At 70.7% G+C, this 56,974-nt stretch carries 48 protein-coding genes (2 of these 48 cut by a window edge); 31 read left to right on the top strand and 17 right to left on the bottom strand.

Translation table 11 applies throughout. From position 1 onward, the window contains the following. On the bottom strand, positions 1-153 hold the 5' portion of the coding sequence (locus GTZ93_RS11940) for a DUF192 domain-containing protein (protein WP_139924265.1). 216 nt of this gene lie to the left of the window's left edge; only the first 153 of its 369 coding nucleotides appear in the window; its start codon is at positions 151-153; the stop codon falls past the left edge of the window. Between the two features lie 17 nt (positions 154-170). Between GTZ93_RS11940 and GTZ93_RS11935 the strand changes: the two genes are divergently transcribed. From GTZ93_RS11935 to rsmA, 5 genes are all read left to right on the top strand, one after another. Next, a complete protein-coding gene (locus GTZ93_RS11935; protein WP_120600063.1) occupies positions 171-674 on the top strand; it encodes a tRNA (cytidine(34)-2'-O)-methyltransferase in 504 nt (167 codons plus the stop codon). A gap of 34 nt (positions 675-708) precedes the next feature. Continuing rightward, positions 709-6,714 (top strand): J domain-containing protein, encoded by a 6,006-nt coding sequence (locus tag GTZ93_RS42270; RefSeq protein WP_186820048.1) that lies wholly within the window; start codon positions 709-711, stop codon positions 6,712-6,714. A gap of 143 nt (positions 6,715-6,857) precedes the next feature. Then, positions 6,858-9,689, top strand: coding sequence for a response regulator (locus tag GTZ93_RS11920; protein WP_161662783.1), 2,832 nt, complete (start codon positions 6,858-6,860; stop codon positions 9,687-9,689). A gap of 52 nt (positions 9,690-9,741) precedes the next feature. Then, complete coding sequence (gene tsaD / locus GTZ93_RS11915) at positions 9,742-10,740, top strand: tRNA (adenosine(37)-N6)-threonylcarbamoyltransferase complex transferase subunit TsaD (RefSeq protein WP_120580007.1); 999 nt, start codon at positions 9,742-9,744, stop codon at positions 10,738-10,740. Between the two features lie 10 nt (positions 10,741-10,750). Beyond that, on the top strand, positions 10,751-11,629 hold the full coding sequence (gene rsmA, locus GTZ93_RS11910) for a 16S rRNA (adenine(1518)-N(6)/adenine(1519)-N(6))-dimethyltransferase RsmA (protein ID WP_139920469.1): 879 nt from the start codon (positions 10,751-10,753) through the stop codon (positions 11,627-11,629). 7 nt (positions 11,630-11,636) lie between these two features. On the opposite strand, the gene GTZ93_RS11905 is transcribed toward rsmA, so the two are convergent. Beyond that, positions 11,637-11,924, bottom strand: coding sequence for a hypothetical protein (locus tag GTZ93_RS11905; protein ID WP_121782145.1), 288 nt, complete (start codon positions 11,922-11,924; stop codon positions 11,637-11,639). Positions 11,925-12,106: 182 nt separating this feature from the next. Here GTZ93_RS11905 and GTZ93_RS11900 point away from each other — a divergent pair, with 182 nt between their 5' ends. From GTZ93_RS11900 to GTZ93_RS11880, 5 genes are all read left to right on the top strand, one after another. Further along, the gene (locus tag GTZ93_RS11900) at positions 12,107-12,748 is read left to right on the top strand and encodes a deoxynucleoside kinase (RefSeq protein WP_120580010.1); all 642 of its coding nucleotides are present in this window, start codon (positions 12,107-12,109) and stop codon (positions 12,746-12,748) included. A gap of 169 nt (positions 12,749-12,917) precedes the next feature. Continuing rightward, positions 12,918-13,826 carry a 3-methyl-2-oxobutanoate hydroxymethyltransferase gene (gene panB / locus GTZ93_RS11895; protein ID WP_139920471.1) on the top strand — a complete coding sequence of 303 codons (909 nt, stop codon included), beginning with the start codon at positions 12,918-12,920 and terminating at the stop codon, positions 13,824-13,826. A gap of 2 nt (positions 13,827-13,828) precedes the next feature. Continuing rightward, a complete protein-coding gene (gene panC, locus GTZ93_RS11890) occupies positions 13,829-14,683 on the top strand; it encodes a pantoate--beta-alanine ligase (RefSeq protein WP_120580012.1) in 855 nt (284 codons plus the stop codon). Positions 14,684-14,700: 17 nt separating this feature from the next. Next, positions 14,701-15,186 (top strand): SsrA-binding protein SmpB, encoded by a 486-nt coding sequence (gene smpB, locus GTZ93_RS11885; protein WP_014398822.1) that lies wholly within the window; start codon positions 14,701-14,703, stop codon positions 15,184-15,186. A 36-nt stretch (positions 15,187-15,222) separates the two neighbouring features. Next, positions 15,223-15,765, top strand: a complete 543-nt coding sequence (locus GTZ93_RS11880) for a ClpXP protease specificity-enhancing factor SspB (RefSeq protein WP_139920473.1) — start codon at positions 15,223-15,225, stop codon at positions 15,763-15,765. 21 nt (positions 15,766-15,786) lie between these two features. On the opposite strand, the gene GTZ93_RS11875 is transcribed toward GTZ93_RS11880, so the two are convergent. The 6 genes from GTZ93_RS11875 to GTZ93_RS11850 all read right to left on the bottom strand — a co-directional run bounded on the left by GTZ93_RS11875 (position 15,787) and on the right by GTZ93_RS11850 (position 22,264). Further along, a complete protein-coding gene (locus GTZ93_RS11875; protein ID WP_139920475.1) occupies positions 15,787-17,850 on the bottom strand; it encodes a protein kinase domain-containing protein in 2,064 nt (687 codons plus the stop codon). 31 nt (positions 17,851-17,881) lie between these two features. Further along, positions 17,882-18,268 carry a DUF971 domain-containing protein gene (locus GTZ93_RS11870; protein ID WP_120580015.1) on the bottom strand — a complete coding sequence of 129 codons (387 nt, stop codon included), beginning with the start codon at positions 18,266-18,268 and terminating at the stop codon, positions 17,882-17,884. A gap of 56 nt (positions 18,269-18,324) precedes the next feature. After that, the gene (locus tag GTZ93_RS11865; protein WP_120598523.1) at positions 18,325-20,043 is read right to left on the bottom strand and encodes an HD domain-containing phosphohydrolase; all 1,719 of its coding nucleotides are present in this window, start codon (positions 20,041-20,043) and stop codon (positions 18,325-18,327) included. A gap of 29 nt (positions 20,044-20,072) precedes the next feature. Beyond that, positions 20,073-20,924, bottom strand: a complete 852-nt coding sequence (locus GTZ93_RS11860) for a peptidoglycan-binding protein LysM (protein WP_139920477.1) — start codon at positions 20,922-20,924, stop codon at positions 20,073-20,075. Beyond that, complete coding sequence (locus GTZ93_RS11855; RefSeq protein ID WP_167548054.1) at positions 20,921-21,331, bottom strand: FecR family protein; 411 nt, start codon at positions 21,329-21,331, stop codon at positions 20,921-20,923. Before GTZ93_RS11855 ends, GTZ93_RS11860 begins: the two co-directional genes overlap by 4 nt. A gap of 129 nt (positions 21,332-21,460) precedes the next feature. After that, a complete protein-coding gene (locus tag GTZ93_RS11850) occupies positions 21,461-22,264 on the bottom strand; it encodes a carbon-nitrogen hydrolase family protein (protein WP_120580019.1) in 804 nt (267 codons plus the stop codon). 211 nt (positions 22,265-22,475) lie between these two features. Here GTZ93_RS11850 and GTZ93_RS11845 point away from each other — a divergent pair, with 211 nt between their 5' ends. The 16 genes from GTZ93_RS11845 to purB all read left to right on the top strand — a co-directional run bounded on the left by GTZ93_RS11845 (position 22,476) and on the right by purB (position 41,646). Then, entirely contained in the window at positions 22,476-22,961 is a 486-nt protein-coding gene (locus tag GTZ93_RS11845; protein WP_120580020.1) for a ribosome maturation factor RimP, read from the top strand. Between the two features lie 70 nt (positions 22,962-23,031). Continuing rightward, positions 23,032-24,732, top strand: a complete 1,701-nt coding sequence (gene nusA, locus GTZ93_RS11840) for a transcription termination factor NusA (protein WP_120580021.1) — start codon at positions 23,032-23,034, stop codon at positions 24,730-24,732. Between the two features lie 17 nt (positions 24,733-24,749). Beyond that, positions 24,750-25,046, top strand: a complete 297-nt coding sequence (locus GTZ93_RS11835; protein WP_121755456.1) for a YlxR family protein — start codon at positions 24,750-24,752, stop codon at positions 25,044-25,046. 120 nt (positions 25,047-25,166) lie between these two features. After that, positions 25,167-28,355 carry a translation initiation factor IF-2 gene (infB, locus tag GTZ93_RS11830; protein ID WP_161662782.1) on the top strand — a complete coding sequence of 1,063 codons (3,189 nt, stop codon included), beginning with the start codon at positions 25,167-25,169 and terminating at the stop codon, positions 28,353-28,355. Positions 28,356-28,475: 120 nt separating this feature from the next. Next, on the top strand, positions 28,476-29,084 hold the full coding sequence (locus GTZ93_RS11825) for a DUF503 domain-containing protein (protein WP_139919644.1): 609 nt from the start codon (positions 28,476-28,478) through the stop codon (positions 29,082-29,084). Next, positions 29,081-29,440, top strand: a complete 360-nt coding sequence (rbfA, locus tag GTZ93_RS11820; RefSeq protein WP_120558419.1) for a 30S ribosome-binding factor RbfA — start codon at positions 29,081-29,083, stop codon at positions 29,438-29,440. The genes GTZ93_RS11825 and rbfA overlap by 4 nt, the downstream gene beginning before the upstream one ends. A 10-nt stretch (positions 29,441-29,450) precedes the next feature. Beyond that, on the top strand, positions 29,451-30,314 hold the full coding sequence (gene truB, locus GTZ93_RS11815; RefSeq protein ID WP_120575729.1) for a tRNA pseudouridine(55) synthase TruB: 864 nt from the start codon (positions 29,451-29,453) through the stop codon (positions 30,312-30,314). Beyond that, positions 30,315-30,644: a MoaD/ThiS family protein gene (locus GTZ93_RS11810; RefSeq protein WP_139919645.1), complete on the top strand. Its 330-nt coding sequence runs from the start codon at positions 30,315-30,317 to the stop codon at positions 30,642-30,644. It abuts the gene before it with no gap. Between the two features lie 125 nt (positions 30,645-30,769). Then, entirely contained in the window at positions 30,770-31,039 is a 270-nt protein-coding gene (gene rpsO, locus GTZ93_RS11805; RefSeq protein ID WP_014398807.1) for a 30S ribosomal protein S15, read from the top strand. Between the two features lie 374 nt (positions 31,040-31,413). Beyond that, positions 31,414-33,570 (top strand): polyribonucleotide nucleotidyltransferase, encoded by a 2,157-nt coding sequence (gene pnp, locus GTZ93_RS11800; protein WP_139919646.1) that lies wholly within the window; start codon positions 31,414-31,416, stop codon positions 33,568-33,570. Between the two features lie 274 nt (positions 33,571-33,844). After that, the gene (locus GTZ93_RS11795) at positions 33,845-34,642 is read left to right on the top strand and encodes a hypothetical protein (RefSeq protein ID WP_139919647.1); all 798 of its coding nucleotides are present in this window, start codon (positions 33,845-33,847) and stop codon (positions 34,640-34,642) included. An 11-nt stretch (positions 34,643-34,653) separates the two neighbouring features. Then, the gene (locus tag GTZ93_RS11790; RefSeq protein ID WP_139919648.1) at positions 34,654-35,664 is read left to right on the top strand and encodes a M23 family metallopeptidase; all 1,011 of its coding nucleotides are present in this window, start codon (positions 34,654-34,656) and stop codon (positions 35,662-35,664) included. A gap of 75 nt (positions 35,665-35,739) precedes the next feature. Next, entirely contained in the window at positions 35,740-36,195 is a 456-nt protein-coding gene (gene dut / locus GTZ93_RS11785; protein WP_120575736.1) for a dUTP diphosphatase, read from the top strand. Between the two features lie 113 nt (positions 36,196-36,308). Beyond that, the gene (locus tag GTZ93_RS11780; protein WP_139919649.1) at positions 36,309-39,377 is read left to right on the top strand and encodes a protein kinase domain-containing protein; all 3,069 of its coding nucleotides are present in this window, start codon (positions 36,309-36,311) and stop codon (positions 39,375-39,377) included. Further along, on the top strand, positions 39,377-40,336 hold the full coding sequence (locus GTZ93_RS11775) for an ABC transporter substrate-binding protein (RefSeq protein WP_126936100.1): 960 nt from the start codon (positions 39,377-39,379) through the stop codon (positions 40,334-40,336). Before GTZ93_RS11780 ends, GTZ93_RS11775 begins: the two co-directional genes overlap by 1 nt. Further along, positions 40,333-41,646 carry an adenylosuccinate lyase gene (gene purB / locus GTZ93_RS11770; RefSeq protein ID WP_139919650.1) on the top strand — a complete coding sequence of 438 codons (1,314 nt, stop codon included), beginning with the start codon at positions 40,333-40,335 and terminating at the stop codon, positions 41,644-41,646. The genes GTZ93_RS11775 and purB overlap by 4 nt, the downstream gene beginning before the upstream one ends. A gap of 27 nt (positions 41,647-41,673) precedes the next feature. Here the strand turns inward: purB and GTZ93_RS11765 are convergent, their stop codons facing one another. Beyond that, positions 41,674-42,630, bottom strand: coding sequence for a phosphoribosylaminoimidazolesuccinocarboxamide synthase (locus GTZ93_RS11765; protein WP_139919651.1), 957 nt, complete (start codon positions 42,628-42,630; stop codon positions 41,674-41,676). Between the two features lie 78 nt (positions 42,631-42,708). Beyond that, a complete protein-coding gene (locus GTZ93_RS11760) occupies positions 42,709-43,299 on the bottom strand; it encodes a hypothetical protein (RefSeq protein ID WP_120599042.1) in 591 nt (196 codons plus the stop codon). Positions 43,300-43,350: 51 nt separating this feature from the next. On the opposite strand from GTZ93_RS11760, the gene GTZ93_RS11755 reads away from it, so the two are divergent. Next, positions 43,351-44,091 (top strand): RNA methyltransferase, encoded by a 741-nt coding sequence (locus GTZ93_RS11755; protein ID WP_120575742.1) that lies wholly within the window; start codon positions 43,351-43,353, stop codon positions 44,089-44,091. 37 nt (positions 44,092-44,128) lie between these two features. Here the strand turns inward: GTZ93_RS11755 and GTZ93_RS11750 are convergent, their stop codons facing one another. The 3 genes from GTZ93_RS11750 to GTZ93_RS11740 form a co-directional block, all read right to left on the bottom strand. After that, the gene (locus tag GTZ93_RS11750) at positions 44,129-44,401 is read right to left on the bottom strand and encodes a vegetative protein (protein ID WP_120575743.1); all 273 of its coding nucleotides are present in this window, start codon (positions 44,399-44,401) and stop codon (positions 44,129-44,131) included. A 151-nt stretch (positions 44,402-44,552) separates the two neighbouring features. Continuing rightward, complete coding sequence (locus tag GTZ93_RS11745) at positions 44,553-45,788, bottom strand: S1C family serine protease (protein WP_126936099.1); 1,236 nt, start codon at positions 45,786-45,788, stop codon at positions 44,553-44,555. 129 nt (positions 45,789-45,917) lie between these two features. Beyond that, entirely contained in the window at positions 45,918-46,205 is a 288-nt protein-coding gene (locus GTZ93_RS11740; RefSeq protein WP_120575745.1) for a hypothetical protein, read from the bottom strand. Between the two features lie 113 nt (positions 46,206-46,318). On the opposite strand from GTZ93_RS11740, the gene GTZ93_RS11735 reads away from it, so the two are divergent. Genes GTZ93_RS11735 through GTZ93_RS11725 form a run of 3 tightly spaced genes read left to right on the top strand, consistent with a single transcriptional unit; the run spans position 46,319 to position 49,807 of the window. After that, positions 46,319-47,383, top strand: coding sequence for a CFI-box-CTERM domain-containing protein (locus tag GTZ93_RS11735; RefSeq protein WP_120575746.1), 1,065 nt, complete (start codon positions 46,319-46,321; stop codon positions 47,381-47,383). After that, positions 47,380-47,958, top strand: a complete 579-nt coding sequence (locus GTZ93_RS11730) for a TlpA family protein disulfide reductase (protein ID WP_172813962.1) — start codon at positions 47,380-47,382, stop codon at positions 47,956-47,958. Before GTZ93_RS11735 ends, GTZ93_RS11730 begins: the two co-directional genes overlap by 4 nt. Before the next feature lie 10 nt (positions 47,959-47,968). Further along, the gene (locus GTZ93_RS11725) at positions 47,969-49,807 is read left to right on the top strand and encodes a GNAT family N-acetyltransferase (protein ID WP_139918403.1); all 1,839 of its coding nucleotides are present in this window, start codon (positions 47,969-47,971) and stop codon (positions 49,805-49,807) included. 3 nt (positions 49,808-49,810) lie between these two features. Here the strand turns inward: GTZ93_RS11725 and trxA are convergent, their stop codons facing one another. The 3 genes from trxA to GTZ93_RS11710 all read right to left on the bottom strand — a co-directional run bounded on the left by trxA (position 49,811) and on the right by GTZ93_RS11710 (position 51,914). Then, on the bottom strand, positions 49,811-50,137 hold the full coding sequence (gene trxA / locus GTZ93_RS11720; RefSeq protein ID WP_120575748.1) for a thioredoxin: 327 nt from the start codon (positions 50,135-50,137) through the stop codon (positions 49,811-49,813). 127 nt (positions 50,138-50,264) lie between these two features. Next, the gene (locus tag GTZ93_RS11715; protein WP_120575749.1) at positions 50,265-51,176 is read right to left on the bottom strand and encodes a LysR family transcriptional regulator; all 912 of its coding nucleotides are present in this window, start codon (positions 51,174-51,176) and stop codon (positions 50,265-50,267) included. Between the two features lie 48 nt (positions 51,177-51,224). Further along, on the bottom strand, positions 51,225-51,914 hold the full coding sequence (locus tag GTZ93_RS11710) for an Ig-like domain-containing protein (protein ID WP_126935431.1): 690 nt from the start codon (positions 51,912-51,914) through the stop codon (positions 51,225-51,227). A 134-nt stretch (positions 51,915-52,048) separates the two neighbouring features. Between GTZ93_RS11710 and GTZ93_RS11705 the strand changes: the two genes are divergently transcribed. Further along, a complete protein-coding gene (locus GTZ93_RS11705) occupies positions 52,049-52,519 on the top strand; it encodes an FBP domain-containing protein (protein ID WP_139918405.1) in 471 nt (156 codons plus the stop codon). Positions 52,520-52,558: 39 nt separating this feature from the next. Here the strand turns inward: GTZ93_RS11705 and GTZ93_RS11700 are convergent, their stop codons facing one another. Further along, positions 52,559-56,974: the 3' portion of a non-ribosomal peptide synthetase gene (locus GTZ93_RS11700; RefSeq protein ID WP_161662781.1), read on the bottom strand. 9,429 nt of this gene lie beyond the right edge of the window; 4,416 of the gene's 13,845 nt are visible here — the last part of the coding sequence; the start codon falls outside the window, past its right edge — the gene reads right to left on this strand; it ends in the stop codon at positions 52,559-52,561.

Genomic DNA, 56,974 nt, shown 5'->3' with positions numbered 1-56,974 from the left:
GATGGAGTTGCAGGGCTCGATGTGCATCCCGCCCCCCATGGGCAGCGAGGCGCGGCCCATGAGCCCCTGGAAGCGCTGGACGAAGGACTCGGCGCGTTCGGCGCGGTCCGCGAGCAGCCGCTGCCGCGTTTCGTTGGTCACCCTCCAGTGCATGTCCGGTGTTCTATCCCATGCTTGAGCCCCTGGCGTCCCCCCTGCACCTGGTCCTCGTCTCCCCTCAGATTCCGCCCAACACCGGCAACGTGGCCCGGCTGTGCGCGGTGACGGGGTGCCGGCTCATCCTGGTGGAGCCCCTGGGGTTCTCCATCGACGACCGGAACCTGAAGCGGGCGGGGCTGGACTACTGGGACAAGGTGTTCCTGAAGCTGTACCCGACCTACGACGCCTATGTGGCGGAGTACCCCCAGGCCCGGCGGTGGCTGTTCTCCGCCCGGGCGGAGACGTCGCTGTACGCGGCGCGGTTCGAGCCGGGGGACCACTTGGTGTTCGGCTCGGAGGTGACGGGGCTGTTGCCGGAGGTGATGGAGGGGGGGACGGGGACGCCGGTGACCATCCCGATGCTTCCGGAGCGCCGGAGCTTGAATCTTTCGACCTCGGTGGGGATTGGCGCCTACGAGGCGCTGCGGCAGGTGCAGCTGGGGATGGCGGCCAGGCAGGCACCGCCGTCGAATTGAGGGGCGAGCGGGACGGGCTACACTCCGTGGCCGAATGTCCGCCTCGCAGGTCGCCGAAGCGCTGTATGCCGCCCACAAGTCCCGAGCCACCGGCCGGCTGACGCTGCACGCCGGTGGACGCGAGTCCGCGCTGTGGCTGCGCGAGGGCGACCTGGTGGGCGCGAAGCTGGGCTTCGGCTACCAGACGCCGGCGCAGGCGCTCTTCCAGAACGGGCTGTTGGGGGTGGATGCCCTGGACGCGCTGTGGGCGCGGGGTGGGGCGGCGGCGCCGGACGAGGAGCTGCTGGAGGACAGCGGGCTGCGGCCCGCGGTGGTGCACGAGCAGCAGGTGCTGGCGCAGGTGCGGCGGCTGAGCGAGCTCGCGGAGCGCGCGGACTTCGAGGCGGAGTCGGTGGACGCGGTGGGGGATTTCGCGCCCATCGCGGGGGTGCGGGTGGTGCGGGCGGCGCTGGAGCCGGCGCCCAGTGAGTCCGTGCCCGCGAGGGTCTACCGCTGCCCGGAGGTGGCGGCGTGCGAGCCGTGGCTGACGGATGCGTCGGAGCGGGGCCTGTTGGAGACGCTGGGGGCGTTCCGAAGGCCGGAGGCGCTGACGGGAGCACAGCAGGCGCTGCTGCGGGTGCTGGAGCGCGAGGGCCGCATCGAGGCCCTGTCGGTGGAGGAGTGGGAGGAGCGCGAGCGGCTGCGGCGCGAGGAGGAGCTGCGGCAGGCGGAAGAGGCGGCCTGGGCCATCGAGGAGGCGCGCCGGCGCGAGGAGGCGGCGAGGCTCGCGGAGGAGGCGAGGCTCGCGGAGCTGGCGCGGCTGGAGGCGGAGCGGCTGGCGGAGGAGGCCCGGCTCGCGGAAGAGGCGCGGCTGGCGGAGCTGGCTCGCATCGAAGCGGAGCGGCTGGAGTCGGAGCGGCTGGCGGAGGAGGTTCGGCTCGCGGAAGAGGCGCGGCTGGCGGAGCTGGCGCGCATTGAAGCGGAGCGGCTGGAGGCGGAGCGGCTGGCGGAGGAGGCTCGGCTCGCGGAAGAGGCCCGGCTCGCGGAGCTGGCGCGCATTGAAGCGGAGCGGCTCGCGGAAGAGGCCCGGTTGGCAGAGCTTGCTCGGCTCGAAGCGGAGCGACTCGCCGAAGAGGCTCGGCTTGCGGAACTGGCGCGCATTGAAGCAGAGCGTCTCGCGGAGGAGGCTCGACTCGCCGAAGAGGCGCGCATTGAAGCCGAGCGACTCGCGGAGGAGGCTCGACTCGCCGAAGAGGCGCGCATTGAAGCAGAGCGACTCGCCGAAGAGGCGCGGTTGGCTGAACTGGCGCGCATTGAAGCTGAACGTCTGGCCGAAGAAGCTCGGCTCGCGGAGCTTGCTCGCGTTGAAGCCGAGCGACTCGCGGAGGAGGCTCGGCTCGCGGAGGAGGCGCGGCTCGAAGCAGAGCGACTCGCGGAGGAGGCTCGGCTCGCGGAACTGGCGCGGCTCGAAGCAGAGCGGCTCGCGGAAGAGGCTCGGCTGGCCGAAGAAGCACGCCTTCGTGCAGAGGAGGAAGCCCGCCTTGCAGAAGAGGCTCAGTTCGCGGAGGAGGCACGGCTTCGTGCTGAGGAAGAGGCCCGATTCGCGGAAGAGGCACGTCTCCGGGCGATAGAGGAAGCCCGCCTTGCGGAGGAGGCCCGACTCGCGGAAGAGGCTCGACTCCGCGCGGAGGAAGAATCGCGTCTGGCGGAAGAGGCGCGTCTGGCCGAAGAGGCTCGGCTGCGTGCGGAAGAAGAGGCTCGGCTCGCGGAAGAGGCGCGTCTTCGTGCGGAAGAGGAAGCACGTCTGGCCGAAGAGGCACGCCTTGCCGAAGAGGCACGCCTTGCCGAAGAGGCACGCCTTGCCGAAGAGGCACGCCTTGCCGAAGAGGCACGCCTCGCCGAAGAGGCACGCCTCGCGGAGGAAGCCCGCCTTCGTGCTGAGGAAGAGGCGCGGCTCGCAGAAGAGGCTCGCCTTCGCGTGATCGAGGAGGCCCGGCTCGCCGAAGAGGCCCGGCTCGCGGAAGAGGCTCGGCTGCGTGCGGAAGAAGAGGCTCGGCTCGCGGAAGAGGCTCGGCTGCTTGCGGAAGAGGAGGCCCGGCTCGCCGAAGAGGCCCTCCTTGCCGAGGAAGCCGCTCGAATCGAAGCAGCGCGCCTTGCTGAAGAGGCTCGACAGGCAGAGGAAGCACGCCTCGCCGAGGAAGCCCGGCTGCGAGCAGAGGAAGAAGCCCGGCTCGCGGAACTGGCACGCATTGAGGCAGAGCGACTCGCTGAAGAGGCGCGGCTTGCGGAAGAGGCCCGGCTCGCGGAAGAGGCTCGCCTGGCCGAAGAGGCTCGCCTGCGTGCGGAAGAGGAGGCCCGGCTCGCGGAAGAGGCCCGTCTTCGCGCTGAGGAGGAAGCGCGCCTGGCAGAAGAGGCGCGTCTGGCCGAAGAAGCTCGGCTGCTTGCGGAAGAGGAGGCCCGGCTCGCGGAAGAGGCGCGCCTACGCGCCGAAGAGGAGGCCCGGCTCGCCGAGGAGGCCCGCCTCGCCGAGGAAGCGCGCCTTCGTGAAGAAGAGGCACGTCTGGCCGAAGAGGCTCGGCTCGCCGAAGAGGCCCGGCTTCGTGCCGAAGAAGAAGCTCGCTTGGCGGAGGAGGCCCGCCTTCTCGCGGAGGAAGAGGCTCGGCTCGCAGAGGAGGCTCGCCTTCGTGCTGAGGAAGAGGCTCGCCTCGCAGAAGAGGCTCGGCTTGCGGAGGAGGCTCGACTCGCAGAGGAGTCTCGCCTTCGTGCGGAAGAAGAGGCCCGGCTCGCGGAGGAGGCTCGCCTAGCCGAAGAGGCTCGTCTCGCGGAAGAATCCCGCCTGCGTGCAGAGGAAGAGGCCCGCCTCGCGGAAGAGGCTCGGCTCGCGGAGGAGGCACGGCTTCGTGCCGAGGAGGCACGACTCGCCGAGGAGGCGCGTCTGGCCGAAGAGGCCCGGCTTCGTGCGGAGGAAGAGGCTCGCCTTGCCGAAGAGGCACGACTCGCCGAAGAGGCGCGTCTGGCCGAAGAGGCCCGGCTTCGTGCGGAGGAAGAGGCTCGCCTTGCCGAGGAGGCACGTCTCGCCGAAGAGGCGCGACTCGCGGAAGAGGCTCGGCTCGCGGAAGAGGAATCACGTCTGGCCGAAGAGGCTCGGCTGCGTGCGGAAGAAGAGGCTCGGCTCGCGGAAGAGGCTCGGCTTCGTGCTGTAGAAGAGGCGCGCTTGGCCGAAGAGGCCCGGCTCGCGGAAGAAGCTCGCCTGGCCGAAGAGGCGCGCCTGCGCGCAGAGGAAGAGGCCCGACTCGCCGAAGAGGCTCGACTCCGTGCAGATGAAGAGGCGCGCCTCTTGGAGGAAGCGCGGCTTCGCGCGGAGGAGGAAGCCCGACTCCGTGCAGAGGAAGAGGCCCGGCTGGCGGAAGAAGCGCGCTTGGCCGAAGAGGCTCGGCTTCGCGCGATTGAAGAGGCTCGACTCGCTGAGGAAGCGCGTCTGGCTGAAGAAGCGCGCCTGCGTGCGGCGGAGGAAGCTCGCCTCGCCGAAGAGGCTCGGCTTGCAGAGGAAGCTCGCCTCGCCGAGGAAGTTCGCCTCGCCGAGGAAGCTCGCCTTCGTGCTGAAGAAGAGGCTCGGCTTGCAGAGGAAGCTCGTCTTCGTGCGGCGGTAGAGGCACGGCTCGCGGAGGAGGCGCGACTCGCCGAAGAGGCGCGACTCGCCGAAGAGGCGCGGCTGGCCGAGGAGGCTCGCCTCGCGGAAGAAGCCCGCCTGCGTGCGGAGGAAGAGGCCCGTCTCGCGGAAGAGGCGCGACTGGCCGAAGAGGCTCGCCTCGCGGAAGAGCTGCGGCTCGCCGAAGAGGCCCGTCTTCGCGCAGCGGAAGAGGCTCGGCTCGCGGAAGAAGCCCGCCTTCGTGCGGAAGAAGAGGCGCGACTGGCCGAAGAGGCCCGCCTCGCGGAAGAAGCCCGTCTTCGCGCGATCGAGGAAGCCCGACTCGCCGAGGAAGCGCGTCTGGCCGAAGAAGCGCGCCTGCGTGCGGAGGAAGAGGCTCGGCTCGCGGAAGAGTCCCGCCTGGCCGAAGAGGCCCGCCTTCGCGCTGAGGAGGAAGCCCGCCTCTCCGAAGAGGCCGCTCGAATCGAAGCCGCCCGGCTCGCCGAGGAAGCTCGCGTTCGCGCCGAAGCCCAGCGCCTCGCCGAAGAAGCCCGCCTCGCCGAAGAGGCCCGTGCCGCCGAAGCCCAGCGCCTGTCCGAACAGGGCAAGCCCGCCCATCCGCCCTCACTCCCCCGGCGCACCCGCCCGGCCGCGGCACCCACGCCGCCCCCGGTCCTCGTCCCGCTCGCCGCCGCGCCCGCGGAGCCCGAACCCCTGACGCTCGGGCCCGAGGACATCATCCTCACCGCGGAGCCCGAACCCGCCGCCCCGTCGAACTCCTGGGCCGACTCCATCCCCGCGTCCCCCCGCGACGCCCTGGAGCTCCCCGCCAGCGACAACACCGCCGCCCTCACCGAGGCCCGCAAGCGCGCCCAGGCCGCCCTGCTCCAGGACATGGCCGAGGCCCTGCGCCGCTCCGCCTCCGTGCCCCTGGACCCCTGGCTCACCGAGGAGGCCTCGCGCTTCCCCGTCGCGCCCCCTCCGGAACCCGACCTCCCCCTGCTGGAAGTGGAGCCGGAGAGCTGGGGCGACATCGTCCCCGCCGCCGCCCCCCTCCCCGACACCCGCGCCCCCGCTCCGGCCGCCCCCGTCGTCCCCGCCGAGGCCCCCCCGCAGCCGGACCTCTGGGCCGTCCAGCCCCCGAAGTTCCCCGCGTCCTCCACACCGCCCGTGCGCCCCACCCGCGCCAGCGAGGACGACCTGTGGCGCATCGTCTCCTTCGACGAGTCCAACGACCCCGCCCAGAACCTCACCGCCTCCTTCGAGGCCGCCCTCCAGCAGGTGGACGCCCACCTGGAAGCCCTCATCCGCTCGGATGTCCGCTCGGCGGGCGACGCCAACGAATTCCTCGTCGAGGCCATCGTCGAAGCGACGTTCGAGCCGCTGCCTTCTCCCCGCACCACCGCGTTCCCCGGTGACAACGCGGGGGCTTCTGGCCAGACTGGGGACGAGTTGTCCGGTGACCTGGACGACTGGGATTTTGACGAGGACGACGTGGCGGCCGAAGACCCCTCCAACCCCGACGAAGCCTCCAAGCTCCGGCGCCAGCGCCTCCTTCGCCGCGCCATGGAGAACATGGGCACGCTCGGCGCCCGCCCCGCCCCCCCCGCCGCGAGCGCCCCGGCCACGCCCGAAGGCGCCGCGCCGCCCGCCGCCGCCGCCGCGCCGCCGGAGCCACCCAAGCCCGACGAGGGCCGGCTCGCTCAGCAGATTGAGCAGCGCTACGCCGACATCCAGACGAAGAAGGACCACTACGTCACGCTGGGCGTCCCGCAGGATGCCTCCCGAGACCAGGTGAAGGCCGCCTTCCTGAGCCTCGCCAAGCTCTTCCACCCGGACCGGCTGCCCCCGTCGCTGCCCCACCTGGCGCCGAAGATCACCGCCGTCTTCGAGTCCATCCGCGAGGCCTACGAAGTCCTCCACGACGACACCCGCCGCAAGAACTACCAGCTGGCCCAGCAGGGCGCGCAGGCCGCTCCCAAGCCTCCGGCGGCCCCCAGCGCCCGCCCCGGCAGCCCCGGCTCGGCCCGCGCGGACACCAACGCGGACGACCTCTTCCGCATGGGCGAGGTGTTCTTCCGCAAGCGCGACTTCTTCGCCGCCAGCGAGCACTACGAGCGCGCGTACGGCCTGGACCCCAAGCCCCTGTACCTCGCGGCGCGCGCCTGGTCCGTCTACATGGACCCCAGCCGCAAGGCCGACATGCCCCGCGCGAAACAGTGGATGGCGGATGCGGTGCGCACCGACCCGAACTGTGATCGCGCCCACTACCAGCTGGGCGTCATCGCCCGCGTGGAAGGGGACATGGACCGCGCGGAGAAGCACTTCCGGGATGCCGTCCGTGCGAACCCCAAGCACCTGGAGGCGAACCAGGAGCTGCGGCTCATCGACATGCGCAAGAAGAACCCCCCCAAGAAGGGTCTCTTCCGCTGACCTGCTTGTCCCCTGGGGAGGGAGCCGGCCGGTTTTCCGGACAGTCCCGCCCATTGACACACCTGGAAACCGGACCCGATGCTTGCCCCTACGGGACGCCCCCGTCGGATCCGCCGTCCCGCCCGTCTTGAAAGGCATGCCACGTGGCCAAGCAGCACCTGCTCCTCGTCGATGGTGACGCGAAGAGTCTGCGCGTGATGGAGGTCAGCCTGAAGAAGGCCGGCTTCTCCGTCACGACTGCGATCCACGGCAAGGATGCGCTGGAGAAGGTCCAGATCAGCCCGCCGGACCTCGTGCTCGCGGACACCAAGATGCCGGAGATGGACGGCTTCGAGCTCTGCAAGACGCTCAAGTCCGACGAGCGCTTCAAGTTCATCCCCTTCGTCTTCCTGACGAACCAGAAGTCGGTCGAGTTCAAGGTGCGCGGCCTGGAACTCGGGGGCGACGACTACCTGACGAAGCCGATCTACATCAAAGAGATCGTCACCCGCGTGAAGATGATCCTTCAGAAGGCCGAGAAGGAACGCATCGAGAAGCGCGAGACGACCAAGGGCGGCTTCGCGGGAAGCCTCGCCGACATGGGCGTCGTGGACCTGGTCCAGACCTTCGAAATCGGACGCAAGACGGGCGTCATCTCCATCCAGGGCGAGCGCACCGGCGTCGTCTACTTCAAAGAGGGCCGCGTCATCGACGCGGAGCTGGGCCGGCTCAAGGGCGAGAACGCCTTCTACCGCCTGCTCAACACGTTCGAAGGCCAGTTCGACGTGCAGTTCACCACGTTGGACCGCACGGAGCGCATCGAGGTCTCCACGCAGGGCCTCCTCATGGAGGGCATGCGCCGGCTGGACGAGTGGGGCCGGATGCTCGAGCAGCTCCCGCCGCTGGAGACGGTCTTCGAAATCGACTACCACCAGCTGGCGGACCGCCTGTCGGAGATCCCCGACGAGGTGAACGGCCTCTTGCGCCTGTTCGACGGCAAGCGCGCGCTGTCGCGCGTGGTGGAGGACTCGGACTTCGAGGACCTGGCCGCGCTGGGCATCATCAGCAAGCTGTACTTCGAAGGGCTGATCCGCGAGCTGGGCAACGCGCCGCTGGAGCCCGTGCAGAGCAGCAAGCCGGGCATCGAGCAGTGGCTGAACGCCGCGCCGCCCATCCCCGTGGACGTCGCGCCCGCGCAGGAGGCCGCGCCCCAGGAAGCGCCGGCCCCCGTGGAACCGCCCCTGGTGGAGGCGGCGCCCGTGGCGGAGGTCCCGGTCACCGAGCCGGAGCCCGAAGCCGCGCCCGCGCATCCCGAGCCCATGGAGGAGGTCACGCCCGTGGCGGAGATGGCGCCCGCGCCGGTCTCCCCGCTGCCCGCGCAGGTGGTCATCTTCCCGCCGCGCGTTCGTCCCGGCGAGGACGGTCCGCCTCCGTTCGGACAGGAGGGCGCGGAGCCCGCGGTTCCGCCGCTGTCGCAGGAGGGCTCGGCGTTCCTCGTGGAGCCGCCTCCGGCGCACCGTGCGGTGGATCACGCGCGGCGCAGCCTGCTGCTCGACTGGAGCCGGGTGGACACGGAGGGCCTGAGCGCCTCCAGCACCTGGGGCCCCGGTTCGCCCTGGTCGTCCGCGGCCCGCGCTCCGGCGCCCAGCCCGTTCGCCGCCCAGCCCGCGCAGGCGCCCGTGGAGTCGCAGCCCTCGCGTCCGCCCATCTTCGGTGGCGCGGCCATCGCGCCCAGCCCGCTGGCGCCCGTGCCTCCGCCCACGCCGGCCCCGCCGTCGTCCGAGGTGACGCTGGTCAGCGGCATGGAGCCCTTCCAGGAAGAAGTGCCGGTGGAGGAGTCCGCGCCGCCGCAGCTCGCGCTGCCGCCGTATCCGGGCCACGGCATCACGCCGCCGCAGGTGGCCCCCGTGGCGCTCAACGTCGAGTTCCCCGAGACGACGCCCTTCAACACACAGCCGGCCTCCATGGAGCCGGTGGAGCCCGCCGCGCAGGACGTGCCCGCGTCCGAGGCCTACTTCACGGAGCCCGAGCCCGCCACGCCCGTGCAGCCGTCCGGAGCGAGCGCCACGGAGGCCTCCGCTCCCAGCGCGAACGCCCCGGCTGCCGCGACGACCACCCCGGCCCCTGTCGCGCCCCCTCCGGCCAGCACCGCGTCCACGAACAGCGCGGCCTCCACGAAGCCCGCCGCATCCAATCCCACGCACGACGAGGACGACGCGGCGCTGATCGCCGCGATGAAGCCCAAGCGCACGGGCCTCTACATCGCGGGCGGCTTGGTCCTCGTCGCGGCCGTGGCCGCGGTGGTGCTCTCCAAGGGCTCGGGCAGCTCCGAAACGCCCAAGCCCGACGCGCCCAAGGTGACGCAGCCCACGCAGCCCGTGGACGCGCCCAAGCCGCCGGAGACGACGCCTCCGCCGGTCGTCACGCCGCCGCCCACGAAGACCGTGGATGCGCAGACCGACGCGGGCACGCCCCCGGCGAAGATCGTCACCGTTCCGGAGGACGCGGGCACGCCGGTGAAGATGGCCACCCCCGAGCCCGCCGCCGTTCCCGACGCGGGCGCCGTCGCGGTCACCCCGCCGCCCACGCCCCCGGAGACCACCCCGCCCGTGGTGCAGGCGAAGGCCACCTACGCGGACTTCATCAAGGACGGCCGCGCGGCGATGGGCCGCAAGAGCTTCAAGGCGGCCGTGACCGCCTACCGCAAGGCGCTCGCGCTCGACAACGACTCCATCGAGGCGAAGACGGGCCTGGGCATCTCGCTGGCCAACAACAGCAGCACCAGCGAGGCCGGCTACCGGGAAGCGGCCAAGCTGCTCCAGGACGTCGTCAATGCGGAGCCCAAGAACGCGAAGGCCTGGTTCTGGCTGGGCAGCTCGCGGCAGTTCTCCGGTGATCAAACCCGAGCGGCCGAGGCCTATAAGAAGTATCTGTTCCTCGAACCGACGGGAAGCTCGGCGGACGAGGTGCGTGCCCTGCTCAATGGGATGAAATGAGCAGGGGAGGCGGCCTGTCCGCCTCCTGCCCGCCCTTGTTGTCGGAGTCGTCGTGCTCGTCCTGGGACTTGAAACCTCGTGCGATGAAACCGCCGCCGCCGTCGTGGAGGACGGGCGGCGCGTCCTGTCGGACGTCGTCTCCACGCAGGTGGACATCCACCGCCGCTGGGGCGGCGTCGTGCCGGAGCTGGCCAGCCGCAACCACATCGTCCAGGTGATGCCCGTCGTCCACGAGGCCCTCACGCGCGCGGACAAGACGCTGGACGACATCGACCTCATCGCCGTCACGTCCGGCCCCGGTCTCATCGGCGCGCTGCTCGTGGGGCTCCAGGTGGCCAAGGGGCTGAGCCTCGCCACCGGCAAGCCCTTCGTGGGCGCCAACCACCTGGAAGGGCACCTGCTCGCCATCCGCCTGCTAGAGGACGCGCCCGCGCCGCCCTTCCTGGGGCTCGTCGTCTCCGGCGGCCACACCAGCCTCTACGAGGTGCGTGACTACGGGAACTACCGCCTCGTGGGCCGCACGCGCGACGACGCCGCGGGCGAGGCCTACGACAAGACGGCGCGCATCCTCGGCCTGCCGTACCCGGGAGGGCAGCCCATCGACGAGCTGGCCCAGAAGGGCAACCCGGAGGCCATCCGCTTCCCGCGCGCGCTGCCCGGCGACAACCTGGACGTGTCCTTCTCCGGCCTGAAGACGTCGGTGCTCCACCACGTCCAGAAGCACGGCGTGCCGGAGGGCCAGGCCCTCCACGACCTGTGCGCGTCGTTCCAGGAGGCGGTGGCGGACGTGCTGTCGAAGAAGCTCGTCGCCGCCGCGAAGAAGCTGGGGCACAACCAGCTGGTGCTGTGCGGCGGGGTGGCGGCGAACTCGCGACTCAGGGCGCTGTGCAAGCAGCGCGCGGAGGAGCGGGGCCTGCGCATGTTCCTGCCGCCGGTGCGGCTGTGCACGGACAATGGCGCGATGATCGCCGTCGCGGGGTATGAAGCGTGGCGCCGCGGCTTGCGCGGTGATTTCCGCCTCGCGGCCGACCCCGCCTGGCGCATGGAGTAGGGGCCTGACAGTGGATTCTCCGCGCGACATCCTCAAGCGCCACGGCCTGCGGGCCAAGCACAGCTGGGGACAGAACTTCCTCGGAGACCCGGACGCGCTCCAGTCCATCTCGGACGCGCTCGAGCTGCGCGAGGGTGAACCCGTGGTGGAGCTGGGCCCGGGCCTGGGCCACCTCACCCGCTTCCTCGCCGCCACCGGCGCGCGCGTCACCGCCGTGGAGCGCGACCGCGACATGGTGGCCGTGCTGGAGAAGGAAGCCATCCCCGGCGTGCGCGTGGTGCCCGGCAACGCCGCCACGGTGGACTTCGCCCAGGTGGCCGGCGCGGACGACATCGCGCTCGTGGGCAACCTGCCGTACCACCTCACCAGCCCCATCCTCTTCCAGGTGCTCGCGCAGCGCGCCCGAATCTCGCGCGCCGTCTTCACGCTCCAGAAGGAGGTCGTGGTGCGGCTGGCCGCGGAGCCCGGCAACCGCGACTACGGCTTGCTCACGGTGCTGCTCGGCCTGCACTTCGACGTGGAGCAGGTGCTCACGCTGGAGGCGTGGCGCTTCCATCCGCCCCCGAAGGTGGACTCCGCCGTGCTGCGCCTCACGCGGCTCAAGAAGCCCCGCGCGCCGCTGGTGGACGAGGCCCGCTTCACGCGGCTGGTGAAGGCCGGCTTCGCGCAGCGCCGCAAGACGCTGATCAACTCGCTCAAGTCCGACAAGGGCCTGGCGTCGCCAGAGGTGATGCTCGCCGCGCTCCAGACGGCGGGCATCGACCCGGGCCGCCGCGCGGAGACGCTCTCCCCGGAGGAGTTCGCTTCCATCGAGCGCGCCCTGGGCCCCGTCACCGCCATGGCGCCGCCGCCCCCGGACGCGCCGGAAGCGGAAGCTTCAGAAGAGTAGGGGACGTTCAGCGCTTCTGGCCCAGCGCGGCCAGAAGCCCACCCTGCTGGGAGAGGAACGCGCGGAACTCGTCCTCATCGATGCGCAGGCGCGCGAGCACGCCGCTGAGGACCTCGTCCACGGAGCCCTCCGGCCGGCGCTTCAGCTCGAAGGCCGTCTTCAGCAGGGCCACGCCATAGAGTGGATCCACGTCCACTGGAGGTGCGGGAGGGGCCGTGACCGGACGGACGGCGGGCGCCGCTTCCGTCGTTTCCACCAGGTCCACCACCGTCTTCACCCGCTGCCTGCCGCGCATCTGTGGCCCGTCGCTCCCGCTGGTGCGTATTCGCGGGCACCGTAGGGGATGACCCCCAAGGGCGCAAGGGTCGGGTGATCCGGCGAAAATTGCCGGATGCACGGGGGCATGGTTGTGTTATCCGCCCCCCGTGCGCGCATGTGTCTCATGCGTGGCTTTCCGGGGGCGGAGGCCTCGGGCCGATGGACCACCGCTACATCGTCGTCGAAGGCCCCATCGGCGTGGGCAAGACGAGCCTCACCAACCTCCTCACGGAGCGACTGGGCAGCCGCCGCATTCTAGAGGTGGTGGAGGAGAATCCCTTCCTCTCCAGCTTCTACGCGGACCGGCAGAAGTTCGCGTTCCAGACGCAGGTGTTCTTCCTGCTCTCGCGCTTCCGCCAGCAGCAGGAGCTCTTCCAACAGGACCTGTTCCGCTCCGTCACCGTGAGCGACTACCTGTTCGCGAAGGACCGCATCTTCGCCAACCTCACGCTGGCCTCGGACGAGCTGGCGCTCTACGACCGCGTCTTCGAGGCGCTGGGGCCCCGCGTCCCGCAGCCCGACCTGGTCATCTACCTCCAGGCCCAGCTGGACGTGCTGCTGCATCGCATCAAGAAGCGCGGCCGTGAATTCGAGCGCAAGTTCGACGCGGGCTACCTGGAGTCGCTCACGCACGCGTACAACGACTTCTTCGCGCACTATCAGGACACGCCGCTTCTGGTCGTGAACACGTCGGACATCGACTTCGTGCACAACGAGGCGGACCGCGAGGACCTGCTGTTGGCCATCCAGAACGCGAAATCCGGCGTGCAGCACTACACCCCCAAGTCCCGCCGGGGCTGACGGCCGCCGCCCGCCTGGCTGCCTGGCGTGGGTTAAACCCCCACGAGGCCCCGAGGGCGTTAGAGTGCATCCCCGTGGAACCCCCGGCCTCCGGCGATCCCCCTGGGGACGGCGAGGGGCCTGAAGTTCCACGCGGCTGTCCCACCCGTCTTGCCACAGGAGGTGAACCGTGAAGGACAAGGTCACCATCCACACGCTGAAGCGCCTGAAGCAGTCCGGTCAGAAGATCTGCATGGTCACCGCGTACGACGCGACGTTCGCGCGCATCCTCGATGAGGGTGGCGCGGACGTGCTCCTGGTCGGTGACTCGCTGGGCATGGTCATCCAGGGCCAGGAGTCCACGCTGCCCGTCACCATGGACCAGATGGTCTACCACGCGGCGGCGGTGGCTCGCGGCGCGAAGCGGGCGCACGTGGTGGGCGACCTGCCCTTCATGAGCTACCAGGTGTCGCCGCAAGAGGCGGTGCGCAACGCCGGGCGGCTCGTCTCCGAAGGCAACGTGGGCAGCGTGAAGCTGGAGGGCGGCGCCGAGTTCGCCGAAACCGTGCGCGCCATCGTCCGCGCCAGCATCCCTGTCATGGGCCACCTGGGGCTGACGCCGCAGTCCGTGCACAAGATGGGCGGCTACGTGGTGCAGGGCCGCGACGAGGACGCCGCGCGCCGCATGCTGGATGACGCGCTCGCGCTGGAGGCCGCTGGCGCCTATGCGCTGGTGCTGGAGGGCGTGCCGCTGGAGCTGGCGCGCACCATCACCCAGAGCCTGAAGATTCCGACCATCGGCATCGGCGCGGGCAAGCACTGTGATGGCCAGGTGCTGGTCTGCTACGACCTGCTGGGCATGAACCCGGACTTCAAGCCGAAGTTCGTGAAGCGCTTCGCCAACCTGCACGGGAACATCAAGGAGGCCGCGAACACGTACTTCTCCGAAGTGCGCGCGGGCACCTTCCCGGATGAAGAGCACAGCTTCAAGGCCACCAAGGGCATCCGGCTGGTGACGCCCACGCCGGCGGCCCCCGACGCGGAAGGCGCTGGCGAGCCCGCGGAGAAGGTCGGCGGCATCTACGGGGCTCCCGTCTAGCCATGGCACCCCACGTCCTGCGCACCGTTCCGGAAGTGAAGGCCTGGGTCGCGTCCCTCCAGAAGGAGGGCAAGACGCTGGCGCTCGTGCCCACCATGGGCTTCCTCCATGAGGGACATGTCTCGCTCATGAGAGAGGGCGGCCGGCGCGCGGACGTGGTGGCTGCGTCCATCTTCGTGAACCCCACGCAGTTCGGTCCCAGCGAAGACCTGGCGCGCTACCCGCGCGACTTCGACGGGGACCTGGCCAGGTGCGCGAGCGCGGGCGTCACGGCCGTGTTCGCGCCCGAGCCCGCGGCGATGTACCCCCCGGGCTACCAGACCTACGTGGACGTCACGGAGGTCAGCCAGGGGCTGTGCGGCGAGCGGCGTCCCGGCCACTTCCGGGGCGTCGCCACCATCGTCACGCAGCTGTTGGCGCTGTTCCGGCCGGCCGTGGCGCTCTTCGGAGAGAAGGACTACCAGCAGCTCCAGGTCATCAAGACGCTCAACCGCGACCTGCACCTGGGCGCGGACATCGTGGGCATGCCCACGGTGCGGGAAGCGGACGGGCTGGCCATGAGCAGCCGCAACGCCTATCTGTCCGCGGATGGACGCCAGCGGGCGCTCGCCCTGTCGAAGGGCATCCGGGCGGCCCAGGCCCTGCTCGCCTCCGGCACCCGGGACACACGGGCGTTGGTGGAGGCCGCCCGCCGTGAATTGCAGGCGGCGGACCTCCGCGAGGACTACGTGGAGGTTCGGGACGCCGGGACGCTTTCACCCCTGGACTCGGTGGCGCCCGGACAGACGGCGCGCATGCTGGTGGCGGCCTTCTCGGGCACCACGCGGCTCATCGACAACATGCCGCTGGCCGGTTAGGAGACCCGGGACACGTTATGGCCGCTGGAAAGTCGAAGGGTGTGGGTGCGGAGCCGGGGGTGAAGCTCATTGCCGAGAATCGGCGTGCGCGCTTCGACTACACGGTGGATGAGAAGATAGAGGCCGGGCTGGAGCTCACGGGGAGCGAGGTGAAGTCGTTGCGTGAAGGAACGGCCAACCTGTCGGACGCCTACGCGCTCCAGAAGGGCACGGAGCTGTTCCTGCTCAACGCCCACATCGGCTCCTACAAGGCGGCCAGCGTCTTCGACCACCTTCCCACCCGGGGCCGGAAGCTGCTGATGCACCGGGCGGAGATAGACCGGTGGACGGCGAAGGTTCGCGAGCGCGGTTACTCCATCATCCCGCTCGTGCTGTACTTCAGGAAGGGACGGGCCAAGGTGGAACTGGGCCTGTGCCGCGGCAAGACGCACGAAGACCGCCGTCACGACATCAAGGAACGGGAGACGAAGCGGGAGATGGACCGGGAAGTGCGCCGTCGTTGAGGGCGCTCCCGCAATTCCCCTGCCGGACACGCTGGAATGGACAAGAAGGTTTCCGACAAGAAGGAGCGGCTGTTGGCCGCGCTCGACCAGGGCATGGTGATGATCCACCTGGACGCGCGCCGTCCGGGCGTGCTCGTCCCCGCCAGCCTCAGGGGCGAAGCGCACCTGCGCCTCAACCTCTCCTACCGTTTCGAGCCCCCCGACCTCACGGTGGGCGAGTGGGGCGTGCGCTGCACGCTGAGCTTCTCCGGTTCGCGCTTCACGGTGGCGGTGCCCTGGTCGGCGCTGTTCGCCATCGCCAGCCACGTGACGAAGGAGTTCTGGATGTACCCGGAGGAGATGCCGCCGGAGCTGCTCCAGCAGCCGCCGGTGGCGTCCGCCTCCGTCGCGCGTCCGCCGCAGCCCGCGCCGGTGCCCGTGGCCGCGGAGCGGCCCCGTGCCTTCCTGCGCGAGGTGCAGGCCGAGCACACCGAGGAGCCGGAGTCGCGTCCGGAGGTGGTGCCTCCGCCGCCGCCCGAGGGAGGCCCCCCGGAAGAGCCGCAGCCGCCGCGCCGTGGCCACCTGCGGCTGGTGAAGTAGGACGACGGGCCCGGCGGAGCGTCAGCGCTTGAGCTCCGCCGCCACGTCCGACTTCTTGCCGCCCATGAACGACCCCGTCCAGACGCGGTAGCCCTTGAGCTTGAGCTGCACGGGGACGGAGCGCGCGGGGTAGACGTTGTCCATCACCAGCGGCGTCACGCCCACCTCCACGCCGTCCACCAGGACGGTGGCGCCGGAGGGCTCGCTGCGGATGGACAGGACCGCTGACGGGAGTCCGAGCGCGCGCAGCACCTGGAGTTCGTAGCGGGGCCACACGAACAGCGCGCCCGCAGCGAGCACGGCCGCGATGCCGAGCAGCGCCACGGCCGGTCCCCAGCGCCCGCGGGAGCGGGAAGGCGCCATGGGCTCGAACTCCGACGGCGAACTCTCCGCCCGGGGCGCGCGCTCCTCCAGCTCCAGGTCACCCTGGGCCGCCTGACGGATGCTGGGCCGGTTCATCCGCTCCGCGTCGTCCACGTCCGAGATGGACTGCGTGGCCAGCGCGGGAGCATCCGCCGGAGCGGGGGAGGGCGCCTGCGTCCGGGCTCGCGAGGCAGGGGTCGCCGCACTCGTCTGCGGTCGAGAATCAGGCGCTCCAGTGGGCCCACTCGCCGGAGCCCGAGCGGGTGCGGACGCCGCCGCCGCGTTCGCCTGAGGCCGAGAAGCAGCGGCCCCAGTGGGCCCATTCGCCTGCGCCCAAGCGGGTGCGGACGTCGCCATCGCGAGCGCGTTCGCCTGAGGCCGCGAAGGGCCTGGCCGCGCGGAGCCATGCGGGGCCGCAGGGTCGCGTCCAGGCGCTGAAGCGTCGGGAGCCATCGCAGGAGCCTCGCCCGCATCGCTCCAACGCCCGGAAGGCCCGCGCGTGCAGGACTCACAGGGAGAGTCAGGGGACTCCAGCGCCGAACCGCACAGGGCACAGGTGTGGACCACGGCGCCGGACGCGGACAGCGAGACGCCTCCGGCCGGTGGGCTCCACGGCTCCTCTTCCTCCGCCGCCACGGGGACAGAGGCCGGAGGCGCCTTCCACGCTGGCGAAGCGCCATAAGCCATCGTGGCCTGTCGTGCGCCAGACGCGGACGGGATGCGCCCCGTGTCCACGCCCTCGAGCGGCACGGCGGACATCACGAACGACGCCGACGTCGAAGCCGGGGCCTCCGCGAGCGCGGCCTGGGCCACCTCGCCCACGGACAGGGGCAGCCGGACGCCGCGCAGGAAGGTCGCCAGCGCGTGCGACGACGCGGGCTCCCCCGTCTGCGCGAGCCACCGCGCCAACGCCTCCGACACGTCCTCCGGCTCCGGAAAGCGGGCCGCCGGGTCGCGCGACAGCATGCGCAGCACCAGCGTGGCCAGCGACGCCGGCACGTCCGGCAGCGACGAGGGCGCGCGGTTGAGGATGGAGTACGCCACCGCCATCGGCTCCGCCGCCGCCGACCCGAACGGGTGCTGCCCCGCGAGCAGCTCCGCCAGGAGGGTGCCCAGCGAGAACTGGTCGCTGAGCGCCGTGGCCGGCTCGCCCCGGAGCACTTCCGGCGCCGCGTAGGGCACCTTGCCCTTGAAGGCCCCGGGCTCCGTGCGCGACAGGCCCGCCAGCCGCGCGATACCGAAGTCCGTGACCTTCACCTCGCCTTCGCGCGACACCAGCAGGTTGGACGGGGACACGTCCCGGTGCGCCGTTACCACCGGGTGGCCGTCGTGCTGGCGGCGGTACGCGTGCTGCAATCCCGCCTGCGCCTGGCTCGCGATGAACACCGCCAGGTGCGGAGGAATGCGCAGGCCCTGGCGCGTCACCGCGCGGATCAGCGCGCCCAGGTCCCAGCCGTCCACCAACTCCATCACCAGGAAGAGCCCTTCAGCGCTCTCCCCCACGTCGTGCACGGTGACGATGTTCTGGTGCTGCAGCAGCATGGCCAGCCGCGCCTCGGAGACGAACATCCGGGAGTTGTCCGGCTCGCGCGCCAGGTGCGGCAGCACGCGCTTGATGGCCACGGTCCGCTCGAAGCCCTCCGCGCCCTTCGCCACGCCCAGGAACAGCTCCGCCATGCCTCCCGTGGCCAGGGGTTGCAGCAGCCGGTAGCGCGACGTCACGGGGACCTCCGGAAGGACGCGGTGGGGCGCTTCACCCCTGCGATTGGGTGATTTCGCGCAGGTGGTTCCACGGGTAGATGCCCGTGGTGTGCTGGTCGCTGAAGACGAACGCGAGCGCGTAGTTGCCCACCGGCTGCATCTGCAACACGCGCAGGTTCGCGGGCACCTGCGAGGGGTCCAGCGTGCGCTTCGCCGTCCACTCGTCCACGCACGCGGCGCACGGGCACTGCTGGCGCAGCACCTGCGCGGTGGCGGTCGTCGTCACGCCGTCATCCCACGTCAGCGTCAGCGACTCGCCGTCCGCGGACAGCTTCGCATCCGTCGCGCTGACGGGCTTGGGCGCGGGCTTGATGCGATCCCAGAAATTGCTCACCGGTACACCTTCCAAGGCTTTGGAGCAGCAGCCCCTCCCTACCATCCTTCCGGCGGAGTGGGGGGCCTGCCGCGAAAGCGAAGGACCCGGGGAACGGGGCTTCAGGAAGCCAGCTTGACGGGCTGCCGGTGGCCTTCCAGCCGCACGCCCCGCTGGGCCAGCACCGCGCGCAGCGCCAGCACCACCTTGGGGTCCAGCTGCGCGCCGCTCAGGTTGTCCAGGATCTCCATCGCCTTCTCCAGCGGCATGGCCTTCTGGTAGGGGCGCGTGGAGGTGCACGCATCGAAGGTGTCCGCGCACGCCACGATGCGCGCGAGCATCGGAATGGCCTCGCCCTTGAGCTTGTCCGGGTAGCCCGTGCCGTCCCAGCGCTCGTGGTGGTGGCGCACGCACGCGCGCACCGAGCCCAGGAACGTCACCGGCCCGATGATGGCGTCACCGATGGCGGGGTGCTCGCGCATCAGGGACATCTCCTGGTCGGTGAGCCGGGACTGCTTGCAGAGGATGTTCTCCGGAATGCCAATCTTCCCGATGTCGTGGAGGATGCCGCCGTACTGCAGTTGCCGAAGCTCGCGCTCGGTGAGCTTCAGCTCCTTGCCAATCTCCACCGCCACGTCGCCCACCCGCTGGCTGTGGCCACGCGTGTACGCGTCCTTGGAGTCGATGGAGTTGGCCAGCGCGACGATGGTCTCCAGGTAGCCCTTCTCCAGACTCTCGTAGAGGCCGCGCGTCTCCATGTCGTACGCCATGAGCTGCTTGCTCATGTAGTTGAACGTCTGGGCCAGCTCCCCCAGCTCGTTCTTCTGCTTCAGGTGCACCTCCACGCCGAACTTGCCGCGCGCCAGCTCCAGCGACGTCGCGATGAAGGTCTTCAGCGGCTGCGTGAGGTTGCGGGAGAAGATGGCCGCCAGCACCAGCGCCACCAGGATGGCGCCGCCCAGGCCCAGGAGGATGCGCCGCTCCATGGTCTCCACCTGGCGGTACGCATGCTCCACCGGCTGCTCGGAGACAATGGCCCAGCCCGCCTCCGGCAGCACCGAGTACGCGGACACCACCGCGTCGCGCCCCTCGCCGAAGTTGCCCACGTGGAACAGCTCCGTGTCGGGTGTGCCCTCGCGCTGCTTGAGCAGGTGCGCCAGGGGCAGCCGCTTCGACACGTCGTCACCCACCGCGCCCAGGTCGCCGCCGCCCGTAATCAAGCGGCCGTGCCGGTCCGCCAGGTACGCGAACCCCGTGCTGCCCACGCGCTCCTGCGCCAGCATCTGCCGCAGGCCTGCGAGCGTGATGTCCGCGGCCATGTAGCCCTGCACCGGGTCGCCCACGGGGAAGGCCAGCGTCACCACCGGCCCGCCGCCGGCTCCGCCGTGGGACGCCACCACGTCCGAGTAGCGCACCCCGGTGAGCCCCTCATCCAACAGGGCCCGCGCGCGCTCTTCGTGCTCCGCCACCCCGCTGGGCGCCATGTCGTGCACCGCGAAGGCCTGCAGGCCGGGAAGCCGCTGCCGGTCCGCGCCGAACACGGTGAGCGCCAGCAACTCCGGGCGCTGGTTGAGCACCGCCGCGATGTGCAGCCGCTGCGTGTCGCCCGGCAGCGTGAAGAAGCCGCCCGGCACGCTGGACAGCCCCACCACGCGCTCCGTTGGGTCCTCCAGGAAGCTCTCCGCCTTGAGCCGCAGCTGCTTCACCCGCTCCTGGGCCAGCTCCTGCGCGTCGCGGATGAGCAGCTCGCGCGTATGGGACACCGACAACCAGCCCACCATCAGCGTGGGGATGATGCTGACGACCAGCATCAGGAGGAGGATGGCTTTGAAAAGTCGCACGGCGGTGGCTCCTCGCTCGGGTCAGGCGGCTACTTCTGCCACCCGTCCTTCACCTTGACGTTGAGTTCGAGCGATTCCGCGGCCAGCTCGAAGCGCCGTGTCTGGGAGGGCAGGGACCGCCCCTGCTCCGGACTCACCGCCGTCACCGTCCAGCGATAACGACCCGCGGGCAGCGCCGGCAACGTCCATTGCCGCGCGGCCTGCACCGTGCGCACCGGCGCGGGCGTGGCTTTCCCCTCCACGCCTTCCGCGACGACCTCCACCTCGTAGCGCGTGGCGCCTGAGACGGATGCCCACGCCAGCGTCACCGGTCCCAGAAGCCCTCCATCCGCCGGCTTCAGCGTGAAGCGGGCCTTGTCCGCGGGCTGTGCCAGCTGCGGCGCGCCGGGCGGCTCTGGCAGCATGGTGCCCTGCTGCACGCGCACGGACTCGCCCTTCGCCAGCACGCGGGTGGCGTGCTGCGCCTCCACGGTGACGGGAGGCCCCTGCCGGTGCGTGACGGTGGTGGTGCCGCCGTCGTGGTCCACCTCCACCGTGAAGTTGGACGGCTGGGGCGGGTTGAGCAGCGCCCACGCCTCGTCCGCCTTGTGCAGCGCGTCCGCGTACCGAGCGGCCTGGAAGTGCGCCTCCGCTTCCTTCATGCGGGACTCGGCCTCACGGCGGCGCGCATCCTCCGGCGCGGCCTTCACCGCCGCGCGCGACATCTCCAGCGCCTTGAGCGCCGTCTGCGGCTCCGTCCCGGGCGCCTTGCGAGGGCCCGCCGGAGCGCTGCCTCCGGGAAGGGTCGTGCCGTCCGGAGGCTCTCGCCCCACGGCGGTCGGTGCGGTTGACGGCACCACGGACAGCCCCATCCACGCGCTGAGCCAGAGGGCGGCCTTCATTGGAATTCAATCTTCCTGCCCGCACGAACCGTGGCGGATGGGGTGGTGACGGACAGCGACTGGGTGGCCGGCTTCTCCAGGGTGGCGTCCACCCGTCCCCGCAGGACGGTGACGTCCGTTCGCAACTTGCTCTCCGCGATGCCGACCAGGGAATCGCCCCCCAGGTGCAGCGTGCTGCCATTGGCGAACACCACCTGGGCGCTGGCCCCGGCCTCGGTGCGGACCTTGTCGTTTTCGTAGAGGGGCAGCTCGTCGCGCGCGGGGCTCCATTCGTCCGCCACCGCGCGTTTGATCTGCACGTCCCCCTTCAGCCCCCGCAGGTGCGCGCGGGGAACAGGCGGAGGCAGGGGCGCCTCGGTGGGCCCACGAGGCTTCTCATCGGCGGTACAGCCGGGAGGAAGGGCCATGAGTGCGACCGCGAAAAGCAGGGGAGGCCAGCGTCGTACGTTCACCAGAGGGGTCTTCCTGAAAACCACTCTACCCGGAAACGTCGCGCCGGAAGGGCCTCCCGCCCCCTCCCGTTCACTCTCGCCCGCTCAGTCCAACCGCCTGTGCGCCAGGCACGGCAAATTCCGCCGGATGCGTGCCTGGAGCTCCGGATCCACCGGCGCCAGCGCCAGGCCCTCGCCCTCGGAGGCCCGCGCCGTCACCAGGCCCCACGGGTCCACCACCATCGCGTGGCCGTACGTCAGCCGCTGCGCGGAGTGCCGCCCGCCCTGCGCTGGCGCCAGCACGTACGCCTGGTTTTCAATGGCCCGGGCGCGCAGCAGCACCTCCCAGTGGTCCTTGCCGGTCATCATCGTGAAGGCCGCCGGCACCGCGAGCAGCGTCGCCCCGTCCTTCGACAGCCGCCGGTACAGCTCCGGGAAGCGCAGGTCGTAGCAGACGCTCATGCCCAGCCGGCCCACCACCGTGTCCACCGCCACCACCTCAGTCCCCGGTGCCACCGCCGCGGACTCCTGATAGGTGGCACCGTCGCCCACATCCACGTCGAACAGGTGCATCTTGCGGTAGACGGCCAGCCGGGCGCCGTCCGGGCCGAACAGGACGCTGGTGTTGTAGAGCCGGCCGCCGGGCGCTCCCTCCTCCAGGATGGAGCCGGCCAGCAGCGTCGTCTTGGTCCCCCGGGCCAGCTCCGCCATCCGGCTCAGGGTGGGGCCGTCCAGGGCTTCCGCGGCGGAGGGGCGCTCGGGCTCCGGGCCCATCCAGGAGAAGTTCTCCGGCAGGCCCACCAGGTGGGCACCCAGGGAGGCAGCCTGGCGCACGAGGCGCGTGGCCACGTCCAGGTTGTGGGCCTTGTCCGCGGTGGACACCATCTGTGCGGCGGCGATGAGGTGCATGGGGGCGTTATAACGCCACCGGCGTCACTCGGAACCCCTGGGAATCCTTCAATCCCGGGGGGCGTTTGAGCCGGCGCCTCGGGGTGTGTCCTTCCTTTACACCCCAAGGGGGCGTGTGTTACGGGACGCCCCGACATTTTTCGACGCATCACATTCGAAAAGTGGGCCGCCGTGCCCGCTTTTCGCGTTTTTGGAGACCTGTTTCCTGGCCATGGAGCCGAAGAACATCAAACAGACGGTGGAGGAGAAGGCAGCGGCGCTGCTGGACCCCATCGTGGCGAACGAAGGCCTGGAGCTCCTGGACGTGGAGTACGTCCGCGAGCGCGAGGGCTGGGTTTTGCGGCTGTTCATCGACAAGCCCGGTGGCCGGGTGGGACTGGAAGAGTGCTCCCAGGTGTCGCGCGCGGTGGATCCGGTGCTCGACGTGGAGGACTTCATCCCCCAGGAATACAACCTGGAGGTGTCCAGCCCCGGGGTGAACCGGCCCTTGAAGAAGCCGGCGCACTTCGAACGGGTGAAGGGGCAGAAGGTCAAGGTGAAGACCTTCGGCCCGCTGGGTGACCCGCCGCGGAAGAACTTCAGCGGCACGCTCATCGGAGTGGCGGCCGACGCCATCTCCGTGGACGTGGAAGGGGGCGGTGCCTTCATCATCCCCTTCAAGGACATCGCCAAGGCCCATCTGGAGTTCGAGTTCTAGCAGTCGACATACAGGGGACCCTGTTCGCGCCAGGGCCGCCCGTGGACCCATTTTCGGAGAAGACATAGCCATGCCCACGCCCGCCAACCCGGCAGTCAACCTCAACCTCGTCCTGGATCAGGTCGCCAAGGACAAGGGCATCGAACGGGCCGTGCTCATTGCCACCCTCGAGGACGCGATGAACACCGCGGCCAAGAAGCACTTTGGCCAGGACCGCAACCTGGAGGCCAAGTACGACCCGGAGAAGGGCGTCGTGGAGCTCTTCCAGGCCATCACCGTGGTCTCGGAGATCAACGACCCCGTCCAGGCGGTCAACCAGATCACCATGGAAGAGGCCCACAAGAAGGGCATGGAAGTGGAGCCCGGCGACGAGCTCGTCTTCCAGATCTTCTACCGGGACGAGGACGCCGCGGAAGCCAAGGCCCAGGACGACCAGTACGGCGACATCCTCCGGCTGAAGACCTTCCGCCGCGGCTTCGGTCGCATCGCCGCGCAGACGGCCAAGCAGGTCATCCTGCAGCGCACCCGCGACGCCGAGCGCGAGAACGTCTTCAACGAGTACAAGGACCGCAAGAACGAGATCGTCACGGGCATCGCCCGCCGGTTCGAGCGCGGCAACATCGTGGTGGACCTGGGCCGCGCGGAGTCCGTGCTGCCTGTCCGCGAGCAGGTCCCGCGTGAGACCTACCGCCCGGGCGACCGCGTCCAGGCCTACGTGCTGGACGTGCTCCGTGAGTCCAAGGGCCCGCAGATCGTCCTGTCGCGCGCGTCCGTGAACCTGCTGACCAAGCTCTTCGAGATGGAGGTGCCGGAAATCGCCGAAGGCATCGTCGTCATCGAGGCGGCGGCCCGCGAGCCGGGTGGCCGCGCGAAGATCGCCGTGTCCAGCCGCGACTCGGACGTGGACCCCGTGGGCGCGTGCGTGGGCATGAAGGGCAGCCGCGTGCAGGCGGTGGTGCAGGAGCTGCGCGGGGAGAAGATCGACATCGTCCCCTACGACGAGGACCCGGCGCGCTTCGTGTGCTCGGCCCTGGCCCCGGCGGAAGTGAGCCGCGTCATCATCGACGAGGCCAACCACGCCATGGAGCTCATCGTCCCGGACGACCAGCTGTCCCTGGCCATCGGCCGGCGCGGGCAGAACGTGCGCCTGGCCGCCCAGCTGACCGGCTGGAAGCTGGACATCAACAGCGAGAGCCGCGTGCGGGAGATGCGCGAGTTCGCCAGCCGCTCGCTCGGTGCCCTGCCGGGCGTCAACGAGATGCTGGTGGAGACGCTCTACGCGCACGGCTTCCGTCAGGCGCGCGACGTCGCGGACGCCAATGCGGAGATGCTGGCGCAGATTCCGGGCATCGACCCCACCCGCATCGCCTCCATGCAGGAGGAGGCCAAGAGGCGCATGGTGGAGGACCAGCAGGAGCTGTCGCGCATGGATTACGAGCGCGAGCAGGCCCGCCTGGCCGAGGCCCGCCGCCACCCGGACGAGCTGTCGCAGCCGGAGCGCATGGCGCGCGTGCGCGGCGTTGGTGAGAAGACCATCGAGCAGCTCATCCTCGCCGGCTACCGCACGGTGGAGGACATCGCGAACGAGAAGGACCTCACCCGCCTGGGCGACGTGCCGGGCGTGGGCATCAAGAAGGCCCGCCAGCTGAAGAGCGCGGCGGAGAACTATCTGGTGGAGGAAGCCAAGCTGCGCGCGGAGCTGAACGCGGAGCGGGGTGCGCTGGCATCGGCAGGCGGGTCAGAGGGCGTGGAAGCGGCCAAGGCACCGTAACGACAGGGGGTAGGTGGATGCGCCGCGCAACCAAACGGCCCGGGATACATCCCACGGAAATCACGGCGTCAGGTCCGGTCAGGACCTGCGTCGGGTGTGGTTCTCGCAAGTCACAGGCGGAACTCACCCGGTTCGTGGTAGGTCCCCAGGGCGGCGTTGTGGCGGACAGGCGGCGGAAGCTGCCGGGGCGGGGGGCGTACCTGTGCGGTGCCGGTTGTTTGACGGCAGCGCTCAAGCGTAAGGCGCTGGGCAGGGCCTTCCGGGGCAAGGCGGGGCAAGTCGACCCGTCAGCACTCGGGCAGGCTTGGGAGTAAGGGCGGGAGGGTGGAGAGGTTGCGGGGGGAGGTGGCTGTTAAGCACCACTCGCACACAATTTCGGCTTTGGACTAGGGTGCTCGGCCTCGTCGTCGGCGGAGCAGAAGGCCAATCAAGGTATGTCGAAGAAGCGCGTTCACGAAATCGCCAAGGAGCTCAAGAGCCACGGGATTGAGCTCGACAATAAGGAGGTCGTGACCGAGCTCGCCGGGCTGGGTTACGACGTCAAGAGCCACTCGTCCTCGCTGGACGATGACCAGGCCACCGCCGCGGTCCAGAAGATCCTGGACAAGCGCAAGCCCAAGCAGGCCGCTCCGCCCGTTGCCGCCAAGGGCTTCGTGGTGCGCCGCAAGGTCGGTCCTCCCGCGGGCGCGTCCGCCCACGAGAACCAGGACGCCTACGCTCAGGCGAACGAGCCCGCCTACGAGCCGGAGTCCGAGCCGCAGGGCGCGGCTTACATGGAGCCGGAGGCCCCGCAGGCGCCTGTCGCCGTGGAGCCGCCGCCCAACGCCGCGGAGCAGGCCCCCGTGGCCCGCCCCCCGGAGGCCCCGGCCGTGACGGCCACGCCGCCGGAGGCGACCGTCGCCTCCATCGCCGCCGCCCCGGAGGCGCCGTCGGCGCCCGAGGCTCCGGCCACCCCGCCTGTTGCCGCAACCGCCACCCCGCCCGTGACGCCGCCGTCCACTCCGCCTTCCGCGGCGGTGGTGGAGACGCCCCGGGCCGCCGAGCCGACCCCGGCCACGGCGACACCGCGCAGTCCTACGCAGGAGAGTCCCCGCTTGCCCAACCCCCCTACGCGCTCGCCGGCCCCGCCCACCGCACGGACGCCTTCTTCCACGTCGACGTCCGCGACGGTCATCTCCCGAGGTCCCGGTTACGTGCAGCGTCCGGGTTCCACGGGCGGGCGCCCTGGTGGGCCGCCGGGCAGCCGTCCGGGTGGTCCGGGTGGTCCCGGCAGCCGTCCGGGTGGTCCGGGCAGCCGTCCTGGCGCGCCCATGCAGGGCCGTCCGGGTGGGCCGCCCATGAACCGTCCGGGAGCGCCCATGCAGGCGCGTCCGGGCCAGATGGGGCCGGTGCGTCCGTCCTCGCCGCCCACGGCCGGCACGGGAGCCCCGGTGCAGCCGACCGGCCCGACCATCATGGTCGGCGGCGTCCCGCACGCCCAGGTCGCGCCCACGCCGGGTGCCCAGGCGCGCCCCACGGCCACCCAGGCCGTGGTGATTTCGCGCCCGCTCATCCAGGTCCGCCGCGTCACGCCCACCACGACCCAGGCCAAGCAGTACCCCATGGCCCCGGGCCGCACGGCGCTGGGCACGGAGAAGCGCGAGTACAAGGTCGTCCCGGATCACCTGGGTCGCGGCCGCGAGCTGGTGGACGTCTCCAAGAACAAGGAGCGTGGCCAGCGCAAGCGCACGGGTCCTGAGACGACCAGCGTGTCCAAGCAGGAGCTGTCGGACATGGTCTGGGGCCGCATCCAGATCCCCGTCCGCGGCAAGAAGCGCAAGCCCACGAAGAAGGGCGCCAAGACGCAGATCACCCAGATGGCCGAGGAGAAGAAGGTCATCAAGCTCCAGGAGGGCATCAGCGTCTCCGATCTGGGTCAGCGCATGGGTATCCGCACCGCGGAACTCATCAAGAAGCTGATGGGCATGCAGAAGATGGCCACGGCGAACCAGATTCTGGACGCCGACACCGCGGAGCTCATCGCCACCGAATACCACTGGAAGGTCGAGCGCGTCGGCTTCGAGGTGGAGGACTACCTGCCGGAGGTCGCGGCCAAGGTCGAGGACGAGCGTCCCCGTCCGCCGGTGGTCACCATCATGGGTCACGTCGACCACGGCAAGACGAGCCTGCTGGACGCCATCCGCCAGGCCAGCGTGGCCTCGGGCGAGGCGGGCGGCATCACCCAGCACATCGGCGCGTACAGCGTGTCCACCGCGCGCGGCGACGTCACGTTCCTGGACACCCCGGGCCACGAGGCCTTCACGTCCATGCGCGCCCGTGGCGCCAACGTGACGGACATCGTGGTGCTGGTGGTGGCCGCGGACGACGGCGTGATGCCCCAGACCATCGAGGCCATCAAGCACGCCAAGCAGGCGGAAGTGCCCATCGTCGTCGCCATCAACAAGATGGACGTCCCGGGCGCCAATCCCGACCGCGTGAAGAAGGACCTCGCGAGCCAGGAGCTGGTGCCGGAAGAGTGGGGCGGCGACACCATCATGGTGCCCGTCTCCGCGAAGACGAAGATGAACCTGGATCTCCTCCTGGAGAACCTGGCGCTGCAGGCGGAAGTCCTCGAGCTGACGGCGAATCCCTCCCGTCCGTCCGTGGGCGCCGTCGTGGAAGCGAAGCTGGAGCGTGGCCGCGGTCCCGTGGCCACGGTGCTGGTGCAGGAGGGCACGCTCAAGCTGGGCGACGCCATCGTCACCGGCACGCACTACGGCCGCGTCCGCGCCATGAACAACAGCCGTGGCGAGGCGGTGAAGGAAGTGAAGCCGGGCTACTGCGCGGAGGTCGTTGGCCTGTCCGGCGTGCCCACCGCGGGTGACGCCATCAACGTCGTCTCCGACGAGAAGGCGGCCAAGCAGATCGCCGACCACCGCGGCATGAAGGAGCGGCAGACGGAGCTCGGCAAGGTCAGCCGCGAGTCCCTGGAGCAGCTCTTCGCCAAGACGAAGGCGGGCGGCGGTCCCAAGGAGCTGCGCGTCATCATCAAGGCGGACGTGCAGGGCTCCGCGGAGGCCGTGCGCCAGGCGGTCGAGAAGCTCACCACGCACAAGGTGCGGGTGGTCATCATCGACGCGGGCGTGGGCGCCATCACGGAGACCGATGTCATGCGCGCCGCCGCTTCCAAGGGCGTCGTGCTGGGCTTCAACGTGAAGCCGGAGTCGGGCTCGGAGGCCGCGGCCAAGGCGCAGCAGGTGACGCTGCAGAGCTACTCCATCATCTACGAGCTCATCGACGGGGTTCGCTTGGAGATGGAGAACCTCCTGGAGCCCATCCGCACCGAGCGCAAGCTGGGCCGTGCGGAGGTGCGCAACACCTTCAACGTGCCGAAGCTGGGAACCATCGCCGGCGCGGCCGTCCTGGACGGCGTGATGAAGCGCGGCTCGTTCGTGCGCCTCATGCGCGAGAACAAGCAGCTCTTCTCCGGGAAGATGGCGTCGCTGCGCCGCTTCAAGGACGACGTGAAGGAAGTCGCGCAGGGCTTCGAGTGCGGTATCGGCATCGAGAACTTCAACGACCTCAAGGCCGGCGACATCATCGAGGCCTACGAGATCGAGGAGACTCGGCAGAGCCTCTCGTAGTCCTGGAGAGGCGCACTCGACGGACCCCGGGGAAGGCCCCACCTTTCCCGGGGGATGGACGATGCGACGGCGCCTGGGCGTGGATGACGCGCCCGGCGGCCGTTGGCCTGGGGGACCTCTATGTTCGTCGGAGTCGCACGCCTCACCCTCCAGATTCCGGAGAGCGCCTCGCTGAAGTCCAAGCGGCAGGTGCTCCGCCGGGTGACGGACCGGGTGAAGGCCCGCTTCAACGTGGCCGTCGCGGAGGTGGACGACCAGGACCTCTGGCAGAAGGCGTCGGTGGCCCTGGCCGTGGTGGGCAACGCGCGCGGGCACGTGGATGAGCAGCTGGAGAAGATCATCCACTTCATCGAAGAGATGTACGTCGCGCCGCTGATGGCCCGGGAGACGGAGATCGTCGCCTTCGGGGACACGCTCTATTCGGACAAGGGGCCGGTGGCTGGCGCCTTCCGTGCTCCGGCGAAGGTGCCAGACCTGGAGGACGAGGACGCCCACCTGTCTCCCGAGGACGCGAACTCGCACTCGGAGGCGGCGATTGCCCGCTTCCTGCGCAGTGACCGCTCGCTGGCGGAGGCGGAGGGGCTGGGTTCGTGGGAGCAGCGGCACGAGGGCGCGGGCCCCGGGCCCGGGATTTCACGACCCACGGGTGAGGGTGGAACGCTGAATCTGGACGACGCGCGGGCCAAGGCCCGGGCGCTGCGCAACCCGCGAGATTGGGAGAAGAAATGACGACGCATTCACGACCCGAGCGCGTGGGGCAGGAAATCCAGGCGGCCATCGGCGCCCTGCTGACGCGCGGGGAATTGCGCGACCCGCGCATCGGCTTCATCACCATCACCGGCGTGAAGGTGTCGCCGGACCTGCGGGTGGCGAAGGTCTTCTATTCGATGCTGGGCACGGACCAGGAGAAGGCGGACACGCAGAAGGGCCTGGAGGCGGCCAAGGGCTTCGTGCGCCGCGAGGTGACGTCCGCGGTCAACCTGCGCGTGTCGCCGGAAATCTTCTTCGCCTTCGACGCGTCCGTGGGCGAGGGCGATAAGATCGACCGGCTCCTGCGCGAGGTGCGCGGCAAGGAAGGCTGGTAGGCCCCGCTTCATGGACGGCGTTCTCGTCATCGACAAGCCCCTGGGCCCCACGTCCTTCGACGTGGTCCGGCAGGTGCGCGGCCTGCTGAAGGTGAAGAAGGCGGGCCACACGGGCACGCTGGACCCCATGGCCACCGGTGTGCTGCCGGTGTGCCTGGGAGAGGCCACCAAGGTCGCCGGCATCATCACGGAGGGCGACAAGGCCTACGACGCCGTGGTGCGGCTGGGCGTGGAGACGGACACCCAGGACGCCCAGGGCAAGCCCACGGCGGAGGCCCCGGTGCCCCCGCTGACGGCCCCGCTGCTGGAGGCGGCGCTCGCCCGGTTCCGGGGCACGTTCGACCAGGTGCCGCCCATGTACTCGGCGGTGAAGGTGGCCGGGAAGCGGCTCTACGAACTGGCACGCGCCGGGGAAGAGGTGGAGCGGGCCAGCCGCAGCGTCACCGTGCATGAGCTGGTGCTGCGCGACTTCTCCGCGGACCGGCTGACCCTGTCCGTGCGGTGCACCAAGGGGTTCTATGTGCGCACGCTGGCGTACGACCTGGGCCGCGCGCTGGGCTGCGGGGCGCACCTGGAGGCGCTGCGGCGCACCATGAGCGGCCCCTTCACGCTGGCGCGCGCGCTGCCCCTGGGGGACCTGGCGTCCCTGTCCCGCGAAGCGGTGGCCGGGCGGCTGGTGTCGCTGGCGGATGCGCTGACGGACCTGCCGGCGGTCCGGGTGACCGCGGACGAGGCCCGGCGGGTGTTGCACGGCGTCCCCGTGGAGGTCGCCCCCGTGCCCGGCCGGGTGCGGGTGCTGGGCCCGGATGACGCGCTGCTCGCCATGGCGGAAGTGGTGGGCGGACGGCTGCGTTACCAGCGGGTTTTCAACTGAGTGGCCACCCGCACCCATGACATCACCGTGAGCGTGGCCCCGGGCCTTCGCGGCGCCTTCGACGGGCGGCGCGAGCTGTCCCTGGGCGTACCCGCGACGGCGGGCATCGGCGACGTGGTGGAGGCGCTCCTGCGCTTGTATCCCCGTACACGTCAGTTGTTGGCGGGTGACGGTGGCGAGGCGACGGGGCCGTATCTGCACGTGGCCCTGGACGAGGCCTCGGCCCGGGAGCTCTCCCCGGGCGGAGGCGGAATTCCGGGCGGTTGCCGGTTGTACGTCTTCGCACTGTCCCGGCCCCCCAAGGGCGGACGGACAGTCGGCGAAGGTTGACCCCCCAGGGGGTGAAGCTTATAAGCGGCCCGCTCGTTAGAAGGACCATGAGGCCGGGTCTGTACCCCTCCGCGGACCCAGGCGGCACGAGCGGTCACCCCGGAGCGGGATTCAGGAAGAAGCCCATGTCGTTGCATCAGGAACGCAAGAGCGAGCTGGTCACGAAGTTCCGCACCCACGAGTCCGACACCGGCTCGCCCGAGGTGCAGGTGGCGCTGCTGTCCGAGCGCATCAACATGCTCACCGAGCACTTCAAGACCCACAAGAAGGACCACCACTCCCGCCGCGGTCTGCTGAAGCTGGTCGGTCAGCGCCGCCGCATGCTGGACTACCTCAAGTCCAAGGACGTGGCCCGCTACAAGAAGCTCATCGAGGGCCTCGGCATCCGCAAGTAGTCCTCGAGCAGCACCCGGGGCGCTGGCACATCACCAGCGCCCCGCGCATTTGGGCAGCACGTTTCACGGCGAAGGAGTGGGCGAGGGAGAGGTGGAGGCGGGCTCTTTTGGTTTCCGTTCAGACCGGCCGACCCGGAGTCATGGGTGGGCGGGTGTGATCAGGGATCAAGAGGTCTGGTCCATCCCTCCGGCGCTCCGCAACGGAGCCCGTTTCCGCAGTACAGGCAGCGTTCGTCTGGCATGTGCCTGCTTCAGGCCCTGGCGACCGCTCAATCCCAGAGGGCCCCTTCCGGGCGGCTCCTGCCCCACGCACGTGGGCGGGCCGCGGCTGGCAAGGGTCCTCGCACGCGAAGCAGGCACAGAGGCCACACGACATGTTGAAGAAGAGCGTCAAGATTGGTGAGAACGAGCTGAGCATCGAGACGGGCCGCCTGGCCAAGCAGGCCGACGGTTCCGTGGTGGTCCGCTACGGCGACACCATGCTGCTCGTCACCGCGGTGAGCGCGCGGGAGAAGAAGGACATCGACTTCCTGCCCCTCACGGTGGAGTACCAGGAGAAGCTGTACTCGGCGGGCCGCATCCCGGGCAGCTACTTCAAGCGCGAGGGCCGCCTCACTGAGAAGGAGACGCTGGCCTCCCGCGTGGTGGACCGCTCCCTCCGTCCGCTGTTCCCGGAAGGCTACGCCTACGAGACGCAGGTCATCTCGTCCGTCATCTCCGCGGACCCGGAGAACGAGGGTGACATCCACGGCATCACCGGCGCCTCCGCGGCGCTGTGGGTGTCTGACATCCCGTTCAACGGCCCCATCGCGGGCATCCGCGTGGGCCGCGTGGGCGGTCAGTTCGTGGCCAACCCCACCGCCAAGCAGCGCGAGCAGAGCGACCTGGACCTCGTCATGGCGGTGAGCCGCGAGGCCATCGTGATGGTGGAGGGTGGCGCGGAAGAGGTCAGCGAGGCGGACATGGTGGCGGCGCTGGAGTTCGGCCGTCAGAACGCCCAGCCCGCGCTGGACATCCAGGACCAACTGCGCACGGAGCTGAAGAAGCAGGTCCGCTCCTACGACAAGCCCGCCACCATCGACGAGGGCCTGCGCAACCAGGTCCGCGAGCTGGCGCTGGAGGGCGTGAAGGCCGGCTACGCCATCAAGGAGAAGGGCGCGCGCTACGAGGCGCTCTCCAAGACGAAGAAGGCGGCGGTCGCGGCGCTCAAGGAGAAGCTGGGCGCGGAGTTCACCCCGCAGGTGGAGAAGCACGCCAAGCAGGTCATCGAGGACCTGAAGTATGACCACATGCGTGAGCTCACCGTGAACGGTGGCCGCATCGGTGACCGTCCGCACAACGTGGTGCGCTCCATCACCAACGAGGTGGGCGTGCTGCCCCGCACGCACGGCAGCGCGGTGTTCACCCGCGGCGAGACGCAGGCGCTCGTGGTCGCCACGCTGGGCACCAGCGAGGACGAGCAGCGGCTGGAGCTGCTCAGCGGCCAGGCCTTCAAGCGCTTCATGCTGCACTACAACTTCCCGCCGTTCAGCGTGAACGAGACCAAGCCCCTGCGCGGCCCCGGCCGTCGCGAGGTCGGTCACGGCGCCCTGGCGGAGCGCGCGCTTCGCAACATGATTCCGGCCAGCGACTCGTTCCCGTACACCGTGCGTCTGGTGTCGGAGATCCTCGAGTCCAACGGCTCTTCGTCCATGGCCTCCGTGTGCGGTGGCACGCTGGCGCTGATGGACGCGGGCGTCCCCATCAAGTCGCCGGTGGCGGGCATCGCCATGGGCCTGGTGAAGGAGGGTGAGAAGATCGCCATCCTGTCCGACATCCTGGGTGACGAGGACCACCTGGGCGACATGGACTTCAAGGTCTGCGGCACGTCCAATGGAATCACGTCCATCCAGATGGACATCAAGATCACCGGCCTCACCACGGAGATCATGAGCCGCGCGCTGGAGCAGGCGCGTCAGGGCCGCGTGCACATCCTGGCGGAGATGGCGAAGACGCTGAACGCGCCTCGCAAGGAGATCAGCCAGTTCGCGCCGCGCATCACCACCATCCAGATCCGTCCGGAGTTCATCAAGAACGTCATCGGGCCGGGCGGCAAGGTGATCAAGGACATCATCGCGCGCACGGGCGCGGCCATCAACATCGAGGACACCGGCCGCGTGGACATCGCCAGCGCGAACGGCGAGGCGGTGAAGGCGGCCATCGCGATGATCCAGGCGCTCACCCGCGAGGCGGAGATCGGGAAGATCTACACGGGCACGGTCCGGAAGATCGCCGAGTTCGGCGCCTTCGTGGAGCTGTTCCCGGGCACCGACGGCCTCATCCACATCTCCGAGCTGTCCGACAAGCGCGTGAAGAGCGTGTCGGACGTGCTGACCGAGGGCGACGAGGTGCTGGTGAAGGTCGTCAGCATCGACAAGACGGGCAAGATCCGCCTGTCGCGCAAGGAGGCCATGGCCGAGCGCACCGCCGCGCAGGGCACGCCCCCGGCCGCCGCCGCCCCGGCCGCCCCGACGCCGGACGCGAAGGCCTGAATCCGGCCCCCGTGTAGCGGCCCTCCGTGAGGAAGGCCGCGACCGGAAACGCCCCGTCTCCTCCCGCCTCCGGGCGCGAAGGGGCGGGGCGTTGTCATTGCGGGCCTGGGGGCTCTCCGCCCGGCGGCGGCGCATGGCTCGAACCTGTCCGACTGTCGGACAGGTTTGGCGCGCCCAAGGCGGGAGCCGGCGGTGTTTTCGTCCTGGCAGGGTGGAGGCTTAAAACCCCGGGAGGGCCTCCCGCGTTGATGGGGGACCGCCCTGGAGGCGCTGCATGCCGGTCCACCCATCCAGCTCCTCGGAGCCTTCGAGCAGCTTCCTCACGGACGTGTCCCGGTTCCTGGGGGCGTTCCGCTGGGCATTCATGCCGCTGGGCCTGCTCGCGCTGGTCGCGGTGGGCGTGCACGCGGCGGCGGACACGCTGGATGACCGGCTGCTCACGGCGGTGGACCGGTTGGACTCCGCGTTCGATGCGTGGGTGGGCCAGTTCCCCGCGCTCGCTTCCATGGTGGATTGGGTGTCGCTGGAGACGCGCACCCGGCTGGCTCGGGGCCTGGCTTTGGCCTGGGAGCTGGCGGCGGACCTGCTTCTGGCGCTACCGGCGCTGGGCTATCGCGAGACCGAGGAGGCCCGGCCCGTGGAGCCCTGGCGTCCGGTGACGGCGTCCGCTTCGGAGGCCTCGTCGTGGAAGGCGCTGCTGCGGCGCTGTCTGCGGCGGCCCACTCCGATGCGGTGGGTGCGGCCGCTGGCCACCGCGGGCGTGGTGCTCGCGGGGGCGTGCACGGTGGCGCGGCTCGTCCAGGGCACGGTGTACCTGTCGTGGCGGCCGCTGTTCGGCGACGTCGCCGCGGACTGGGCGGCACGGGGGCTGGCGGTGGCGGCGCTTCTCGGGGTGAGCGTGTCACTGGGCTGGCGTGCGGTGCTGCGCAACCTCCAGCACGCGGACGCGGCGTGTGAAGCGGTGGGCTCGCGGCGGGCGTGGACTCGCGGGCTCTTGGGCTGCCTTGTGGTGGCGCCCCTGGGATTGGCGGCGGCTTGGGACGCGGCTCCGGTGCTGTCCTTCCTTCGCTGAGGCCCTGACGCATGTTCGCTCGACGCGCCCGGGGACTCCTGGACTTCACCTTCGCGCTGCTCTGCGTCTGGTGCGCGTACCACCACACGCCCGCGGGCGCGCTCTTGCGTCGCGCTGGCGCCTGGGCCTTCAACACGCGCACCACGGCCCGGCCGCTGCTCGCGTACTACGACGGCGTGAGCGGGACGGCCGTGCCCGTGCCGGACGCGCTGCCCGCCGCGCTGCTCACTCGCGTGCCCACGAGCGCGGAGGCGCTGGCGTGGGGGACGCACGCGGCGCTGAAGGCCCTGGAGCCGAAGGCCCGCGAGCCCTCGCTCGTGCTGGCTCGTGAGCTGGGCATCGCTTCGGAGACGCTGGTGGATCCGGCGAAGGGACCGGCGGCGACGCGGCGGATGCTGGACGCGCTCGCCACGGACTTCCCGTCGGAGGAGGCGCGGGTGACGGCGGTGTTCGCCGGGCGGGTGCCCGCGCGCTTCGCCCTGGAGCGGGTGGACGCGGAGGGTGGGGCGCTCAGTCTGGAGCGCCTGGCGAAGCAGCTGCCCCCCGGTTTCGAGGGCTCCTCCGTGGGCGCCGCGCAGGCGCTGGCGCTGTCCACGGCGCTGATGCTCGGGTGGCCGGTGTCGGAGAGCGCCCCGGTGACGAGCCCCTTCGGCTACCGCGTCCACCCCACGCTGCGCACGCGCCGGATGCACACGGGAGTGGACCTGGCGGTGCGCTCGGGCACGACGGTGACGGCGGTGGCCGCGGGCGTGGTGCGCCGCGCGAGCGAGGACTCCGTCAACGGCCGCGTGCTGGTGCTGGACCACGGGCGGGGTGTGACGACGGCGTACTGTCACAACTCGGAGCTGCTGGTGAAGGCGGGCACGCGGGTGGAGAAGGGGCAGGCCATCGCGCTGTCGGGCAGCACTGGCCGGTCCACCGGGCCACACCTGCACTACCAGCTGGAGCTGGCCGCTCGGCCGGTGGACCCGTTCGGGTTCCGCACCGCGCTGCGCATGGCGGACGGCGCGACCGAGCTGTGACAGGCCGGCCACACGACCCGTGACGTCGCCGCCAGGAAGTAGAGGGGGGGCGGGGTGCGTGTTACGGCGGAGGGCATGGACCCCTCGCTGACCGTCCCCGTGCGCCGGGTGCGCTCGCATCCGGACCCGCTGCCCCTGCCGCGCCATGAGACGGAGCTGGCCGCCGGGCTGGACCTTCGGGCGGACATCGAAGGAGAGCGGGTACTCCAGCCCCTGGAGCGGATGGCCGTCCCCACCGGGTTGGCCTTCGCGCTGCCTCCGGGCTTCGAGGGCCAGGTGCGACCCCGCTCGGGGCTGGCGCTCCGGCACGGGGTGACGTGCCTCAACTCCCCCGGGACGGTGGACGCGGACTACCGGGGGGAAGTGCAGGTGCTGCTCGTGAACCTGTCCAACACCCCCTTCACCCTGCGTCGGGGCGACCGGGTGGCCCAGCTGGTGGTGGCCCCCGTGACGGCCACGGTCCTGCGGGAGGTGGAGGTGCTGGAGGTGACTTCCCGGGGGGACGGAGGTTTCGGGTCCACCGGCCGCTAGGGCCCGGCGCGCAACGTCGTTCCTCAACGGCCTCGGAGCGGGCAGAATGGAGCCCCCCGGTCGTCCACCGGGGGGGTCGCCCCCCCGCGGCCCCGTTCCGGAGTTTCACTGCTTTGCTCTGCTACCGCTGCGGCAGCCATGTCCCCGATACGAGTGAAACCTGCGCCACGTGTGGCCAGAAGTTCGACGCGGCCGCGCGTCAGGCAGCGGGGGCGGCGCGCAAGCGAGGCACGGAAGGCGCGCCGTACAAGCCGGGCGACGTCGTCGCGGACCGTTACGCCATCCAGGAAGTCGTAGGGGCGGGGCCTCTGGGCTTCGTCTTCCGCGCGCAGGACCAGGCCATTGACGTGGAGGTGGCGCTGAAGGTCATCCAGCCCCGGCTGGTGCAGCAGCCGGAGGAGCGCACGCAGTTCGCGCTGTCCATGCGGGTGGGCAAGAAGCTCAACCACCCCAACCTGGTGCGCGTGTACGAGGAGGGCGTGGACGGGGACCGGCCCTTCTTCACCATGCAGCTGCTGGAAGGGCTCTCGCTGCGCCGGATGATGGAGCAGCGCGCGGCGAAGGGGCAGCTGTTCACGCTGAAGGAAGTGGAGCCGCTGCTGGCGCAGATGGCGGCGGCGCTGGACGGGGCGCACCGCTTCGGGCCGCACTCGGACGTGAAGCCGGAGAACGTCTTCGTCCTGCCGGACCTGTTGAAGGTGTCGGACTACGGGCTGGGGCTCGCGGTGCCGCACCTGCCCTTCGTGCAGGCGCAGAAGGGGCACCGGGCGGCGGCGTACATCGCCCCCGAGTACGTGAATGGCGCGGAGCTGGACACGCGCATGGACGTGTACTCGCTGGGCGTGTTGATGGGGGAGATGGTGACGGGCCTCCTGCCGGAGGACGGCGGAGTTCCCGAGGTGTCGGTGCGGCATCCGGACCTGCCGCCCGCGTTCGAGTCCCTCTACCGGCGCGCGCTCAACGTGAACCCGCTGGCCCGTCCGAAGTCGGGCGGTGATCTGCACGCGGAGTTCGCGGCGCTGGTGCATCGGCACCCGGCCGCGGCGTCGAGGCAGCGCGCGATGCCCGCGTCGGGCGCACTGCCGCCGTCCGCGGTGGCCGCGCGCGCGGCGAACAAGCCGCTGCCGCCGGTGCCCACGGGCATGATGCCGGTGGCGAGCGCGCCCACGCCGGCCGCTCCGATTCCGGCCGTGGACGACTCGCCTCCGCCGGATGCGACGCAGCCGCTGGACGCGGCGACGCTGGCGGCCATCCTGGGCTCGAACGCGCAGGCGCTGGACTACATCACGGGGCCGGAAGCGCGCTCCGTGTCCGACGCGGCGACGCAGCAGGAGATGCGCGCGGTGGCGCCGGCGGGCCGCAAGGGTGCGGAGGCGGCGGCGCAGGACCCTCGGCTCCTGGGGCAGGCCCCCGACGGGGCGACGCAGCAGGAGGTCCGTGCGGCTTCGCGCCCGGCGGATGAACCGCGCGCGGCTCCGGCCAAGGCCGCCGAGCCGGTGATGCGCATCTTCGCGAAGGCGGAGGAGCCGTCGTTCCCGGCGGATCCTCGCGGCGCCCGCTCCGCGGAGGGCGCGTCAGAGGCGCGCTCCTCGGCCCGTGGAGGCGGCGAGTCCTCTTCCAGCGATGTCCGCTCCAATGGTCGGGGCGAAGCCTCTTCGGGCGACCTTCGCTCCGGTCGCGGTGAAGCCTCTTCGGGCGACCTTCGCTCCAACGGTCGGGGTGAAGCGTCCAGCGACGGGCGCTCCGGTCGCGGTGAAGCCTCGTCCGGCGATGGACGCTCGGGTCGCGGCGAATCGTCCAGTGACGGGCGCTCCGGTCGCGGCGAGTCCTCCTCGGGCAACCTCGGGTCCAACGGTCGCGGTGAAGCTGCATCGGGCGAGGGCCGCTCCAACGGCCGTGGCGAGGCCGCCGCTGGCGACGCGCGCTCCAATGGTCGCGGTGAAGCCGCCCTGAGTGACGAGCGCTCCGGTCGCGGTGAGTCCTCGTCGGGCGGCGGACGCTCCGGTCGCGGCGGTGAGGCGTCCTCCGACAGCCGGTCCAGCAATCGCAACGCGGATGCATCCGCCACGGAGTCACGGTCCGGCCGTAACTCCGACGACGACGAACCCTCGGAGTCCCGTTCCTCCAGCCGCGGTGGCCGCAACCCTCGGGCCTCGGGCGCGGTGTCGTCGGTGAACTCGCGCGGCTCGGACCCCTCGGGTCCCCGCGCCCCGCGAGCCTCGGCGGCCCAGGGCGCGGTCCGCGCTTCTGGCGTTCACGGCGAGAACTCCACGGGCGGCCGCTCGCGCAAGGGCGAACCCCCGCCGGAAGTGTCGGGTGTCCGCTCCTCGGCGCGCCGGCTGCCGCCTTCCACCTCTGGCCTGCACACGCTTCCCACGACGCGGGCCACGCAGGCGAAGCCGGTCCGCTCCGGCCCCAGTTCGATGGTGTGGATGATCATCCTCGCGGTGGCCGGCATCGCGCTGGGCGCGGGCGGTGGCTACCTCTACCTGCGCCTGCGCCAGGCCCAGGCCGCGAAGAACAGCCCCACGCCCGCCACGCCCGGAACCGCCGCCGCGGGGGACGGCATCCTGGCCACGGGCTCCTGTCCGGCTGGCATGCGCCTGGTGAGCGGCGGCAGCTTCAAGATGGGCTCGTCCCCGGAGGACCTGCAGGCGTCCGGCTCCTCCGACGAAATGCCCATGGCCAGCGTCACTGTGAACTCGTTCTGCGTCGACGAATTCGAGTTCCCCAATCAGGCCGGCCGCAAGCCCCGCGTCTCCGCGACGTGGCTCGACGCGAAGGCCGCCTGCGAAGGACTCGGCAAGCGGCTGTGCTCGGAGGAGGAGTGGGAGAAGGCCTGCAAGGGCCCTGGCAACGCGCGCTTCTCCACCGGCGAAGAGCAGGTCCAGACGGCCTGCAACACCGGCACGACGGATGCGACCGCGACGCACGCCCTGGCTCAGTCCGGAGCCCAACATGCCTGCCACTCCGGCTACGGCGTGGCGGACCTCTCCGGCAACGTCGCCGAGTGGACCGCCTCCAAGTCCCCCAACTCCAACCCCAACTCCGAGGAGCTGCTCATCAAGGGCGGCGCCTTCGACACGGCCGGCGACACTGCCCGCTGCTCCGCGCGCCGCCGGAGTGCTCCGACGTTGAAGGCCGCGAACGTGGGCTTCCGCTGCTGCCAAGACGCGCCGTGATGACGACGCTCCGGAGGCTCGCGCTCCTCACGCTCCTCCTGCCCGTCGTCGCCCTCGCGCAGGCGTCATCGCGCAGTCCTGTCCGGCCTCGCGTGGTGGCCGTGAAGTCCTCGAGCCTGGCGCCGTACGCCTCCTTCCTCGCCGGCTTCACGTCCGAGGTCCGCGCGGACGTCACCGAGCTGACCCTGGAAGAAAGCCCCACGGAGGCCGCGCGCGTCTTCAAGTCGCTGGCCGCGCAGAAGCCCGCGCTGGTGCTCGCCCTGGGGCCGCTGGCCGCCAACGCCGCGCGCCGCTCTCTGGGCGAGGACGTGCCCGTGCTCTTCGCCATGGTGCCGTACCACGAGAAGTACGGCCTGGAGGCTTCCAACGTCACCGGCATCGCGCTCACCAGTGACTTCGGGCCAGAGCTGGCCGCCCTCAAGGCCGTGGCTCCCGGCGCGAAGCGCGTGGGCATCCTGCATGACCCGCGCTCCTCGGCGGGCGCGGTGGCGCAGGCCCGCTCCGCTGGCGCTGGCCTGGGGCTCACCATCGTCCCGCTGGCCGTGGAGGCGCAGGAGCGCGTGGGTGAGGTGCTGGAGGGCGCGGCGGGGAAGGTGGACGGCCTCTTGATGGTTGCGGACAAGACCGTGGGCAACGCTTCCGTCGTCCAGGCGCTCATCGCCTTCAGTGCCTCTCGCAAGGTGCCGCTGGTGGCGCTCACGGCCAGTCAGGTGAAGGAGGGCGCGACGCTGGCCCTCTCGCCGGCCCCGCTGGCGCTCGGTCAGCAGGCGGGGAGGCTGGCGAATCGCATCATCCTCGAGAAGGTCGACCCCGGCGCGCTGGCGGTGGCGCGGCCCGAAGGCCTGGACCTCTCGTTCAACGTCACCGCCGCGAAGAAGTCAGGTCCGTCCTGTGACGTCGCGCTGGAAGTGCTCCGGTTCGCGGCGCGCCGGGACTTTGCCGTGAAGGTCTACGAGTGATTCCACGCTACAGCCGTCCCGAAATGGCCTCCCTCTGGTCCGACGTCGCCCGCTACCGCCGCTGGCGCGACGTGGAGCTCGCCGCGCTGGAGGGCATGGTCGCGCAAGGCCTCGCTCCCAAGGATGCGCTGGCGGACTGCCTCGCCCGCGCCGGTGACTTCACCGAAGCGGACGCCGCGCGCATCGAGGAGATCGAGCGCACCACCAAGCACGACGTCATCGCCTTCCTCACCTTCGTGGAGGAGCGCGTGGGCCCCAGCGCCCGCTGGCTGCACCTGGGCATGACGTCCTCGGACGTGCTGGACACGTCGCTGGGTCTCACCCTGCGCGACTCCGTGGACCTGCTCCTGAAGGGCATGGACCGCGTGATGGCCGCGGTGGAGAAGCGCGCCTTCGAGCACAAGCACACGCTGCAGATGGGCCGCAGCCACGGCATCCACGCGGAGCCCATCACCTTCGGGCACAAGCTGGCCATCTGGTACGACGAGCTGCGCCGGGGCCGCACGCGCCTTCAGCACGCGCGCGACACCATCGCCGTGGGCAAGATTTCCGGCGCGGTGGGCACGTTCGCGCACCTGCCTCCGTCGGTGGAGGAGCACGTCTGCCAGAAGCTGGGCCTCACGCCCGCGCCCGCCTCCAGCCAGGTGGTGCAGCGCGACCGGCACGCGGAGTTCTTCACCGCCATCGCCCTCGTCGGCGCGAGCCTGGAGAAGTTCGCCGTGGAAATCCGCCACCTCCAGCGCACGGAGGTGCGCGAAGCGGAGGAGCCCTTCACGGCGGGACAGAAGGGGAGCAGCGCCATGCCGCACAAGCGCAACCCCATCCTGTCGGAGAACCTCACGGGCCTGGCGCGCCTGCTGCGCGGCTACGCGGTGAGCGCCATGGAGGACGTGGCGCTGTGGCACGAGCGGGACATCTCGCACTCGTCGGTGGAGCGCGTGATTGGTCCGGACGCCACCATCCTGCTGGACTTCATGCTCCACCGCTTCGCGGGCCTGGTGGAGAACATGCGCGTCTACCCGGAGCAGATGAAGAAGAACCTGGACCTGCTGGGTGGCGTGGTGAACTCGCAGCGCCTGCTACTGGAGCTCGCTCGCAAGGGCATGGACCGGCAGGCCGCGTACGTCGTCGTCCAGCGCAACGCGATGAGGATGTTCGAGGAGGGCGTGGACTTCCGGCAGGCCCTGCTGAACGACGCGGACCTGCTCAAGATGATGACGCCCGAGGAGGTCTCCGACTGCTTCTCCCCGGGCTACCACACGCGCCAGATGGACGCGGTGTTCCAGCGCGTCTTCGGCCGCGCGAACTGAAGCGCCGCGCGGCTTGGGGCGAGGGGGCTAGAGATAGCCCTTCGCCCGCAGGTGCTCTTCGATGCGCGAGTGCACGTCCCCGGGCGTCAGCACCAGGGACGTGCCGGTGATGCGCTCGTAGGCGGCCACGTACTTGGTGGCCAGGTCCACGCGCACGTCGTCCGGGATGGCGGGCAGCGCGCCGTGGCCGGAGAAGTTCCGCTCGCGGATGAGCCACTGGCGGATGTTCTCCTTGTCCAACATCTTCTGGTCCTCGCCCTTGGCGAAGCGGGCCTCGTACTCGTCCGCCACCCAGTAGCGGCTGGAGTCCGGGGTGTGCATCTCGTCGATGACGTAGAGCTCGTCGCCCACCTTCCCGAACTCGTACTTCGTATCCACCAGGATGAGGCCGCGCGTGCGCGCCCACTTCTGGCCCTCCTGGAACAGACCCCGGGCGGCCTCCGTGATGCGGGCCCAGTCGCGCGGCGTGGCCAGCCCGCGCGCAAGAATCTCCGCCTCGGAGATGGGCTCGTCGTGCTTGCCGTACTCGGCCTTGGTGGACGGCGTGAGGATGGGCGCTTCGAACGCGCTGTCCTTGCGCAGCCCTTCCGCGAAGGGCACGCCGTAGGCGGTGTGCGTGCCCTTCTCGTAGTCGCGCCACAGGCTGCCCGTGAGGTAGCCGCGCACCACCACCTCCACGGAGTAGGGCTGGCAGGCGCGCGCCACGGTGACGTTCGCGTCGGGCACGTCCAGCACGTGGTTGGGGACGATGTGCTTCGTGCGGTCGAACCAGAAGGCCGCCAGGCGGTTGAGCACCTCGCCCTTGAAGGGGATGGTGGTGAGCACGTGGTCGAACGCGGAGAGGCGGTCGCTCGTCACGAGGATGAGCGTGTCGCCCTTGCGGTACGTGTCGCGAACCTTGCCCTTGTAGGGCGTGCCGAGCGACGGCAGGTCCGTCTGGCGAAGCGTGTGGGTGAGTTGCGCGTGGAGGGCGGAGGTGTTCACGTCGGAGGCGCCTCGCGGCCCCGGCCACTGACCGCCGGGAAGGGGCGGGAGCGGGGCCAGCTCATGAGGCGCGCGACTCTACTGGAGGCCCGCCGTCATGGAAGCAGGACCGTAGGCCGTTGCCAGGTAGAGGAACGCCGGGTTGATGCGCAGGATGCCGTCCACGTAGGCGACCGCGTACGGCGCGCCCGCGGCCCGGTCCACCCGCACCGCGCCCTCCGGCTGGATGCCCCACAGTGCCAGCAGCGTGCGCGCCACCAGCTCCGCGGCCTCGCGCTCCGACAGGCCCTGCAGGCTTTCCCGCCGGTCCTCCGGCCAACGGTCGCCCGTCCGCGCGTCGAAGACGAACTGGAGGCCGCTGCCCGCGTCCGGCGGCTGGAGCAGGTCCGCGCGGGGCTCGAAGCCCGGCGCCGCGACGAACTCGTTGCCCTGGATGATGGGGAAGAGCGCCACGCCCTGCGCGGACTGCCCGGCCTGCTGCTCCGACTGGCGCGCGATGTCCCGGAAGAGCTCCAGGCGGACGGACGGGGACTCGAACTCCACCACCTCTGGCGAGCTGCTCAGCGCCTGCCGCGCCGTGAGCGAGGAGCGCACGGGCGCACCCGTGCCATCACACGCGGTGGTGAGCAGGGACAGCGACAGGAGCAGGCCAGGGACCCAGCGACGCATCAACGGGAATATACCGATCACGCCGACGCACCACCAGCTAAACTCCGGTGCATGCGACCAGGTGCGGAGCTGACTGTCGTCCTTCATCAGACCCGTTCACCCGACAACCTCGGTGCTGTCTGCCGGGTCATGGCGAACTTCGGTTTCGAACGTCTCATCCTCTCGGAGCCCGTGGTCCAGGACTTCAGCCTGGCGGAGCGGATGGCCGTGAAGAGCGGCCACATCCTTTCGGGCATGCGCGTCGCACCCACCCTGGCGGAGGCCCTGGAGGACTGTGTGTACGTGGTGGGCACCACGTCGCGCACCCAGGTGGTGAAGCGCGCCCCCCTGACGCCGGAGGACGCGGCGCGGCGGCTGGCGGAGGAGAGCACTCGGGGGCGGGTGGCGCTGTTGTTCGGCGGGGAGCAGCGCGGGCTGTCCGACGAGGACCTCACCCACTGCCAGGACCTGCTCGTCATCCCCACGTCGGACGTGCAGCCGTCCATGAACCTGGCGCAGTCCTCCGCGGTGCTGCTGTACCTCTGCCACCGGCAGGGGCTCACGTCAGCGCCCGTGCTGCCTCAGGAGGAGGAGGCCGGTGCTCGGCTGGGGACGCTCAACGCGCTGAGCGGGCGCATGCGCGCGGCGATGCTGGCGGCGGACTTCCTCAACCCGGAGGCGCCGCAGCACGTGCTGCACGAACTGGAGCGGACGTTGATGCGTGCGCGACTGACCCAGCGAGAGGCGGAGCTGTGGCTCAACGCCTTCAAACATCTGGGCCGCGCGGTGGCGCCGGGGACTCCCCGCGAGTGAGGCGGGGGGCCGGCGCCACGCGAACAGCCGGGGCGACTTAGGCCGCCGCTTCCTTCTTGTAGGTCTCGGCGAAGTGCTTCTCGCACAGACCGGCCTTGGGGCCGACCTTGGCGCGGCACTCCGGCTTGGAGCACACGCGGTAGCGCGTGTGGGGCAGCTCGCCCTGGCGCCACTTCTTGAAGTGGAAGAAGCAGTAGCTCTTGGCGCGGTAGGGGCGCTTGCAGCCCTCCACGGTGCACGCCTTCTTGCCGTTGCCCTTGGCGGTGCGCGGCCAATGGGTGGGCTTCGTCGTCTGGGTGGCCTCGGCCATGGTACGGACTCTCCTGCGAATCGATGCTTGGAAGACCCGTGACGCCACCTGGGGGTGGATCCGCCACGATGTGAAGGCGGACGGTGTATCGCCGGGTTTCGCGGAACGCAAGGAGCCTGGAGACCCGCCAGGGCCCTGGAGGCCCCATCCGTCAGGGGGCGGCCAGGCCGTCCTCGGCCTTGGGAATGCCTCCGGACCGTCCGGATTGGGTGCGCGGCACCGGGGAGAGCAGCTCCTCCAGCACGGAGCGGGCGCCGGCTGCGCGCTCGCCTGGCGTGCCACCCGAGGCCAGCGTGGACGGCGCCGACTCCACCAGGGGCAGGTCCTCCAGCTTCACCTTCAGTGTCACGGGGCGGCCCAGCCGGCGCAGCTGCAGCCGGATGTGCTGGCCCACGCCGCGCGCGGCCACCTGCCAGCGCAGCGTGTGCGCCCGCGCCACGGACAGCCGGTCCATGTTCAGGATGACGTCCCCGGTGCGCAGGCCCGCGCGGGCGGCGGGGCCGTCCTCCACCACGTCCGTCACCACCACGCCCCGGCCTCGCGGGTTCAGGTTGAACGCCTGCGCCACCTCCGGGGAGAAGTCCTGCACGCTGATGCCCATCCACCCGCGGCGCATGCGCCCGTGGGCCTTGAGCTGCGGAATCACCGTCTTCGCGATGTCGATGGGGATGGCGAACCCGATGCCCTGGCCGGACACGTTGACGGCGTTGGCCACCGCCACCACGTCGCCGTGCAAGTCGAGCACCGGCCCGCCGGAGTTGCCCGGGTTGATGGAGGCGTCCATCTGCAGGTAGTCGAAGTCGCCGTCGCGGCCGTTGGGCGTCACGTCCGTGCGGCCCACGTAGCTCACCACGCCCACCGTCACGGAGTGCGCCAGCCCGAACGGGTTTCCAATGACGACCACCCAGTCCGCGATGCCCACGTGGGACGCGGACGCGAGCTTCAGCACCGGCAGCTTCCGGGGCGCGTCCACCTTGAGGAGCGCGCAGTCCGTGCGCTCGTCCTCGCCCACCACCGTGGCGGGGAACTCCTCCACGTAGCCGTTGGCGCTGCGGATGGAGATGGTGACCTCCGAGGCTCCGTCCACCACGTGCGCGCTGGTGAGGATGTAGCCGTCCGGATGGATGATGAAGCCGGAGCCGATGCCGCGCTGGGGCTCCTCGCCAGGGGCCACTTCCGCGAGGTCCTGGCGCGTGGTGATGGACACCACGGCCGGCATCGCCTTGCGGGCCACGTCACTGATGTTGGAGTGCTGCCGGGAGACGGCGCGGTTCTGCGCCTCCAGCCACAACCTTCCGGGGGGGCGTGCCGCGGCGCTGCCCGCTGTCCCCAGCGCGCACGCCAGCACCGCCACCCTGATGCCGCCCCCGAACCGCGACCAACCCATGGGCCCCGCCTTCCCACCACCGTCCAACCCAATGCCCCGGCGCAAGCTAGGCACGGGGTGGGGCGGGCGGAAGGGGGAGGCCGGCGATCAGCAACCGGCCCTACGGGGTGCCCGGACTCGACGCGTCGCCTACTTCTTCTTGGCGATGATGTCGTTGATGGCCGCCCGGTCCTCGGCGGTGATGCGCTCGCGCGGGCCCGCCGCGTTGGCGGACTTCTGGGACACGGCGCCCTTCGCGTCGTCCAGCGCGTCCCCCACGCTGCCCTTCACCTTGTCCAGGGTGGAGGGGTTCACGGTGCGCTTCCAGGTGCGCTCCATGTGCTCCAGCGGGGACCGGCCGTCCACGTTGCCCCGCGCCAGGAAGACGCCCAGACCCACAGCGCAGGTCGTCCAGACCAGGAACTTCAACACGCCCATGATTCACATCCTCCTACGTCGTCTTACATCGACCCCGGGCACATGGCGAGTTTCCTGACCTGTTGCTCCTCAGTCGCTGACAGGGGGCCTGGGGGCCCTTAAGGTCCACGCGCTTGCAGCCCGAAGAACTCATCAGGGCCGCCCAGACGCGGGCGGCGGGATTGGACGTGGGGCGGGGGGACGCGGCGCTGGAGCGCGTGCGGGCCCAGGCCTCGGCGTTGTTCGCGAAACTTCCGGAGCCTCCGGTGTACCGGCGGGCGGAGGACCCGTCGCGCAAGGCGGCCCAGGCGCTCCTGCCGGAGATGGAGCGGGTGCTGGCGGAGGCCTTCGCGGTGGCGCGCGAGCCGGCGGTGTCGCCGCTGGTGGACCGGCTGGTGGCGGCCCTGCGCGCGCACGCGGAGGCGCTGGTGCACACCGCGGACGGCCGGCTGGAGGCGGCGGAGCTGGCGTGGCGAAAGGCCCAGGAGCTGGAGCGCGCCGCGCACCCCACGCGTCAGATGGTGGGCCAGCCGCCGCGGCCTCCGCCGGTGTTCGACAAGGACTCCGGCCTGTCGCGCTACGACCCGCGCAACGCGGCCCAGGCGACGGTGAAGCTGGTGTGCCCCAACACGGGCTGCAAGCGCCTGGGGGACTACGCCTTCGTCCCGACGCACGCCTACCACCGCTTCGTCTGCCCGGCGTGCCGGGTGCCCTTCCTGTCCTACTTCGGCGAATTGAAGGGCCTGGAGGTGGAGCACCGGCGCAGCTCCAAGCGCTACCGCTTCACGGTGGATGAGGTGGGCAGCACCGTCAGCACGCGCATCGACTTCGAGGAGGCGGGCGGACAGGAGTTCCCGGCCGCGCGGCGCGACCTGCTGGCCTTCCTCTACACGGAGCAGCGGGAGTTGAAGGTCGTGGTGAACCTCACCAACGGCAAGCTGATGTGGGTGAGCCCCGCGTCGTCGTGCTTCGTGGTGACGGCGGCCTTTGGCGAGGGCGCGCCGGAGCTGGTGGCGTTCCGGGCCTACCGCGATGACGTGCTCCGGAAGAGCCGGCTCGGCCAGGGGTTCATCGACGGGTACTATTATTGGGGCCCTCCGCTGGCGGCGTGGGTGGTGCGCCGACCGCGGGTGCGGGCCGGGGTGCGCTGGGCCCTGACGCGGGTGCACGGCCGCCTGACACGGAAGGAACGCGGATGACACAGCAGGCTGGGACGGAAGGGACGCGGCCGCCGGGCGCGCGCGGGGACAAGGCCAAGACGGCGCTGTCCGTGGTGGCGGTGCTGGGGTTGGCGGCGCTGGCGTTCCTGGGCGTGCGCGAGGCGCAGCGTGCGCGGCTGGTGCCTGACGGGGCGTCGCCGCCGTCCTTCCAGCTGACGAAGCACGAGGGCGGCTCGCTCGCGCTGTCGGACCTGAAGGGGAGCGTGGTGATGCTCGACTTCTGGGCCACGTGGTGTCCGCCGTGCCGCGAGGAGATGCCGTCCCTGGTGAAGCTGGCCAAGGAGTACGAGTCCCAGGGGCTCGTCTTCGTGGCGGCCAGCCGGGACGAGGGCTCCACGGCGTCGCAGGAGGTGGACTACTTCCTCCAGCGCTTCCAGCCGGACCTGCGCCCGTACGTGGTGTACGCGGACGACGACGTGGCGCGCGCATTCCAGGTGAATGCGCTGCCCACGCTCTACTTCCTGGACCGGGACGGGAAGGTCATCGACGCGCAGCGCGGCATGCTGTCCGAGGACGGACTGCGCCGCCGCATCGAGCGCGCACTCAAGCGCTAGAGTGGAGGGCATGACCCTCTACGACGCGGACACGGTCGACGCGTGCGCCTGGCCGGAGACGCCGCAAGCGCGTCTCGCGCGCGACTACTTCGTCCCGCTGATGAAGCGCGGCAGCACCGCCTTCCTCTCCGACCGCACCACCCTGCGGCTGCTGGCGATGGATGACCTGCGCATCCCGCTGGCCATCAACGAAGCGGAGTACGGCAACTCCCCGCTGCATTCGTTGTGGGTGCGCTACATCGGCCTGCCGGTGGCGGCCGTGACGGCGGAGACGTACGGCGCGGCGCGCGCGGTGGTGATGCGCGGGGCCATGCGGACGCTGGGCGGGATGTTGAAGGCGGCGCGCATCGACAAGTGCGTCTACGTGGACCACTGGCTGGTGCTGCGCAACCTGAGCGTGAGCCTGGACGAGGCACAGGTGGAGCGCCTCACCGCCTTCCTGGTGGAGCAGTTCCCCGGACACGCCATCGTGTTCCCCGCCATCAACCCGGCGAACGCGTCGCCCCTGCTCAACACGCTGGCCGCGCGGGACTACGGCTTCGTCTACGGGTCGCACACGCGCATGACGCTGCCCACGCACGAGGTCAGCCGGCAGGTGCGCGAGAACCGGCGCCGCGACGGACGGCTGCTGGAGGCCGCGGGCTACCGCATCGTGGATGGGCGGGAGATGCCGGATTGCGCGCCCCGGCTGCGGGAGCTGTACCGGTCGCTCAACGCGGACAAGTACCACTCCACGCTCGACTTCACGGAGGAGTGGTTCGCGTGGACGCTGCGCGAGGGCGTCTTCCAGTACTGGCTCGCGGTGAAGGACGGACGCGTGGACGGCTTCTATGCCACGCACGTCAGCGACGACACGGTCTGGTCCCCGCTGTTCGGCTATGACCTGTCGCTGCCGCAGGAGCTGGGCCTGTACAGAGGGCTCGTGCACCGGCTGATGCAGGACGCGCTGGAGGTGGGGCTCACCATCGAGCTGGGGCCGGGGGCGGATCCGTTCAAGAGCCTGCGCGGCTCACAGCCGGTGCCCCGCTGGACCGCGTATTACGTGAAGCACCTGTCGGGCTTCCGCCAGTACGCGTGGCGCACGCTGCAGCGCTACGTCAACGGCGGGGTGCGGCCCGCGGCGAACGCGATGCTGCGCAAGATTGATGGTGACGGCATCGTCGGCTTCGGACCGCTGACGCTGCCCTTCACGCCGCCCACGGGCCAGACGCCGCGCGAAGCGGCCCGGGCGCTGCGCGAGCAGGTGGACGCGTTGGAGACGTCGCTGGAGTCCGTCGCCCGGCTGGAGGGCGAAGCCCGGCTGCGCGCGCTTTCGCCACTGTCGCAGACCCTGCACAACTGGCCGCAGCCCATGCGCCGCGTGGTGGCCTTGCGTGAGCGCCTGACGCGGCTGGAGCAGGAGGCGCGCCGCAAGCCCTCGCAGGCCGTGGCGACTGCGAGCGTGCCTCCCGCGGAGCAGGCCCGGCAGCTGCTCCAGGATGCGACGCGCTGGGGGGACACGACACTCGTCGCCGCGCATGTGGGCGAGGTTCCGGCCCCGCACCTCAAGGCCTTGGTGGAGTCGCTGCGGCAGGCGACGGGCAGCGTGGGCGTGGTGCTCACCGCCACGCGCGGCGACAAGGTGGTGCTGGTGACAGCCGCGAGCGACGCGCTCCGGGGCCAGGGTGTGGACGCGGGCCAGCTCATGGCCCAGGCGGCGCCGTGCGTGGAGGGCAAGGGCGGCGGCTCTCCGGAGGTGGCCTGGGGCGGCGGCTCGCGCGCGGACGGCATTGAAGCGGCGCTCACCGCGACCCGGCGCTTCGTGGAGTCGCGGCTCGCGGGCGCGGTGCCGTCCGGCGGCGTGGGCTGAGCGTCAGAGCACCTGGCGCACGGCCTCCTCCAGCTTGGCCCTGGGCAGGGCGCCCACCACCTGCTTCACCACCTTCCCGCCCTTGAAGAACAGCAGGGTGGGCATGGCGCGGATGCCGTACTGCTCGGGCGTCCTTGGATGGTCGTCCACGTTGAGCTTGGCCATCTTCATCCGGCCCTTGTACTCGGCGGCCAGCGAGTCGATGACCGGCGCGAGGACCCGGCACGGCGGGCACCACGTGGCGGTGAAGTCCACCAGCACCGGTTCCTCCGACTCCAGCACCTCGCGTTGGAACTCCGCGTCTCCCAGCTCGATGACGTCGCCAGCCATGGGCCCCATCCTTGCGTGAAGGGCGCGGGCCTTTCGTGGGGCCGCGCCTCGTGTCCACGGGATGTAATCGCGGGCGGGTGTGACGACGAGCGCCCCTGGCGGGACGCATTGTTCCGCCAGGAGCCCCCTATTCCTCCTGCCACGGGAGCGCGGCGCCGCGTGCGGACAGCAGCTTCAGGAAGGCGCGCACCTTGAGGGGCAGCTGCCGGCTGCTCGGGTAGACGGCGAAGATGGGCAGGCCCGGGGGCGTGTCGGTTTCGAGCACGGGGACGAGCAGCCCCGCGCGCACGTCGTCCGCCACCAGCGATGCCGCGAGCCGGACGATGCCCAGTCCTGCTCGCGCCGCCGCCTGGCCCGCGCGCTCGCTCGGCACGCGCAGGCGGCCCGTCACCGGTACGGTGCGAGTGCTCCGGCCTTCGGCGAAGAACCACACCTCGTCGGTGCCGGACTCGGCCAGGAGGATGCACTCGTGGGTCGTCAGCGCTTCGGGCGTCCGGGGCGTGCCGTGGCGGCTGAGGTAGTGCGGGCTGGCGTAGTAACCGGTGCGCAGGCGCCCGAGCCTGCGCGCCATCAGCGACGAGTCCGCGAGCGGCCCGGTGCGCAGCGCCAGGTCGTACTCCTCCGCGATGAGGTCCACGTGCGTCTGCGCGAGCGACACCTCCACGCGCAGCCGGGGATGGTGCAGGAGCAGCTCCGCGATGACGGGCGTGAGCAGTTCGCCCAGCAGCGACAGCGTGGCGATGCGCAGCGTGCCCTGGGGCGTGCCGCGCGATTCGCTCACGGCGGCGTTCACCTCGCGGGCCTCGGCGACGAGCCGTGCGCAGTGCGCGTGGTACTCGCGGCCCGCTTCCGTGAGGCGGAGCCTGCGCGTGTTGCGCTCGAGCAGCCGGATGCCCAGGCGCTCCTCCAGGGCGGCCAGCCGGCGGCTCACCGTGGACTTGCGCAGGCCCAGGCGCTCCGCCGCGGAGGTGATGCTGGCCGTCGCCACCACCTCCGCGAAGAGCACCATGTCGTCCAGCAGGGGCGGGTTCGCGGCCACGACCGCGAGCCTATGCCCCGGCTGGAGCGGGCGCGAGCCCGCCGTGCGTCAGTCGTTGGCCGCGCCCGCGAGGATCCACGAGCGGACCAGGACGTTCATGCCCGGGTGCTGATCGAAGTACTCCGGCTTGCCCGTGGGCATGCGGTCTCCGCACGCCGTGCCCTCCATCTTCCGCACGAGCGCCGAGTTGTCCGGGTCGCCGGGCATGACGCGCTGGAGGGTGCCACAGGCCTTGGCGGTGACGTTGACCAGGCTCGCGTGGCTGCTGAGCGGAGCAAGGCTCAGGTTGCCGGCCTTGCCGTGGCAGTTCGTGCACTGCCCGGAGTTCCAAAGCGACTGGATGTCCGCGCCGTAGTGGGGCACCGACACGGGCACGGTGACGGTCCGCACCACGGGCGGGTTCACGCCATCCGTGACGCTCACGTGGAAGGTGAACGCGGTCTCCGTGCCCACGGCGGGCGAGTACCATTGCGCGCTCTCACCCGTGGTGCCACCCACCCAGGTGCCCGCTGTGCTGGGAGCGACCTGCATCCATGAGTAGGTCAGCGGGTCGCCGTCCGGGTCTCTCGCGGTGATGGTCAGGGTGCCGGTCGTTCCCGCGACCAGTGCCGTGGGTGCGGAGACGGTGTCGCTCACGGTGGGGGGTTGGTTGGGAGGGGAGGAGGCATCATCGCCACAGGCGATGCCTCCCAACCCGATGACCAGCAGGGGCAACAGGATCCGTAGGGATAAGTGCATGGGGGTCCTCGGAACGCGAGTGCCCGCCAAGCTGGCATGCGGTGGTGATTTCAACCCAGTGTCCGCAAGGGTTGGACAAAATCAGGCTGACGCACGTTCAGGATGTTCTCGAAGGCAGTCCGTAAGAGCACGCCATGTTCCGAATCGAGTCAGAAAAAGAGTTGCTGCGAGCCTTCCGCTCCAGGGATCGCAAGCACGTCGAACTGCCCAAGGGCACCCAGCTCCCGCTCTTCGTGCGGGACTACCTTTCGTGGGTGGATCCGTACGGGGTGCGCGTCTTCCTGGTGTTCGTCGCGCCGGGGAGCAAGCAGCCCACGGGTATCGCCTTCCGCAGGGATCAGCACGGAGACCCGACCCTTGCGCCCAAGATGTGTGACTGGTGCCGGACGCCCACCGTGGCGGAGGTGGGGCTTATCACCACGGATGTCGACTCGAAGCGCAGGGTGGGTGTGATCGTCTGCCTGGACCTGCGCTGCGGTGAGCGGCTGGAGTCCATGTCGGACCGGTCCGGTCGCAGCGTCCTGGACGACAAGGCGAGGCTGATGGAGCGCATGGCTCGCTTCGCGAGCGAAGCACTGGGCTTGGAGCCCGGCTCGGCGGATTGAGGAAGCGGGCCCGCGCGTCCGGGCCCGCCCTCCTTCGCGCTACAGCGTCCGCAGGTGGTGGAGGAGTTGCTCCGCCACCGACGATGCGTGGGGCGCGCTCAGCATCGTGTAGTGGTCTCCCGCCACGTCGTACGAAGTCACGGACCCCGTGAGCCACGTGCTCCACGCGGGCTCGTCGGCGTCACGCTGTCCCGCGGTGGCGCGGAAGAGGAGCGTGGGGCCCGAGTAGCCACCGTCAGGCACGTAGAGGCGCTGGGCTTCGTAGAACCGCGTGTGCATTTCGAAGAGGCGCTCGGCGCCATCCAGGTCCAGCCCCAGGTTGCTTCCCTTGAGCTGCTCCAGGACGTACGCGAGGCGTTCGCGCGGCTCCATGCGCCGCAGTTGCTCCAGGTCCAGGGACAGGTCCTGCCAGCGCAGGCCGAGCGTCCGCCCGACGAGTGCCAGCAGTCCGAGCGGGTCGGCTTCCGGACGCGGCTGGGGCGTGGGCACGGTGGAGTCCATCAGGGTCAGCAGCTCCACCACTTCGCCCAGGGCCTGGAGCTGACGCGCCATCTCCAGCGCGACGAGCCCGCCGAAGGACCAGCCGCCCAGCAGGTACGGCCCCTGCGGCTGCACGGTGCGCAGCTGGCTCAGGTAGTCGCGCGCCAGTGCCTCGACGGATGCGGGAGGAAGGGCGCCGCCCTCCAGGCCCGACGCGGACAGTCCGTAGACGGGCCGGTCGTTGCCCAACTGGCGCACGAGCTCGGAGTAGCCCAGCACGCCGCCGCCTCCGCCGTGAACGAGGAAGAGGGGCTGCTTCTCCGCGGTGCCCGCTTTCAGTCGCACGAGGTTGGCGGGAAGCGGGGTGGTCTCCTGTTGGATCCGCTGCGCCAGTTGCTCGACGGTGCCGTGCTGGAAGAGGGCCGCCATGGGAACCAGGTGCCCGGTGTGCACGCGGATGGAGGCGATCAACCGCAGGGCCAACAGGGAGTGTCCGCCCAGCTCGAAGAAGTTGTCGGTGATGCTGACGCGAGGCACGCGCAGCACCTCCGCGAAGGACCAGGCCAGCTGCTCCTCCAGGGGCGTGCGGGGCGCGACGTGGCTTCCGGACGCGGAGGCCGCGGACTCGGGCGCGGGGAGGGCCTTGCGGTCGACCTTGCCGTTGGCGGTGAGGGGCAGGGCGTCCAGACACACCATGGCGGAAGGCACCGAGTAGTCGGGCAGCCGCTGCTTGAGGAACGCGCGCAGCTCGGCCACGTCCAGGGGTTCGGGCGCGACATAGGCGACGAGGCGCTTGTCGCCGGGCACGTCCTCGCGGGCCATGACGACGGCGCTCCGCACCGATGGGTGGGCGAGGAGCGCGGCCTCGATCTCCGCCAGTTCGATGCGGAAGCCGCGCACCTTCACCTGCGCATCCGCGCGGCCCAGGAACTCCAGCACGCCGTCCTCACGCCAACGGCCGAGGTCGCCGGTGCGGTAGAGGCGCGCCCCGGGAGTGGAGGAGAACGGGTCGGGGACGAAGCGCTCCGCGGTGAGCGAAGGCTGGCCCACGTAGCCGCGTGCGAGTCCGTCTCCACCGATGAACAGCTCGCCCTGGATGCCCGGAGGAACGGGCTGCCCTGAGGCATCCAGCACGTACACCTGCGTGTTGCCCAGGGGGCGGCCCAGCGGAGTGGATGCGCCCACCTGGGAGGCATGGGTGAAGCGGTGGCTGGTGGCGAAGACCGTGGTCTCCGTCGGGCCATAGCAGGCGGTGATGGGGACGTTGAGTTGCTCCAGCACGCGACGCACGTGGAACGCGGAGATGACGTCACCCCCCGTGAGCACCTGGCGCAGCGTGCGCAGCGCGGGCAGGTGCGTATCCACCAACTGGGTGAAGAAGCCAGAGGTGAGCCACAGCGTCGTCACGCCGTGATGCACGAGCACCCGCTCCAGTTCATGCGGATCCGTCGGTGGGTGCGCGGGGAAGACGGCCAGCTTCGCGCCATGCAGCAGCGCACCCCAGACTTCGAAGGTGGAGGCGTCGAAGGCGAGGGGCGCCATGAGCAGCAGCGTCTCTTCAGGTCCGAAGCGTGCGTAGTCGACGCCGAAGAGGGTGCGGAGTACGGCGGCGTGAGGCGTGCCGACACCCTTGGGTCTGCCGGTGGAGCCGGAGGTGAAGTCGATGTACGCAAGGCTCTGCGGCAGGGCGCTTCGAGGAGGCGCCTGCGCGGGCATCACGTCGAGGGACAGCTCCTCCAGCACCACGGGCAACAGGTGCTCGTGAGGCAGGTTCGACAGGAGCGCGCGAGAGGTGACGAGGACGCGAGGCCGTGCGTCCTCCACCATCGCGGCCAGACGCGAGCGCGGATAGGCCGGATCCAGGGGCACGTAGGCCGCGCCCGCCTTGAGGATGGCGACAAGCGAGACGACCAGCTCCAGCGAACGCTCCAGGGCCACGGCCACGCGCGAATCCGTGTCCACGCCCAGCGAGCGCAGATGCCACGCAAGCCGATTGGCGCGTTCATCCAGCTGCCGGTAGGTGAGGCGCGTGTCTCCGAACTCAACGGCGACCTTCTCCGGGAAACGGGCCACCACCTGCTCGAAGACTTCCGGAAGCGTGGAGTCGCGCGGGTATTCGGTCGCCGTCGCGTTCCACTCCACCAACACGTGCTGGCGCTCTCCCTCCGTCAACAGGGACATGGACGCCAGGGGCGCCTCGGGCCGGGCCACGAGCGCTTCCGCCAGCGTGCGGAGGTGCTCCGCCATGCGCGCGGCCGTGCGCGGCTCGAACAGGGCGGTGTTGTAGACCAGCGCTCCCGTGAAGCCCTCGGGTGACTCCACCAGGCTCAACTCCAGGTCGAACTTGGACGTGGTCTCCTCCACGTCCAACGGGCGCAGCGTCAGCTCCTCCCCGGCCGGTGCAGGCGGAGCGCCGTCCCGCGGCGTGAAGAGCACCTGGAACAGCGGCGCGCGGCTCGGGTCTCGCGCGGGCCTCAACGCTTCCACCAACCGTTCGAAGGGCAGGTCCTGGTGGGCATACGCGCCCAGCGCCACCTCCTTCACCCGGCGCAGCAACTGCCGGAACGAGCCGCGGCGGTCCACCCGCGCCCGCAGCGCCAGCGTGTTCACGAAGAAGCCGACGAGTCCCTCCAGTTCCCCCTGCTCACGGCCCGCGATGGGCGAGCCGACGGCGAAGTCCTCCTGTCCCGAGTACAACGCCAGCAGGACCTGCCAGAGCGCGAGCAGCGCCATGAACGGCGTGGTGACCTCCTGCTGGCAGAGGGCCTTGAGTCCCCGCGTGGCGGCCTGTGACAGCCGCACGGACACCTGCGCGCCACGGTAGGTCTGAACGGATGGACGAGGCTTGTCCGTGGGCAGCTCCAGCGCATGCGGCACGCCGTCGAGCTGCTGCTTCCACCACCCCAGCTGCTGCTCCAGCACCTCGCCCTGGAGCCAGCTCCGTTGCCAGGCCGCGTAGTCCGCGTACTGGAGCGCCAGCGGTGACAGGGGCGACGGCTCACCCTTCGAGAACGCGGAATGGAGCGCCCTCAACTCCTCGACGAGGACGCGGTTGGACCAGCCATCCGAGACGATGTGGTGCAGCGTGACGAGCAGCACGTGGCGCCGCGCGGACAGGCGCATCAGGGTGGCGCGCATCAGGGGCGCGCGCGTCAGGTCGAACGGGAGGAGCGCTTCCTCCAGGGCCCGTCGCCGGGCCTCCGCGTCCTGCTCCGCCTCGGGCAGGTGGCTCAAATCCACCTGAGCCATGGGCAGCTCCGCATGCGCGTGCGGGTGCTGGACGGGCTCGCCATCCTCGCGCGCGTGGAACGTGGTGCGCAGGGCTTCATGGCGCTGGACGAGCGCCTGGAGGCCTTGAGCCAGCGCGGCTGCGTCCAGGGGCCCGTCGAGCCGCAAGGCGGCAGGGACGTTGTAGTGGACGCTCTCCGGGTTGAGCCGGTCGAGGAACCACAGCCGCTGCTGCGCGAAGGACAGCGGCAGCGGGCCGTTGCGAGGAACGGGCACCAGCGGTGGACGCCGTGCGCCCTGCTGGGCACGTGAGGCGGCTTCGATGCGTGAGGCCAGGGCCTCCACGGTGGGCGCTTCGAACAGCGTGCGCAGCGGAAGCTCCGCGCCCGTCTCCGCGCGCACCCGCGACACCACCTGCGTCGCGAGCAACGAGTGTCCACCCAGCGCGAAGAAGTCATCCTTCACGCCCACGCGGGGCACGCGCAGCACCTGCGCCCAGATGGCCGCCAGCTTCGCTTCCAGCTCCGTGCGAGGTGCTTCGTACGTGCTGCTGGCCGTCGGCGCTTCCGGTTCCGGCAACGCCTTGCGGTCCACCTTGCCGTTGACGTTGAGCGGCAGTGCCTCCAGCACCACCACCACGCCGGGCACCATGGCCTCCGGTAGTCGCTGACGCAGGTGTGCCTTCAGCGCGTCCACGTCCAGCGTCTCGCCAGACTTCGGCGCCACGTACGCGACGAGCTGCTTCTC

Source organism: Corallococcus exiguus (assembly GCF_009909105.1).
In the GTDB taxonomy this organism is placed as follows: domain Bacteria; phylum Myxococcota; class Myxococcia; order Myxococcales; family Myxococcaceae; genus Corallococcus; species Corallococcus exiguus.
Note: the sequence above shows the minus strand (reverse complement) of the source record. Positions and strands in the feature narration are given on the sequence as shown.

Coding starts and splice junctions, on each gene's coding strand:
- GTZ93_RS11935 (WP_120600063.1), top strand. CDS start 171: ATGCTTGAGCCCCTGGCGTCCCCCCTGCACCTGGTCCTCGTCTCCCCT.
- GTZ93_RS42270 (WP_186820048.1), top strand. CDS start 709: ATGTCCGCCTCGCAGGTCGCCGAAGCGCTGTATGCCGCCCACAAGTCC.
- GTZ93_RS11905 (WP_121782145.1), bottom strand. CDS start 11,924: ATGCGCGGCAGGCAGCGGGTGAAGACGGTGGTGGACCTGGTGGAAACG.
- GTZ93_RS11900 (WP_120580010.1), top strand. CDS start 12,107: ATGGACCACCGCTACATCGTCGTCGAAGGCCCCATCGGCGTGGGCAAG.
- panC (WP_120580012.1), top strand. CDS start 13,829: ATGGCACCCCACGTCCTGCGCACCGTTCCGGAAGTGAAGGCCTGGGTC.
- smpB (WP_014398822.1), top strand. CDS start 14,701: ATGGCCGCTGGAAAGTCGAAGGGTGTGGGTGCGGAGCCGGGGGTGAAG.
- GTZ93_RS11880 (WP_139920473.1), top strand. CDS start 15,223: ATGGACAAGAAGGTTTCCGACAAGAAGGAGCGGCTGTTGGCCGCGCTC.
- GTZ93_RS11870 (WP_120580015.1), bottom strand. CDS start 18,268: ATGGTAGGGAGGGGCTGCTGCTCCAAAGCCTTGGAAGGTGTACCGGTG.
- GTZ93_RS11860 (WP_139920477.1), bottom strand. CDS start 20,924: ATGAAGGCCGCCCTCTGGCTCAGCGCGTGGATGGGGCTGTCCGTGGTG.
- GTZ93_RS11855 (WP_167548054.1), bottom strand. CDS start 21,331: ATGGCCCTTCCTCCCGGCTGTACCGCCGATGAGAAGCCTCGTGGGCCC.
- GTZ93_RS11850 (WP_120580019.1), bottom strand. CDS start 22,264: ATGCACCTCATCGCCGCCGCACAGATGGTGTCCACCGCGGACAAGGCC.
- GTZ93_RS11845 (WP_120580020.1), top strand. CDS start 22,476: ATGGAGCCGAAGAACATCAAACAGACGGTGGAGGAGAAGGCAGCGGCG.
- nusA (WP_120580021.1), top strand. CDS start 23,032: ATGCCCACGCCCGCCAACCCGGCAGTCAACCTCAACCTCGTCCTGGAT.
- GTZ93_RS11835 (WP_121755456.1), top strand. CDS start 24,750: ATGCGCCGCGCAACCAAACGGCCCGGGATACATCCCACGGAAATCACG.
- infB (WP_161662782.1), top strand. CDS start 25,167: ATGTCGAAGAAGCGCGTTCACGAAATCGCCAAGGAGCTCAAGAGCCAC.
- GTZ93_RS11825 (WP_139919644.1), top strand. CDS start 28,476: ATGTTCGTCGGAGTCGCACGCCTCACCCTCCAGATTCCGGAGAGCGCC.
- rbfA (WP_120558419.1), top strand. CDS start 29,081: ATGACGACGCATTCACGACCCGAGCGCGTGGGGCAGGAAATCCAGGCG.
- truB (WP_120575729.1), top strand. CDS start 29,451: ATGGACGGCGTTCTCGTCATCGACAAGCCCCTGGGCCCCACGTCCTTC.
- rpsO (WP_014398807.1), top strand. CDS start 30,770: ATGTCGTTGCATCAGGAACGCAAGAGCGAGCTGGTCACGAAGTTCCGC.
- pnp (WP_139919646.1), top strand. CDS start 31,414: ATGTTGAAGAAGAGCGTCAAGATTGGTGAGAACGAGCTGAGCATCGAG.
- GTZ93_RS11795 (WP_139919647.1), top strand. CDS start 33,845: ATGCCGGTCCACCCATCCAGCTCCTCGGAGCCTTCGAGCAGCTTCCTC.
- GTZ93_RS11790 (WP_139919648.1), top strand. CDS start 34,654: ATGTTCGCTCGACGCGCCCGGGGACTCCTGGACTTCACCTTCGCGCTG.
- dut (WP_120575736.1), top strand. CDS start 35,740: ATGGACCCCTCGCTGACCGTCCCCGTGCGCCGGGTGCGCTCGCATCCG.
- GTZ93_RS11775 (WP_126936100.1), top strand. CDS start 39,377: ATGACGACGCTCCGGAGGCTCGCGCTCCTCACGCTCCTCCTGCCCGTC.
- GTZ93_RS11760 (WP_120599042.1), bottom strand. CDS start 43,299: ATGCGTCGCTGGGTCCCTGGCCTGCTCCTGTCGCTGTCCCTGCTCACC.
- GTZ93_RS11755 (WP_120575742.1), top strand. CDS start 43,351: ATGCGACCAGGTGCGGAGCTGACTGTCGTCCTTCATCAGACCCGTTCA.
- GTZ93_RS11750 (WP_120575743.1), bottom strand. CDS start 44,401: ATGGCCGAGGCCACCCAGACGACGAAGCCCACCCATTGGCCGCGCACC.
- GTZ93_RS11745 (WP_126936099.1), bottom strand. CDS start 45,788: ATGGGTTGGTCGCGGTTCGGGGGCGGCATCAGGGTGGCGGTGCTGGCG.
- GTZ93_RS11740 (WP_120575745.1), bottom strand. CDS start 46,205: ATGGGCGTGTTGAAGTTCCTGGTCTGGACGACCTGCGCTGTGGGTCTG.
- GTZ93_RS11730 (WP_172813962.1), top strand. CDS start 47,380: ATGACACAGCAGGCTGGGACGGAAGGGACGCGGCCGCCGGGCGCGCGC.
- GTZ93_RS11725 (WP_139918403.1), top strand. CDS start 47,969: ATGACCCTCTACGACGCGGACACGGTCGACGCGTGCGCCTGGCCGGAG.
- trxA (WP_120575748.1), bottom strand. CDS start 50,137: ATGGCTGGCGACGTCATCGAGCTGGGAGACGCGGAGTTCCAACGCGAG.
- GTZ93_RS11710 (WP_126935431.1), bottom strand. CDS start 51,914: ATGCACTTATCCCTACGGATCCTGTTGCCCCTGCTGGTCATCGGGTTG.
- GTZ93_RS11705 (WP_139918405.1), top strand. CDS start 52,049: ATGTTCCGAATCGAGTCAGAAAAAGAGTTGCTGCGAGCCTTCCGCTCC.